Source organism: Pseudomonas sp. FP597 (assembly GCF_030687435.1).
GTDB classification, from domain to species: domain Bacteria; phylum Pseudomonadota; class Gammaproteobacteria; order Pseudomonadales; family Pseudomonadaceae; genus Aquipseudomonas; species Aquipseudomonas lactucae.
This window is the reverse complement of the sequence record NZ_CP117432.1, coordinates 3045184-3102854: the sequence shown is the minus strand read 5'-3', so window position 1 is coordinate 3102854 and position 57671 is coordinate 3045184. Positions and strand designations below refer to the sequence as shown.

The following is a 57671-nucleotide window of genomic DNA, read 5'->3' as shown; positions in this document are numbered from 1 at the left end:
TGGGCCCCAGCGCGGGCGGCCTGTTGCTCAGCCTATGGGGCTGGCGCGCGTTATTCCTGGCGGGAGTGCCGCTGGGGCTGCTGGCGGTGGTGCTGGCCTGGCGCGCTTTGCCAGCGGATCGACAATACCTGCCGGCAGCCGGCATGGTGAGTCTTTGGTCGCCACTCAAGGACGCATCGCTACGCAAAGGCCTGGCAATGAGCACGTTGGTCGCCGCCGTGATCATGGCCACTTTTGTGGTCGGGCCGTTTTATCTGTCACGCGGCCTGGGCTTGTCGCCTGAATGGATGGGCCTGGCCATGGCCGTCGGCCCGTGTGTCGCCGCACTCACCGGCGTGCCCGCCGGACGCCTCACCGACCGTCTTGGCAGCCAACGCATGACCCGCGCCGGACTGGGCATTCTGCTGTGTGGCGCCCTGCTGCTGTCGCTGGCCTCGGGGTTGATCGTCTATCTGGGCGCGCTGATGGTCCTGACGACGGGATACAGCCTGTTCCAGGCCGCCAATAACACAGCGGTGATGAGTGAGGTCGAGGCGAGCCGGCGCGGCACGGTTTCCGGCCTGCTGAACTTGTCACGCAACCTCGGTCTGATTCTCGGCGCCTCGGCCCTGGGCGCGGTGTTCGCCTGGGTAACCCCCGACGTCATCCACGCCGCGCCGCAATCCGTGGCAAATGGCCTGCACACAACCTTCGCCGCGGCGCTGTGCCTGATCATGCTCGCCAGTGCGCTGGCATGGGGCCATAACCGTGCCGTGAACGGCGCGCAGAACACCCGTTGAGGCAAAAAAACAAAAAAGGCGTTGCGCCAGACCGGGTTACATCGCGCATCATGAGCACTTTCAAGCTCAAGGGTAACGTCCATGCGCGTTCTGTCATTGATGATGGGTCTTACGACGCTGGCCGCCAGTACGGTGTTCTGCGCCAGCGCGATGGCGAATGAAGAAAGTCAGTTGGTACAACAGATCAACCAATACCGCAGCCAGGTGCAACGCTGCGGCGACCAAGGTTCCCAGGAACTGCCCCCCCTGGCCGCCGACACACGCCTGGTGCTGCCGGCCAATAACGTCGGCGATTTGCAGCAGGCCCTGGCCCGCGCGGCATACCCGATGGTGAATGTGCAGGCCATCAGCCTGTCCGGGCCCAGGGATGCCCAGGCGGCAATGAAGGCGGTGCGCGAGAGCTTCTGCCGGGTGGTGCTGGACCCGCAATTCGTCGACATCGGCGTGAGTAACAGCGGCCAGGACTGGCGCATCGTGCTGGCGCGCCCGCTGCTATCGAGCGGCCTGGGCGACTGGCAGACCGAAGGCCGTAAACTGCTCGACCTGATCAATTCCGCCCGCAGTCAACCCCGCCAATGCGGGCCCCAGCAGTTCACCGCGACCACCCCGCTGTCGTGGAACGACACCCTGGCCAGCGCCGCCAACAGCCACACGCGCAACATGGCCAACGGCAATTTCTTCGACCACCTGGACCACGACGGCCGTACCCCCGGCGACCGCGCCGAGTTGGCCGGGTACATCGCGAAGAACATCGGCGAGAACATCGCCGCCGGCCTGGATACCCCACGCAAGGTGGTCGACGGCTGGCTCGCCAGCCCCGGTCATTGCGCCAACCTGATGAGCCCGCAATTTCGCGAACTGGGCGCCGCCTATGCCATGGACCCGAAGAGTGACGCGGGCATCTACTGGACCGGTTTATTCGGCACGCAATGAGCATTGGCCAGGCGCCCGACCTCGCGGCGCCTGGCCTGTTCAATTCAAGGAAGCATCAAATTGCCATCTAGCCGATAATCGCGCTGAACTGGCAGCGTTCAGGCAGGTCTGTAGCTGTGCGCCAGACACAGAAGGCGCACAGTAGAGGCTGGTTAAAGGTGTTCTCCCAATGACGAATTGGCTGCAATGCAGCAGCGACATGGCTGAGCGTGTGCGTCAGCATGATTGGGCGAGTACGCCCCTGGGGCCGCCGGAGCAGTGGCCGGATGTGCTCAAGACCACCGTGGCACTGTGTTTTGCGTCGAGCTTCCCCCAGGCGATTGTCTGGGGCCCGCAGTTGATCACGCTGTACAACGACGCGTTTATCCCGATCCTGGGTAACAAACCCTATGCGCTGGGCCGTCCGTTCAGCGAAATATGGAGTGAGGTGTGGAACGACATCCGCCCCATTTCCGACGCTGCCTTCCAGGGTCACGCCACCTATATCGAAAACTTCCCGCTGGTGATCGAGCGCGGCCAGGCGCGTGAGCAGGCGTACTTCACCTTCTGCTACAGCCCGATCCGCGACCCCCAGGGCAACGTGGTCGGCCTGCTGGATACCGTCACCGAAACCACGGCCACGGTATTCCTCACGCGGCGCCTGGCGGTGCTGGATGCCATCGGTAACGCGGTGATCAATGCCGCCGATGCCGAGGCGGTCATGACCAGCACGACCCGACTGCTGACCGAACACCTGCAAGTGAGCAATTGCGCCTACGCCGACATGGACGCCGACGAAGATGGCTTCACTATTCGCGGCAATTGGACCACGCCGGGGTCGCCGAGCATTATCGGGCGCTACAGCCTGGCCGCGTTTGGCGAGCGCGCCGTCACCTGCCTGCGGGCCGGCGAACCGCTGGTGATCCACGATAACCTGCGCGAACTGCCTGCCGCGGAGTCCGCCAGCTTCCAGGCCCTGGGCGTCAGCGCCACCCTCTGCATGCCGCTGATCAAGAACGGTCGCCTGACCGCCTTGATGGCCGTGCATGACAAATCACCCCGCACCTGGTCGCCCTACGACCTGGCCTTGTTGCGCGAGGTCACCGAGCGCTCCTGGGCGCATATCGAGCGGGTGCGCGCCGATGCCGACGTGCGCCAGGGCCTGGCCGCCTACGCCGAACTGAACAGGACCCTGGAACAGCGCGTGCAAGAGCGCACCGTGGCGCTGGCCCAGGCCGAAGCCGCGCTGCGCCAGTCGCAAAAGCTCGAAGCCATCGGCCAGTTGACCGGAGGCGTGGCCCACGACTTCAACAACCTGCTGACGATCATTCGCTCATCGGTGGATTTTCTGCGCCAGCCGGGTCTGCCGGAAGAACGCCGCCAGCGCTATATGAGCGCGGTGTCCGACACCGTGGAGCGGGCCAGCAAGTTGACCAGCCAACTGCTCGCCTTTGCCCGCCGCCAACCCCTGAACCCCGAAGTTTTCGATGTGGGCCAGCGTGTACAGAATATCGGCGAGATGCTCGAAAGCGTCACCGGGGCGCGTATTCGGGTACTGGTCGAGTTGTCGCCGCACGCCTGCTTCGCACGGGTCGACTCCAGCCAGTTTGAAACCGCACTGATCAACATCGCCCTCAATGCCCGCGACGCGATGGGTGGCCAGGGCACGCTGACGCTGCGGGTTGCCGGCGAGCAGCCGCTGCCCGGCATCCGTGGCGACGCCGGGTCACGCCAGCCGCATATCGCCATCTCCCTGGCCGATACCGGCTCGGGCATTACGCCCGAAACCGCCGAGCGGATTTTCGAGCCGTTCTTTACCACCAAGGCCGTGGGTAAAGGCACGGGCCTGGGCTTGTCTCAGGTGTTCGGGTTTGCCAAGCAATCCGGGGGCAACATCGACGTGGCCAGCACCCTCGGCCAGGGCAGCGTGTTCACCTTGTACCTGCCGCAGGTCGAGGCCCAGACCTGCGCGCAGCACAGCGCCCAGGAAAGCCCCGTCCCGGCCCATGACGCTGCCCAGTGCCATGTATTGATCGTGGAGGACAACCTCGAAGTCGGACGGTTTGCCAGCCAGATCCTGCAAGACCTGGGCTACCAGACCACCTGGGCCACCGATGCCGAGCAGGCACTGACCCTCGCGGGCCAGGACGCCATGGCGTTCGATGTGATTTTCTCGGACGTAGTGATGCCAGGCATCACCGGCGTGGCCATGGCCAGGCAGCTGCGCCAGCGCCGCGCGGATTTACCCGTGGTGCTCACCTCGGGCTACAGTGATGAGCTGGCCGAGAGCGGCTACGAAGGGTTCGAGTTTCTCGCCAAGCCCTACTCTGCCGAGCAGGTCTCGCGGGTGTTGACCAGAGCCATGCTCAAGGACTGAGCGCTCCTCCATAGGTATCTAAATGTGGGAGGGGCTTGATCCAATGCCGACCAGTTAAATGCAGATCCCCTGTGGAAGAGCAGACAGTTTGCCTCTACTCCGCCACCGCAACCTGGTTGCGGCCCTGCGCCTTGGCCCGGTACAGCGCCTTGTCGGCCGTATTCATCAAGCCGTGCAGGTCCTGATCCACCGCATCGGTGAAAGCCACGCCGAGGCTTGCGCTCAGCCCGTGCACCGGGTCGGAGACCAGGCCGGAGATGGCCTTGATCAGTTGTTCCGCAATTTCTCGCGCGGTTTCCAGCGTAGTGTTGGGCAACAGGACGGCAAACTCCTCGCCCCCCAATCGCCCATACACGTCAGCCTTACGAAACGATGCGCTGATCACCCCGCCAATCTGGCGCAACACTTGGTCGCCGGCCTGATGGCCGTAGGTGTCGTTGATCTGCTTGAAATGGTCCATGTCCATCATCAATGCACACAGCGGTTGCTGGTGATGGCGGCACTGTGCGTATAACAGCTGGGCATGTTCGAAAAACGCGCGGCGATTCATCAGGCCGGTCAGCTCGTCGGTTTGTGCGGCATGGGTCGAGATGTTGTGGGCATGTTCCATTTGCCGGGTCAGGCGAAAGGCTTTTTCCAGGGCATCGGACAATTTGCGGGTAGCGCTGACCACAAAGGTGCTGAACACCAATACCGCAATTGCCACCCCCACCTGCATCGGCGATGGCTGGAACAGCAACCATAGCGTACAGGGCAGCAATACCAGGGCGATGGACGCCAGCGTCATGCAGCGATAGGCCGAATAACACGAGACCGCGCTCACCGACATGCCCACGGTGAACAACATCACCAGTACCTGGGATAAACGGTCATCGGTGGGCATCACCGCAAACGCACCAAGGCCCCAGATACCCGCCGAGAGCGTCAGCGTGATCCAGTAGCGGCGCTCCCAGCGGTCGGGGGTACGTTCGCTGTTCGGGCAGCGAAACCAGTCCACGAACATCTTGATCCGCAGCAGCGAAGACGCCGCCAGCAGCACCAGCCAGACCAGCATGACGCTGTGTTCGAAGCGATCCCAGCACAGCCAACACAGCATGGCGGCGGCCATGTAACTGCCGAAAATGGCCGCAAACGACTGCCGGAACAGCTGGTGCAGACGGTCGGTCCGCACCTGCTCTTCTATAAAGCAATCCTGGTCCTGCTCACGCCCAAGGCCATTCATGAAATCCGCCTGATCCGACTGCCACGACAAAGGCGCCATTGTGGCACCCTGCCAGCACCGTGGACAACCGAATCCCTCATGGTAGAGCCGTTAACGCGCTTCGGGTCGCAGAATCAGCACCCCCAACGGCGGCAAATTCAGCGACAACGACACCGGCTGACCGTGGCGCGGCTCATCCTGGGTGAACACTTCACCACCGTTGCCGAAATTGGAGCCGGCATAGGTGTCTGCGTCACTGTTGATCACCTCGCTCCAGCGCCCGGCAAACGGCACCCCCACGGCGTAGGCTTCACGCGGTACCGGGGTGAAGTTGGCCACCACCAGCACCGGTTTGCCGTCCTTGCTCCAGCGCAGCCAGGCGTAGACGCTGTTGATCGCGTCATCGCCGATCAGCCACTGGAAGCCCTGGGGCGCGTCGTCCTGTTCGTGCAACGCGGGTTCTTCGCGGTAGAGCCGATTCAGGTCGCCCACCAGTTTTTGCACACCCTGGTGCTCCTGGTACTGCAACAGGTACCAGTCCAGTTGCTGGTCGTGATTCCATTCGCGCCACTGGCCGAACTCGCAGCCCATGAACAGCAGCTTTTTGCCGGGATGCATCCACATGAACGTCAGATAGGCACGCAGGTTGGCAAACTTCTGCCAACGGTCGCCGGGCATCTTGTCGATCAGCGAATGCTTGCCGTGCACCACTTCATCGTGGGAAATCGGCAGGATAAAACGCTCGGACCAGGCATACACCAGGCCGAAGCTCAGCTCGTTATGGTGATGAGCGCGGTAAACAGGGTCTTGCTGGATGTAGTGCAACGAATCGTGCATCCAGCCCATGTTCCATTTGTAGTTGAACCCCAGGCCGCCCTGTTGGGTGGGCTGGCTGACGCCCGGCCAGGCGGTGGACTCTTCGGCGATCACCAATGCACCCGGCGCTTCCAGGGCCACCACGTCATTGAGGTGGCGCAGGAAATCGATGGCTTCCAGGTTCTCGCGCCCGCCGTGGCGGTTGGGCACCCATTCGCCGGCCTTGCGCGAATAGTCGCGGTACAGCATCGAGGCCACTGCATCCACGCGCAGGCCGTCGACATGGAAATGCTTGAGCCAGTGCAACGCCGAGGCCAGCATGAAGCCGTGCACTTCGGTGCGGCCCAGGTTGTAGATCAGGGTGTCCCAGTCCTGATGGAAGCCTTCCAGCGGGTTGGCGTATTCGTACAGCGCAGTGCCGTCGAACTGCGCCAGGCCGTGGGTATCGGTGGGGAAATGCGCCGGTACCCAGTCAAGGATCACGCCGATATCGGCCTGATGGCAGGCGTTAACGAAGTAGGCGAAATCTTCCGGCGAGCCAAAGCGCGCGCTGGGAGCGAACTGCGACAAGGCTTGATAGCCCCACGAGCCACCAAACGGGTGCTCCATGATCGGCATCAATTCGATATGGGTGAAGCCCAATTGCTGCACATAGGGAATCAGCCGCTCGGCCAGTTCGCGCCAGCCATAGTGGCGAGCGACCTCGCCGGCCTCGTCCAGCTCGCATTGCCAGGAGCCGACGTGCAATTCATAGATCGACAGCGGTGCCGTCGATTTCTGCTTATCGCCGCGTGATTGCATCCATTCGTGGTCCTGCCAGTCGACCTGCAGCGGCGCGGCGACTTTCGAGGCGGTGTCCGGCGGCAGCTGGGTAGCCAGTGCCATCGGGTCGGCCTTGAGTGGCAGAATCCCGTGGGCGCCGAGTATTTCGTACTTGTACGCCGCGCCCGGTTGCAGGCGCGGGATAAAGATTTCCCACACCCCCGAAGGGTGGCGCAAGCGCATCGGATGTCGGCGACCGTCCCAGATATTGAAGTCGCCCACCACCGACACACGCCGCGCGTTCGGCGCCCATACCGCAAAACGTACGCCTTGCACGCCGTCGACGCTGGTCACCTGCGCGCCCAGGCAACTGCCCAAGTCGCGGTGATTGCCTTCGGCAAACAGGTACAGGTCCATCTCGCCCAGTAACAGCTGGCTGAAACTGTAGGGGTCTTCGGTGATTTGCTCGCCGCCGGCCCACTGGATCTTCAGCAAATACGCCTGACGCGTACTGAAATGCCCGACAAACAAGCCCGGTACCGGGGTCGCCTCCAGGCTGCCGAAAGGCTCGCCGCTGTCGCGCTCCAGTACCTGGACACTCAAGGCTTCCGGCAGGAACGCGCGGATGAACTGCCCGCCCTGCTCGTCGTCGTGCGGCCCGAGGATTGAAAACGGGTCGTGGTGCTCGGCGCGCACCAGCGCTTCGACGTCCTTGGACGCCGGCATTGCAGTCAACTTGGGCTGCAGCGGTTCTTTATGCGTAAAACTCATGACGTCTCCCCACCGCGTGCATGCTTGGATTTAGGTAACAGTTCGCTCAACAGGCCGTGCAAGCCCTGCAAAGGCACCGGCAACCAGGTCGGGCGGTTCTCCGCCTCGTAGGCCACTTCGTACGCGGCCTTCTCCAGGCTGAACAACGTCAGCGCAGCGTCCTGGCCCTTGGCATCCTGCCAGTCATGCGCCAGTGTAGACGCAGCGGCTTGATAAGCCTGGATAAATGCTCGGCGTGCTTCATTCAGGTAGCGATCGGTCACGCGCTTGCGCGCGGCATCCGCTTGCGGCGACTGATCCACTGCCTGCACATTCAGGGCCATGGCCGCTGCGTAATCAAATGAGCGCAATACGCCGCTCACGTCCTTATAGGGGCTGTGCTTGCCGCGCCGTTCATGCAGCGGCCGCGCGGGTTCGCCTTCAAAATCGATCAGGTAGGCATCGCCTTTCACCACCAGGACCTGGCCCAGGTGCAAGTCCCCATGAACGCGGATGCGCAAGCCGCCCAGCGTGGCCTTCGCCAACGCCTGGACGTGAGCACCGATGGCTTTTTTCTGCGCCAACAATTCACTGACCAGCGCCTGATCCGCCGGGTTCAATTGGTTTTGATGCTGCTTGAGCAATTGCAGTGCGCGGTCGATCTGCGCGCCCACATCCTTGGCCCAGGCCTGGGTGTCCTTGGTGGTGGTGACTTGCGGCTCAAAGGCTTTGTCGGTGGTAGGCGCGCCCAGCACACCGTGCATTTCACCCAGGCGCTGGCCGAGCAAGCCGGCAAAGTCGGCCAGCTCGCCGAGGGCGTTGTAGTGCTGCTCCTGCTCGGAGATGGCTTCGGCCAGTTCGTCGCGAATGGCGCGTTCGAGGTTGTTCTGGGTCCAGCTCCACGCGTCGCCCTGGTTGCTGAGGTAGCCCTGGGCAATCATCAGCAGGTTGTCCTCGCCCTTGCCGTCGCGGCGAATCACCGCGCCCATCAACGGCGAGATATTCGGGTAATCGGCGGCGGTCAGGTAGGCACTCATCTCAAGCTCCGGATGCACGCCGGCACTGACTTTGCGGATCAACTTGAGCACCAGGCTTTCGCCCACCACCACCGAACTGTTGGACTGCTCGGCCGACAAATAGCGCACGGGCGTCTCGTCGCTCAGTTGCAGCTTGGCCAGATGGGGCGTAGCTTCAAAACGCAGGTCGCCGTCGCTGGAGTTCAATACCGTGCCGGCTTGCAGGCCCTGGATCACTGCACGAACGAAGTGCTCCAGGCTGAAGGCGTCGGTCACCAGCCCGACCTGGCGGGTACGCCGCACGCGGGCCAGGGCCAATTGCTGGGGCAAGGCGCTGGTGAACTGGTCTTCAGCCAGGAAGCCGAACGGCAACTGATAACGACTGACCTGCCCGGCAGCGCTCACCTCCAGCTCGCTGAGCAAGACCGGATGCTGCGGGTCGCCAAACCGTACGCCGTAGACAATCCGCACGCTGTCGATGGCCGTGTCCTTACCGGCAAACCAGCGCCGCTTGGGCAGCCAGGCCGGCAACGACGTGTGCTCCAGGGTGGTGCGGCAAGGTTCTTCGAGCAATTCTTCCATGCGTTTTTTCAATACCAATGTGGTGAAGTCGGGAATGCTTTGCGCCGGTTCCACATGCCAGCTGGGCATCTGGTTTTCCGCCGCCAACACAAACCAGTAGAAGCCGTACGGTGCCAGGGTCAGCAAAAAATTCAGCTGGCCAATGGGTGGGAAGGCATTGCCGCCGAGCATCTCCACCGGCACCATGCCGGCAAACGCCGACAGGTCCAGCTCGGCCGCCTGGGCACTGCGTGACACGTTGGCCACGCACAGGATGATCTCGGTGTGCCCGTCCTCGCCGGTGTACTCGCGGGTGTAGGCCAGGATGCGACGGTTGGTCGGCGAGAGCATCTTCAAGCTGCCCCTGCCGAATGCCTTGGATTGCTTGCGCACCGCGAGCATCCGCCGGTTCCAGTTGAGCAACGAGTGCGGGTCCTGGGTCTGGGTCTCGACGTTGACCGACTGGTAACCGTAGAGCGGGTCCATGATCGGCGGCAGCACCAGGCTGGCCGGATCGGCACGGGAAAAGCCGCCGTTGCGGTCGATCGACCACTGCATCGGTGTGCGCACGCCGTCGCGGTCGCCCAGGTAGATGTTGTCGCCCATGCCGATCTCATCGCCGTAATACAGGGTCGGCGTGCCCGGCATCGACAGCAGCAAGCTATTGAGCAGTTCCACGCGGCGGCGGTCGCGCTCCAGCAACGGCGCCAGGCGTCGGCGAATCCCCAGGTTGATGCGCGCACGGCGGTCAGCGGCGTAGTAATTCCACAGGTAGTCGCGCTCTTTGTCGGTGACCATCTCCAGGGTCAGTTCATCGTGGTTGCGCAGGAAGATCGCCCACTGGCAGTTGGCGGGGATTTCCGGGGTCTGGCGCAAGATGTCGGTGATCGGGAAGCGATCTTCCTGGGCCAGCGCCATGTACATGCGCGGCATCAACGGGAAGTGGAAGGCCATGTGACATTCGTCACCGTCATCGCCCTTGCGGTCACCGAAGTACATTTGCGTGTCTTCCGGCCATTGGTTGGCCTCGGCGAGCAGCATGCGGTCCGGGTAGTTGGCGTCGATCTCGGCACGAATCTGTTTGAGCACATCGTGGGTTTCGGGGAGGTTTTCGTTGTGGGTGCCGTCGCGCTCGATCAGGTAAGGGATCGCGTCCAGGCGCAGGCCGTCAATGCCCATGTCCAACCAGTAGCGCATCACCGACAGCACGGCCTTCATGACTTGCGGGTTATCGAAATTGAGATCGGGCTGGTGGGAGTAGAAACGGTGCCAGAAGTATTGACCGGCGACCGGGTCCCAGGTCCAGTTGGATTTTTCGGTGTCGAGGAAAATGATGCGGGTGCCGTCGTATTTCTGGTCGTCATCGGACCACACATAGAAGTCCCGTGCCGCCGAACCGGGCTTGGCCTTGCGCGCACGCTGGAACCAGGGGTGTTCGTCGGAGGTGTGATTGATGACCAGCTCGGTGATCACCCGCAGCCCGCGCTTGTGGGCTTCGGCGATAAAGCGCTTGGCGTCGGCCAGGGTCCCATAGTCGCTATGTACGCCGCGGTATTCGGCGATGTCGTAGCCGTCATCGCGGCGTGGCGACGGGTAGAACGGCAACAGCCAGATGGTGTTCACACCCAGGTCGGCGATGTAGTCGAGCTTGGCGATCAACCCGGGAAAGTCGCCAATGCCGTCATTGTTGGAGTCGAAAAAGGATTTGACGTGAACCTGGTAGATCACCGCGTCCTTGTACCAGAGCGGATCTTTGATAAAGGTGGCAGCCTTGGGTTTCTTCGCCATTGGAAACTCCTGAAACACTCAAATTCTTACAGACTGAACTCGGTCAATATGGGAGGGGGCTTGCTGTGGTGAGTGGGGCTTGTCCCCCGACGGATTCACCACAAATCTGGTGGGGCGGCTTCGCAGCCCAGCGCGGGGCAAGCCCGCTCACCACAGTAAGCTCCTCCCACAGTTGATCTGCGCAAGACTCAGGCAACAGTGATGCGCCAAATCCCAAACGGCATCTGCGGCTCCAGCCGCGTCCACTGGGTCTTGCCGTACCAGGTCCAGCGGTGGCCGTTCATCAGGTCTTCACCCTGGGTCTGGGCATCGTCCGGCAGGCCCATCTCCCACAGCGGCAGTTCAAAGTGCGCTTCCTGGGCGTTGAACGGGTCGAGGTTGACCGCGACCAGGATGAAATTGCTGCCGTCCTCGCTGCGCTTGCCGAAATACAGGATGTTGTCGTTCCAGGCGTTGTAGAGCTTGAGCCCCAGGTGCGTCTGCAATGCCGGGTTCTGCCGGCGGATGCGGTTGAGCTGGGCGATCTCGGCAATGATGTTGCCCGGCGCCGTGAAGTCCCGAGGGCGGATCTCGTATTTCTCCGAATCCAGGTACTCCTCTTTGCCCGGCACCGGCGCGGCTTCGCACAACTCGAACCCTGAATACATGCCCCATAGGCCCGAGCCCATGGTGGCCAGCGCGGCGCGGATCAAAAATCCCGCGCGGCCGGATTGGTGCAGGAAGCCGGGATTGATGTCCGGCGTATTGACGAAGAAGTTCGGTCGGTAGCACTCCCGCCAAGGCGGCTGGTTCAACTGGGTGAAATATTCGCTCAGCTCGGCCTTGGTATTGCGCCAGGTGAAGTAGGTGTAGCTCTGCGAATAACCGACCTTGCCCAGGCGCGCCATCATCGCCGGCGTGGTGAAGGCCTCGGCGAGAAAGATCACCTCCGGGTACTTGGCACGCACATCGCTGATCAGCCATTGCCAGAACGGCAGCGGCTTGGTGTGGGGGTTGTCGACGCGAAAGGTCTTCACACCCTCTTCCACCCAGCCCACCACGACGTCGCGCAGTTCGGTCCACAGACTCGGAATGGCGTCAGCGGCATAAAAATCGACGTTGACGATGTCCTGATACTTCTTGGGCGGGTTCTCTGCGTACTTGATCGTGCCGTCCGGGCGCCAGTTGAACCAGCCGGGGTGCTGTTTGAGCCACGGATGGTCCTGGGAGCACTGGATGGCGAAATCCAGGGCGATTTCCAGGCCATGATCGGCGGCGGCCTTGACCAGCCGACGGAAGTCTTCGCGGCTGCCCAATTGCGGATGGATCGCCTCGTGACCGCCCTCCTCGCTGCCAATCGCGTAGGGGCTGCCGGGATCGTCGGGGCCAGCGGTCAGCGAGTTGTTCTTGCCCTTGCGGTGGCTGCGGCCGATGGGATGAATCGGCGGGAAGTACAACACGTCAAAGCCCATGTCATGGATCATCGGCAGGCGGGCATGCACATCGTTGAAGGTGCCATGGCGGGCGGGATCGTCGGTGATCGAGCGGGGAAACAGCTCGTACCAGCTGGCGAATTGGGCGCGCTCGCGTTCAACGTCAATCGGGTACACCGTGCTGACGCTCAAGTAGGCACGGTGGTCGGCCTGGGTCATCAAGTGTGCACTGTCTTCGTGCAGGAACAGCGCGACCTGCTCGGTTTCCAGCAGGCCGGAGAGTTCGTGGTGCAACAGCATCAGGCGGTCGCGCAGCTCGTTGTCACTGCGCTCGGCGGCCTGCAATACCAGGCTGCGCCCCTCCTGCAATTCCAGGCTGACCGGCACGCCGGCCTCGTGCTTCTTGCGCAGCTCGTAGCAGAAGCTGGCGAAGGTATCGATCCAGGCTTCGATGCAATATTCGTGAGGGCCCTGGACGGTGACGGTAAACGCTCCCTCCCAGCCGTTGTTGCCCACGTCGCTCATCACCACGCTGTGCCAGCTTTCGTCCTGCAGCGGGCGCCAGCGGATGAGCACGGCGAGCTTGTCATGACCATCGGCGAACACCTTGCTGGTGACGTTGACCCGCTGGCCAACCACGGCCTTGACGGCAAACTCACCGCCGTCGATCACCGGCATGGTGCTTTCGATCGCAATCCTGGGCAGCAACAGCGCCTGGGACAACGACAACAAGGAATCTTCTGGAACCTGTGTTTCAGCGGTCATCGAGCATCTTCCCCTTACGCCCCGTGGACGCTCTTTGCTTGATTCGAATTCATCAGCCAGCCGCGATCTCCCTGAACGGGCCGCTATAGGTCCGAGCCTGGGCCGTTGCCAAAAGTTCAGATGGATCTACCGCCATTGAGCGGGAATCAAATCTTCCCCACGGTTGTCCACCGCTAGAGCAAAGCACAAAGGAGGCCACACCGATGACTATCCCGATCCCGGCAGAAACGCCGGACCCGAATATCGACAACCCGACCCTGCCGCCGACCGAGCCTGAGCCGGTTCCGGAGAAAGAGCCGCCGGAAAACGTGCCGCCGCCGATGGAGGAGCCGCCAACGACCATGCCGCCAGTGATTGTCAGTCCTTCTCCAGCCGTTTGACGATCATTGGCATGACGCTGAACACCGCCAGCGCCAACAAGGTACTGAGCACCGCCGTCGATTCGCGCCCCAACCCCGCGGCTACGCCGATGGCGGCGGTCATCCATAGTCCGGCGGCGGTGGTCAGGCCTTTGACGTGCTGCCCCTCCTCGTCTTCCTTGCCTTTAAGAATGGTGCCGGCACCGAGAAAGCCGATCCCGGCGATCACTCCCTGTACGACCCGGCTCATGGCGTCGGCCTGGTTACCCGACATCTGCGGCACCATCACAAACAACGCGGCGCCCATGGCGACCAGCATATGCGTGCGTACCCCCGCAGCCTTGCCCTTGTGCTCGCGCTCGAACCCAAGAATGCCACCCAGCATCGCGGCCATCAGCAGGCGTACGGTGATTTGCGTAAGCTGGCGGGCGTCGCCAAGGTCGGCGAATTCGGCCTGCAGGGTCAGCCACACTTCATGCCACCAAGCGTCCATGAGCATTGTCCTTTGTCATTGTGGTTAAAGCATGGACAACCGCGACCGCCAGTCAGTTGCCTGGAACCGCCACACATCGCTGACCCCTAAACCCTCATAGCCTAAAAAAGGAGAACGGCATGCCTATACGTATCGAAAACCAGCTGTGCTACTTCACGCTCGACGACAACGGCCAGGAACAGAGCGTGCCGGCGACCCGGGTCAATATCGCGACCGACACCGAAAAATCCATGTCCTACGTGGAATTGGCGGCCGAGCGGATCTATATCACTGAAGCCGAGGCCGACGCCCTGACGGTCGCAGGGGCCCACGATGGTCGCCAACATGTGAAGGCCGAAGAACCTGGTTCGTTGATTTAATTGATCTGTATCAGCACATCCGCGATAACGCTGCACCCCATTCGCCATGAGGTGCAGCACATTGTCGCAGCGTCCCGCCATCGCCCCATCTGATCCGCTTTTTATCGCCATGCCTGAGCCTGTTATGCAAACAGAGCCACGCGCATAGTTCATCTGCCTGATGGAGGCTGATGAGCGAACGACCATGAGCGAACGAATCCCAACCGTGGACACTTTTGAGCCCCTGCACCCAAAGAAGGTGAAGGCCAAATCCAGCGATAACCTGATCCATACCCGCAGCTTCACCGGCCTGTACCGCACCTTGCGCGTGGCCGGTGCCGCGCTGCTGTTCCTGCTGTTTTTCGGCACCGTGTGGCTGGACTGGGGCGGCCGCCAAGCCGTGCTGTGGGACCTGGCCGACAGCAAATTCCACATCTTTGGCGCGACCTTCTGGCCGCAGGATTTCATTCTGCTATCAGCGCTGCTGATCATCTGCGCCTTCGGCCTGTTTGCGATCACGGTGTTTGCCGGCCGAGTCTGGTGCGGTTACACCTGCCCGCAGAGCTCATTCACCTGGTTGTTCATGTGGTGCGAGAAAGTCACCGAAGGCGAGCGCAACCAGCGCATCAAGCTGCAAGCGGCGCCCTGGAGCCTGAACAAGCTGGCAAGGCGCTCGGCCAAACACACCTTATGGCTGGGTATCAGCGTGTTGACTGGGCTGACCTTTGTCGGTTACTTCACACCGATTCGCCCGCTGGCCGCCGAGTTGCTGACCTGGCAAATGGGCGGCGTCAGCCTGTTCTGGGTGCTGTTTTTCACGGCGGCCACCTATATCAACGCCGGCTGGCTGCGTGAAGCGGTGTGCATGCATATGTGCCCGTATGCACGCTTCCAAAGCGTGATGTTCGACAAAGACACCCTGACCATTTCCTACGACAGCGCCCGTGGCGAGCGCCGTGGCCCGCGCAAACGTGACGTCAGACCGGCCGAGGTCGGCCTGGGCGATTGCGTCGACTGCCAGCTGTGCGTGCAGGTGTGCCCCACCGGCATCGACATCCGCGACGGCCTGCAAATGGAATGCATCGGCTGCGCGGCGTGCATCGACGCCTGTGATTCGATCATGGACAAGATGGGCTACGCCCGTGGTCTGGTGAGCTATACCAGCGAGCATCAAATGCAAGGCGGCAAGACCCACCTGCTACGACCCCGCCTGATCGGCTACAGTGCCGTGCTGCTGGTGATGATCGCCGCGCTGGTGGTGGCACTGGTCGAGCGGCCAATGGTGTCGCTGGACGTGACCAAGGACCGGGGCATGTTCCGTGAGAACGCCCAGGGCCTGATCGAGAACATCTACAGCCTCAAGGTCATCAACAAGACCCAGCAACGCCAGGACTACCGGGTGCAACTGGTAGAAGGCACGGGCTTCCAGCTGCAAGGCAAGACCGAACTCAGCCTGGCGCCGGGGGAAATCGTGGATGTGCCGGTGTCGGTGGCGTTGCTGGCGGATACGCCGGCGAGCAGTTCGCAGACCCTGCGGTTCAAGGTGACGGATGTGGACGAACCGTGGATCTACCAGGAAGCTGACAGCCGTTTTGTCGCCCCACTGAATCGCTGAAATCTATCTGGATAGGTAGAGATCCAACTATCGGAAACTGTTCAAGGCCACCCATGAAACGCTACGAAAAATTCGCCGACGACATCGCGGAACTGATCCGCTCGGGCGTGCTCGGCCCCGGCCAGCGCGTGCCGTCGGTGCGCTATGCCAGCCAGACCTACGGCGTCAGCCCGTCCACGGTGTTCCAGGCCTATTACCTGCTGGAGCGGCGTGGCCTGATCCGTGCGCGGCCGCGTTCCGGCTACTTCGTCAACACCCATGCGCCCAGCCCGTTTTCCGAGCCGGTGGTGAGCGAGCAGGTGCATGAGTCCACCGAAGTGGATGTGAGCGAATTGGTGTTTTCGGTGCTCGATTCGATCAAAGACCCCAACACCGTGCCTTTTGGCTCGGCATTTCCCAGCCCCATGCTGTTTCCGTTGCCACGCCTGGCCCGCTCACTGGCCAGCGCCAGTCGTGAGATGGACCCGCGCCTGGTGGTCACCGACATGTCGCCGGGCAACCCGCAGCTGCGTCGGCAGATTGCCCTGCGGTATATGGTCGGTGGCCTGATGCTGCCGATGGAAGAACTGCTGATCACCAACGGCGCCCTCGAAGCGCTGAACCTGTGCCTGCAAGCCGTCACCGAACCCGGCGACCTGGTGGCCATTGAAGCCCCGGCGTTCTACGCCTGCCTGCAAGTGCTGGAACGCTTGAAGCTCAAGGCGGTGGAGATCCCGGTGCACCCGCGTGACGGCATCGACCTCAACGCCCTGGCGCAAACCCTGGAGCGCTACCCGATCAAAGCGTGCTGGACCATGACCAGTTTCCAGAACCCCATCGGCGCCACCTTGCCGGAGGCAAAGAAGCAGGCGTTGGTGGAACTGTTGCGCAGCCACCAGGTGCCGCTGATCGAGGACGATGTATACGCCGAGCTGTATTACGGGCAACACGCGCCCAAGCCGGCCAAGGCCTTCGACACCGAGGGCCTGGTGATGCACTGCGGCTCGTTTGCCAAGAGCCTCGCGCCCGGTTATCGGGTCGGCTGGGTAGCGGCCGGGCGTTATGCGCAGAAGGTCGAGCGCCTGAAATTGATGACCTCGCTGTGCCCATCGATGCCGGCCCAGGCGGCGATTGCCGATTACCTGCAACACGGCGGCTATGACCGGCACTTGCGCAAGTTGCGCTATGCCCTGGAAGAGCAGCAAAGCGCCATGCTGGCGGCCATCGCCCGTTATTTCCCGGCACAGACCCGCGTCAGCCAACCGGCCGGGGGTTACTTCCTGTGGCTGGAGTTGCCGGAGCAGACCGATTCGCTGAAGTTGTTCCAGATGGCCCTGGCCCAGGGCATCAGCATCGCGCCGGGACCGATCTTTTCGGCGACCCAGCGCTTCAGGAACTGTATCCGCTTGAACTATGGCAGCCCGTGGACCGAAGCGTCGGAGAAGGCCATGGAGACATTGGGGCGGATTGTGCGCTCGTTCTGAACGGGCGCTATGGAGTCAACGACCGCCACCCAAATCCAAAAAAGTGCCTGTGGCATACGAAGCCTTGTCCGACAACAACCAGATAATCGCCTCCGCCACTTCATCCGGGCGCCCGCCACGGGCCATGGGGATACCGGACTCCAGCTTGCTGACCCGGTCCGGGTCGCCGCTCAGGGCATGGAAATCGGTGAAGATATAGCCGGGGCGCACGGCGTTCACACGAATGCCCTCGCCTGCCACCTCCTTGGACAGGCCGAGCGTGAACGTGTCGAGCGCCCCCTTGGAGGCCGCATAGTCGACATATTCACCCGGCGACCCCAGCCGCGCGGCCACCGATGACACGTTGACGATACTGCCGCCCTGCCCGCCGTGCCTGGGCGACATGCGCAGCACCGCGTGCTTGGCACACAGGATCGGCCCGAGCACGTTGGTCTTCATGATTTTCAGGATACGGAATTCGGACATTTCATCGACCCGTGACTTATGGCCCACGGTGCCCGCATTGTTGACCAGCGCCGTGACGCGCCCTAACTCGGCGTCGACCCGGTGGAACAGCGCAATCACTTCATCCTCGATGCTCACGTCCGCGCGCACGGCAATCGCCTGGGCACCCAGGGCGCGCACCTGATCGAGCACGCGTTGGGCCGCCGCTTCGTCCGACTGGTAGTTGATGCAGATGCGGTAGCCCTCGCGGGCGGCCAGCAATGCCGTCTCGGCGCCGATCCCGCGGCTGCCGCCGGTGATGAGGAGGACTTTGTCCATGAGTGCGGTCTCCTGATTCAACCTGATGTTTAGGGTTGGAGCCCAAGAATAACCATCAAGCGCAACTTTTGTCAGGCATCACTGCGTTTTCGGCATGCTGGATATCGGCGATGAAACCCTCGGCGGGCAACGGATGACCCAGCAGGTAACCTTGCAATGCGTTGCACCCAAGGCGTGTGAGAAAACGTTGCTGGGCGTCGGTTTCCACGCCTTCAGCGACAATCCGCAAGCCCAGGGCCTGGCCGAGGGCGACGATGGCCGAGACAATGGCAGCATCGTCGCCATCGTGCTCCAGGTCGCGCACAAAGCCACGGTCGATCTTCAATTCGTTTGCAGGCAAACGCTTGAGGTACATCAGGCTCGAATAACCGGTGCCGAAGTCGTCGATGGACAGGTCGACGCCCATGTCCGAGAGCTGCTGCAACACCGTCATGCTCGCATCGGCATCGCTCATGGCGGTGCTTTCGGTGATTTCCAGGGTCAGGCTGTTGGCGGGTAACCGGTGGCGGTGCAGCGCAGCGGCCACACTCTTGACCAGCCCGGCGTGGCAGAACTGCAGCGCCGAGAGGTTTACGGCGATGCGCCAGCCTTGGTAACCCTGGGCGTACCACAGGCTCATCTGGCGACAGGCTTCATTGAGCACCCACTCGCCGATAGGGATGATCAGCCCGGTCTTCTCCGCCAGCTCGATAAACGCGGCGGGCAGCAGCAGGCCCTGTTGCGGATGCTCCCAGCGCAACAGCGCTTCGGCACCGACCGGGAGACCGCTGACCGCATCGAACTTGGGTTGGTAATACAGCCGCAACTGCTGCTGTTGCACCGCATTGCGCAGGTCCTGCAGCAGTTGCAGCTGCTTGCGCGCGTTGGTGTTCATCGATGCGTCGAAAAAACTGTAGCCATTCTTGCCCATGTTCTTGGCGTGATACATCGCGGCGTCGGCGTTCATCAACAATTCCTGGGGATTGCCGCCGTTGCCGGGGAACAGGGCGATGCCGACACTGGCAGAGATGTTCAGTTCATGCTCGGCCACCTGGAATGCACGGTTGATCATCACCACCTGGCGTTCGGCCAGGCCCAGGGCGTCATCGGGCTGGCTCAGTTGCACCAGCAGCACAAACTCGTCGCCGCCGATGCGCGCCAGGGTGTCATGGCTGCGCAAGTCTTCGCGCAGGCGCAGGCCGACTTCGCGCAGCAACTGGTCACCCATATGATGACCGAAGGCATCGTTGACCGGCTTGAAGCCATCCAGGTCGATAAACATCAGCGCGAAGCAGCCGCCCTCCTCCTTCACCGCCTGCATCGCCTGCTGAATCCGGTCGGCGAGCAAGGTGCGGTTGGGCAGGCCGGTGAGCATGTCGTGCAGCGCCAGGTGCGTCAGTTCCTGGTTGGCCTGGGTCAGCGAGTCGGCCAGCACGGCGGTGCGCGCTTCCAGGCGGGCGTCGAGCAGCGACGTCAACAGCGCAATGGCCAGCACCGCCAGGGTCGTCACCAGCACGAGGTTATCCAGGCCCTTGCCGGTCAAGCCATCCAGCGCGGCGGCGCAGTAGCTTTCATCGGCAAAGCGTGCCGCGGCCATGCCGGTGTAATGCATGCCGACGATGGCAAAGCCCATCACCACCGCCGCCCCGCCGCGTGCAAGACGCACGTAGGGCGTGTTACGGCGCAGGTTGAAGGCAATCAACAAGGCCGCACCCGAGGCCACCACGGCGATGAGCAACGAGGCGCCAAACAAGGTGGGGTCGTAGTCGATGCCCGGGGTCATGCGCATCGCGGCCATGCCGGTGTAGTGCATGCTGGCGATGCCTGTGCCCATGATCAATGCGCCAAGCGCCAACTGCCAGGCAGGCAAGCGTGGCTGGCTGACCAGCCAGAGTGCAAAGCCGCAGGAGATCACCGCGATCAACAACGACAGCGCGGTGATCTCGATGTCAAAGCCCAGCGCGAACGGCAGGCGCAGCGCCAGCATTCCGATGAAATGCATGGACCACACACCGACCCCCATCGCCAACGCTCCGCCGGCCATCCACAGATAAACGCCATGGCCTTTGGCGGTCGCGATGCGACCGGCGAGGTCCAGCGCGGTATAGGAGGCCAGGATCGCCACGCACAGGGAGATCACGACGAGGGAGGTTGAATAACTACCGATGAGCATGGGAATTCTCGAGGGCAACGGACTTGAAACGTCCGTACCAGATGGCGAAGCGGCGGATTGTAGCGAGAATATTTTGGTGCAGGCGATTAATTATCAAAAGGCCACCACCTGTTTTCTGGCGTCAATCCGACGCCTTGAAAACCTCACCTTTCAGGTCGCGAATGCTCGATCGTGGAAGGGGGTGGTGCGACGATTCGTTGGGCTCACGATTAGGTAATCCGTAGCAGCCGAGCCTTGGCCTGGCTCGGTATCTACACAAGGCCATCGAGAGCAAGCTCCCTCCCAGTTGGATCGCTGGGCATCAGCCGGCTCGGATGTGCATACGAGACTAATCGTCTTTGGCGCTGATCGGGGTCTGCCCGTCCCAGCCACCGCCCAACGCGGCAATCAACTGCACGCTGGCCACCAACCGCGACTGCAGCAAGGTCAACACCGTACGCTCGTTACTCAGCGCGGTGGCCTGCACCGTCACCACATCCAGATAGGCAATCAAGCCCGCCTTGTACTGGTTCTGGGTCAAGCGCAGCGACTCACGCGCCGCTTCCAGCGCTTCGTTGCTGACCACCGCTTCGTCTTCCAGCACCTTGAGTTGCACCATGTAGTTTTCCACTTCACGGAAACCGTCCAACACGGTCTGGCGGTACTTGGCCACGGTTTCATCATAGGACGCCACGGTGCGGTCAACCTCCGCCGAACGCTGGCCGCCGTCGAACAACGTCATGGCCAGCTTCGGCCCCACCGACCAGAAGCGGTTCGGCAGGCTGATCCAGTCGGCGTAGGTGCTGCTGGAATAACCGCCGGCCAGGCTCAGCGTCAGGTCCGGGTAGTAGGCAGCCTTGGCCACGCCGATGTTGGCGTTGGCGGCGATCACCGAGCGTTCGGCCGAGGCGATGTCCGGACGACGCTCCAGCAGTTGCGAGGGCAGGCTCACCGGGATCTGCGGCAGTGCCGGAATATCTTTGCTGACCGCCAGGTTGAAGTTGGCCGGAGCCTCGCCGATCAGCACGGCGATAGCGTTTTCGAGCTGGGCCCGCTGCCAGATCAGGTCGATCAGGCTGGCCTGGGTGGTCTTGAGCTGGGTTTGCGCCTGGGCCACCGCATCCTTGCCGGAAACGCCGGCGCGGTATTGGTTTTCGGTCATTTGCAGAGAACGCTGGTAGGTGTCCAGCGTGGCTTGCAGCAGACGGGTCTGCTCGTCCATCACCCGCAGTTGCAGGTAGCTTTGCACCAGTTCCGACTGCTGGCTCAGACGCATCGCGGCGAGGTCCGCCGAGCTGGCTTCGGCGCTGGCCTCGTTGGCCTCCAGGCCACGGCGTAATTTGCCCCAGATGTCGGCTTCCCAGCTCACGCCCAACTGCGCGTTGAGGGTGTCGCGGATACCGCTGCTGGAGCTGCTCAGGCTGGCGCTGCTGCTGCCGGTACCCTGGCTGGCGCGGGTCTTGCCGGCGCTGAGGTCGACGGTGGGGTAGAACGCACTGCGGGAGCTGCGCACCAATGCCTGGGCCTGACGAAAACGCGCTTCGGCCTGGGCCACGGTCTGGTTGGCGTTGTTCAGGCGCACCACCAGATCATTCAACTGTAGGTCGCCGTACAGCTCCCACCAGGCGCCACGGGCCAGGGAATCACTCGGCGTCGCCTGACGCCAGCCCTGGGCTTCCTTGAATTGCGCCGGTTCGACAACCTCGGGGCGCTTGTAGTCGGGGCCGACGGCGCAGGCACTGAGTAACGCGCCGAACATCACCATCACCAATACCTTCACACCGCTTGCAATGCCGGTGGTGTGGCGAGGGAGCTTGCTCCCGATGGAGGGTGAAGCACTCCCAGGCTTTTTGGGGGCCGCTTCGCAGCCCGGCGGGAGCAAGCTCCCTCGCCACAATAAGCCGGCGGCGCCTGCAAGGGCGTTGGTTGAATCGGTCATAGCGCAGTGTCCAGGGCAGCATCGGTACGCACGCCGCGCCAGGCATTGAAGCGGTGGCGCGCGCGGTCGAGGTAAAGGTAAACCACCGGGGTGGTGTAAAGGGTCAGGACCTGGCTGAACACCAGGCCGCCAATGATGGTCAGGCCCAGGGGGTGGCGCATTTCCGCGCCATCGCCAGCGCCGAGCAGCAAGGGCAAGGCGCCGAGGATAGCCGCCAGGGTGGTCATCAGAATCGGCCGCAACCGCAGCAGGCAGGCACTGCGAATCGACTCCAGCGGGCCGAGGCCGTCGTTGCGTTCGAGCTGCAACGCCAGGTCGATCATCAGGATCGCGTTCTTCTTCACCACGCCGATCAGCAGGAACAGGCCCAGCAACGAGATCAGGCTGAACTCGCCGCCGGTCAGGTAGATGGCGAGCATCGCGCCGACACCGGCCGATGGCAGGGTCGAGAGGATCGTCAGCGGGTGAATGTAGCTCTCATACAGAATACCCAGCACCAGGTACACCGCCACCAGGGCGCCGAGGATCATGAACGGCTGCCCCTTCTGCGTGGCGGCGAAGGCATCGGCGGTGCCGGCCATCTTGGCGATCACGTCCTCCGGCAGGCCGACCTTGGCAATCGCCCGCTCGATGGCGGCCGTGCCCTGCTCTACCGTGACCCCGGGCGCCATGTCGAACGCAATGTTTTCAGAGGCGAACTGGCCTTCATGGCTGACGCGGTCATCGGCCAGGCTGTTCTCATAATGGGCAATGGTCGATAACGGCACCCGCGCGCCATCGGCGGTGATCACCTGCATCTGGTTGAGGGTGATCGGGTCCTGGGCATATTTGGGGTTGACCTCCATCACCACCTGATACTGGTTGAGGCTGTCGTAGATCGTCGAAATCTGCCGCTGGCTGTAGGCGTTGTTGAGCACCGCCGTGACCATATTCATGTCGATACCCAGGCGCTTGGCCTGGTCGCGGTCGACAATCAAGGTCACCTGGGCTGCGCCGCGACCTTCGCGGGCGTCGATGGCGGTCAGTTCCGGCAACTCACGCAAGGCAGCAACCACTTTCGGGTACCACAGGCGCAGCGCGGCCAGATCGCCGCTTTGCAGGATGTAGGAGTATTGCGCGCTGGTCTGGTCGCGACTGCCACCAAATTGCAGGTCCTGGTCGGCCATCAGGAACAGGCGTCCGCCCGGCACCAGCGGCACGTCCTTGCGCAGCCGCTCGATCACCGCCTGGGCGGAGATCTTGCGTTCGCTGATAGGCTTGAGGCGCACCAGCATGACCGCATTGTTGGTGCCGTTGTTGCCGCCGATAAAGCCGGCCACGCTGAGCACCGCCGGGTCCTTGAGCACGGCCTTGCGGAACGTCTCCATCTTCGGCTGCATCACGCTGAACGACAGACCGTCGTCACCGCGCACGAAGCCGATCAATTGGCCGGTGTCCTGCTGGGGCATGAAAGTCTTGGGCACCACCACGTATAACGCCACGTTCATGCCGATGGTCAGCAACAGGCTGAGCAAGGTCAGGCGCTTATGACGCAGCACCCAGTCCAGGCTGGTGGCGTAGCCGGCGACCATGCGGTCGTTGATCTTCTGGCTCCAGCGCTGCAATCCGCTCATGCGGTCTTTGACGTGGGGTTTGAGCCAACGCGCGCAGAGCATCGGGGTCAGGGTCAGCGAGACGATCAGCGACACAATGATCGCCGCCGACAAGGTGATGGAAAACTCGCGGAACAGGTTGGTGACGATCCCGCCCATAAACAGGATGGACAGGAACACGGCCACCAGCGATACGTTCATCGACAGCAAGGTAAAACCGACTTCCTGGGCTCCGAGGTAGGCAGCCTTCATCGGCGGCACGCCTTCGTCGATATGCCGTGAAATATTCTCCAGCACCACGATAGCGTCGTCCACCACCAGGCCGGTGGCCAGGATCAACGCCATCAGCGAGAAGTTATTCAACGAGAACCCGTACAGGTACATCACCGCAAAGGTGCCGACCAGCGACACCGGTACCGCCAGGGTCGGGATCAACGAGGCACGAAAGTTACCGAGGAACAGGTACACCACCAGGATCACCAGCCCCACCGCGATCAGCAGGGTCATCTCGGCTTCATGCAAGGTGGCGGTGATCACCGGCGAGCGGTCCATGGCCAGGCTCAGCTTGACGCTCGACGGCAGCACCGCCTGCAATGCCGGCAACTGCGCCTTGATCTGGCGCACGGTCTCGATGATGTTGGCGCCGGACTGGCGGTTGATCACCAGCAATACCGCCGAATCGTTGTTGAAGAAACCACTGTTGTAACGGTCTTCGACGCCATCGCTGATCTTCGCCACATCCGACAGGCGCAGGGCCGCGCCATTCTGATAGCGAATCAGCAGGGGCTCGTAGTCCTTGGCTTTCTCCAACTGGTCATTGGCCTGGATCTGCCAGTTGCGCTCGCTGTCTTCAAGGGAGCCCTTGGGCCGGCGCTGGTTGGCGTTGGCGATGGTGTTGCGCACGTCGTCCAGGGCTACGCCGTACTGGTCGAGGGCCTTGGGTTCCAGTTCGATACGCACCGCCGGCAGCGAGCTGCCGCCGATCTGCACTTCACCCACGCCCGGCACCTGGGACAGGCTTTGCGAAAGAATGGTCGAGGCCAGGTCGTAGAGCTGGCCCTTCTGCAACACGTCCGAGGTCAGCGACAGCACCATGATCGGTGCCTGGGACGGGTTGATCTTCTTGTAGGTGGGCATGCTGCGCATGCCGCTGGGCAGCAGGTTGCGCGAGGCGTTGATCGCCGCTTGCACTTCCCGCGCCGCGCCATTGATATCGCGGTCAGAGTCGAACGCCAGGATCACCCGGGTCGAGCCCTGGCTTGAGGAACTGCTCATGGTGGTGATGCCGGCAATCGCACCGAAGGAGCGTTCCAGCGGCGTCGCCACGGTGGAGGCCATGACCTCGGGACTCGCCCCCGGCAAACTGGCCGACACCACGATCACCGGGAAGTCGATCTGCGGCAACGGCGACACCGGCAGCAGGTTGAAGCTGACCCCGCCCAGCAACATGATCGCCAGGCTCAGCAGCATGGTCGCAACCGGCCGGCGAATGAAAGGTCCGGACAGGTTCATGACTCAACCGGCTCCAGGCGTTGCGGCTCTTTGCGCCAGCGACGGCCAAGGCGATCGAAGTACAGGTAGATCACCGGGGTGGTGAACAGCGTCAACACCTGGCTCACCAGCAGACCGCCGACCATCACCAGGCCCAGGGGCTGGCGCAATTCGGCACCGGAGCCGGTGGCCAGCATCAACGGTACCGCGCCGAACAGAGCCGCCAGGGTGGTCATCAGGATCGGCCGGAAGCGCAGCAGCGCCGCCTGGTAGATCGCCGTCTGCGGGTCGAGGCCCTGGTTGCGTTCGGCGTCGAGGGCAAAGTCGATCATCATGATCGCGTTCTTTTTCACGATGCCGATCAGCAGGATGATGCCAATGATCGCGATCATGCCCAAATCATTGCCGCTGAGCAGCAAGGCGAGCAAAGCCCCCACCGCCGCCGACGGCAAGGTCGAGAGAATGGTGATCGGGTGGATATAGCTCTCATAGAGCACGCCGAGCACGATGTACATGGTGACCACAGCGGCCAGGACCAACAACAAAGTGCTCGACAGCGAGGCTTCGAACGCCTGGGCCGCGCCCTGGAACTGCGTCTGTACGCCCACCGGCATGCCAATGTCTTTCTGGGTCTGGTTGATCAGCTCCACCCCCTTGCCCAGGGCGACGCCAGGGGCCAGGTTGAACGACATCATCACCGCCGGGAACTGGCCGATGTGCGCAATCGCCAACTGCGCCTGGCGTTGTTCCACGCGGGCCAGGCTCGACAACCGCACTTGGCCGCCATCGGTGGTTTTCACGTGGATCTGATTCAGCGCCTGGGGGCCAAGGGTTTCGCCGGACTGGGCCTGCAACACCACGCGGTACTGGCTGGCCTGGGTGTAGATCGTCGAGATCTGCCGCTGGCCGAAGGCGTCGTACAGCGCATCGGTGATGGTCGACACGCTGACGCCCAAGCGCGAGGCCGCGTCGCGGTCGATCACCAGGTACACCTGCAGGCCCTTGTCTTGCAGGTCGCTGGCGACGTCGGTGAGTTCCGGCAACTGGCTGAGAGCGTGCACCAGTTTGTCGCTCCACAGCGCCAGCAGCTCGGCGTCCGGCGACGACATGCTGAACTGGTACTGGGTACGGCTCACGCGGTCTTCGATGGTCAGGTCCTGCACCGGCTGCATGAACAGGCGAATGCCGACCAGCTTGTCGATCTCAGGCTGTAGCCGGGTAATCACCTGCGCCGCGCTCAAGTCGCGCTGGCCGTGGGGCTTGAGGTTGATCATCAAGCGCCCGCTGTTGAGGGTAGCGTTGTCGCCGTCCACACCGATGTAGGACGACAGGCTCTCCACCGCCGGGTCGGCCAGGATGATTTTGGCCAGTTCCTGCTGGCGCTGGCTCATGGCGGCGAAGGAAATCGACTGCGGCGCTTCGGAAATGCCCTGGATCACGCCGGTGTCCTGCACCGGAAAGAACCCCTTGGGCACCACCAGGTACAACACCACCGTGAGGCCCAGGGTCGCGATGGCTACCAGCAGGGTCAGCGGCTGGTGCTTGAGCACCCACTGCAATTTGCGCCCGTAGGCTTCGATCATCCAGTCGATCCAGGCGCCGCTGGCCTTGTAAAAACGGCCCTGTTCTTCGTCCTTGGGTTCACGCTTGAGCAATCGCGCGCACATCATCGGTGTCAGTGTCAGGGACACCACCAGGGAAATCAGGATCGCCACGGCAAGGGTGATGGCAAATTCGCGGAACAGACGCCCGACCACATCGGCCATGAACAGCAGCGGGATCAACACCGCAATCAGCGACAGGGTCAGGGAAATCAGGGTAAAGCCAATCTGCTTGGCGCCCTTGAGCGCGGCAGCCAACGGCGTCTCGCCCTCTTCGATATAGCGGGAGATGTTCTCCAGCATCACGATGGCATCGTCGACCACGAAGCCGGTGGCGATGGTCAGCGCCATCAGCGTCAGGTTGTTGATGGAGAACCCGGCCAGGTACATCACGCCAAAGGTGCCCACCAGCGACAGCGGCACGGCAATCGACGGAATGATCGTGGCGCTGACCCGGCGCAGGAACAGGAAGGTCACCATCACCACCAGGGCGATGGCGATCAGCAATTCGTGTTGCACGTCCTTCACCGAGGCGCGGATGGTCTGGGTGCGGTCGGTGAGCACGGTGACGTCGAGGCCGGCCGGCAGGTTATCGGTGATGCTCGGCAGCAGCGCCTTGATGCGGTCCACCACCTCGATCACGTTGGCTCCCGGCTGGCGCTGGATATTGAGCAGCACGGCCTGGTTTTCATTGGCCCAGGCGGCAAGGCGTTCGTTTTCGGCGCCGTCGACGATTTGCGCGACATCCTTGAGGCGCAGCGGCGCACCGTTGTTGTAGGCCAGGATCAACTCGGCGTATTGCTGCGGCGAGACCAACTGGTCGTTGGCATCAAGCATCGACACCCGCGTGGGGCCGTCGAAATTGCCTTTGGGCTGGTTGACGTTGGACGCGGCGATCAGGGTGCGCACATCCGACAGGTTCAGGCCATTGGCTGCCAGGGCCTCGGGGTTGACCTTGATGCGCACCGCCTGGCGCTGGCCGCCGGCGATGCTGACCATACCGACGCCGCTGATCTGCGCAATCTTCTGCGCCATGCGCGTGTCGACCAAGTCATTGAGCTTGGGCAACAGCATGGTCTTGGAGGTGATGGCCAGGGTCAGTACCGGGGTGTCCGCCGGATTGACCTTGTTGTACACCGGCGGTGCCGGCAGATCCTTGGGCAGCAGGTTGGTCGCGGCGTTGATCGCGGCCTGCACCTGTTGCTCGGCGACATCCATGTTGATGTCGAGGTTGAAGCGCAGGGTCAGCACCGAGGCGCCGCCGGAGCTGGTGGACGCCATCTGGGTCAGGCCTGGCATTTGCCCGAACTGGCGCTCCAGCGGCGCGGTGACCGCGCTGGTCATCACATCGGGGCTGGCGCCGGGATACAGGGTCATCACCCGAATAGTCGGGTAATCCACCTGGGGCAACGCCGATACCGGCAGCAAGCGGTAAGCGATGATGCCGGCCAGGACGATGGCCAGCATGCTCAGCGTGGTGGCGACCGGGCGAAGGATAAACAGCCGCGACAGGTTCATGAACCGACCTTTTGCGCCTTGCCGGCGTTGGTGCCGGTGTCTGTCTTGGCCGCGGGTTTGCCCTGCAAGTGTTCGGTCGGGGTGGTTGGCACTTCACTGCTGTCGTTGACCACTTCGATTTCACTGCCGTCTTTGAGGCGGTCGGTGCCCTCGAGTACGATACGGTCGCCAGCGGCCAGGCCTTCCTTGATCACCGTGTTGTCGCCATCGGTATCACCGACGACCAACGGCTGGACCTTGACCTTCTTGTCACCGTCGAGCTTGTAGACAAAGGTGCCGTTGTTGCCGAACTGGATCGCAGCGGACGGCGCCAGCACCACGTTGTGCAGCGTGTCGGCCAGCAAATGCACATTGACGAACTGGTTGGGGAACAGCGCCTGGTCCTTGTTATCGAAGCGCGCCTTGAATTTCAGGGTGCCGGTGGTCACGTCGATCTGGTTGTCGAGGCTTTGCAGTACGCCCACTGCCTGCTGTTTAGCGTCGCCACGGTCCCAGGCTTCCACGGGCAGTTTGTTGCCGGTGCGGTAACGGCTTAGCACGGTTTCCAGGGTATTTTCCGGCAGGGTGAAAGCCACGCTGATGGGCTGGGTCTGGGTGATCACGGCGAGGAACGTAGTGTCGTTGGCCGCCACCAGGTTGCCCACGTCGACCTGGCGCAGGCCTACGCGCCCGCTGATGGGCGCACGGATCTTGGTGAATTCAAGGTTGAGCTTGGCGTCATCCACCGCGCCCTGGTTGGTCTTGACCGTACCCTGGTACTGCAACACCAGCGCTTCGGCGGTGTCCAGGGTTTGCTTGGCGATACTGTCCTGGGCGTAGAGGCCGCGGTAGCGCTCGACATCAACCTGGGCGTTTTTCAGCTGGGCCTGGTTCTGCAACAGCGTGCCCTGGGCCTGGAGCAAGGCATTCTGGTAACTGCGCGGGTCGATCTCCGCCAACAGGTCACCGGCCTTGACCATCTGCCCTTCCTCAAAGGCGATTTTCACCAGCTCACCGCCCACCCGGCTGCGCACATTGATGGTGTTGAGCGCCGTCACCGTGCCCAACGCCTTATAGTACACCGGAAACTCCCCCAGCACCGCCGGCGCCACGCGCACCGGCACCGGGCCGGTGGCGCCGCCGAAACCCGGGCGCGCCATGCCGGTTTTACCGGTATGCCCGGCCGGTGCGTCTTTGTGGGCAGCGCCGCCTGGCCAGAATTTCCAGCACAGGCCGGCGATAACCAGCAGCACAAGCAGGCCGAACAGCCAGCGACGGGAGTTGCGGGGGGAGGATTGCATGGAGTGATCAACCATTGGGCGCGAGAGCTTCTACTGGGGGAGGCTGAAAGATAAGCACTGGGGCGCATTAAGAAAAGCGCCTTTACCGGCTATTTACCTTGGGCTTACAACTTTTAACTGCTGCGGCTTAGTCCGTCGGCTATTTCGCTAAGCGTTTGAGCTGCAAATGAAAACGGCCTGGACTAGGCCAGGCCGCAATCATGTATCAAGCGTGTTACTGCATCACGACAGCAATGCGCGGAAACAGTTACTTCAACACAGCCAAGGCTGCTTCGTAGTTTGGTTCTTCGGCAATTTCCTTGACCAACTCGCTGTGCAGCACGTTGTCGTTTTCGTCCAGCACCACCACGGCACGGGCGGTCAGGCCCTTGAGCGGGCCATCGGCGATCGCCACACCGTAATCAACGGCGAAATCCGAATCACGGAAGTCCGACAAGTTCTTCACGTTTTCCAGGCCTTCGGAGCCGCAGAAACGCGCCTGGGCGAATGGCAGGTCAGTGGAAATGCACAGCACCACGGTGTTTTCCACATCGTTGGCCTGGGCGTTGAACTTGCGCACCGAAGTCGCGCAGGTTGGGGTGTCAACGCTTGGGAAGATGTTCAGCACTTTGCGCTTGCCGGCAAAAGTGGCCAGGGTGACGTTGGACAGATCGCCGGCGGTCAGGGTGAAGTCTGCGGCTTTGGCGCCGACTTTCGGCAATTCGCCTTCAACCTGGACCGGGTTGCCTTTGAGGGTGACTTGAGCCATGAACGGAATCCTTATGCTGGGTTTTGGTTAAACGAATTCGAGAGGCCGAAGTTAACCACAAAGTGACGTGGCTACCTACCGCCAGACATAAATTGTCATGCCAGCCGGTTGTGGTTTAATTGCGCGCTTTTTGCCCGCCCGATTAAGGAACCCGCTGCCGATGAAAGCGCCCATCACCAAAGTCCTGGTCATTGGTTATGTCTGGCCGGAGCCCCGTTCCTCGGCCGCCGGCGGGCATATGATGCAGATCCTCGAAACTTTTCTTACACAGAATTGGGATATTACCTTCAGCAGCCCGGCCGCTCTCGGCGAACACAAGGCCGACCTGCGCGCATTGGGCATCGCCGAATGCGCCATCGAACTCAATAACAGCAGTTTCGACGACTTTATCCGCGAACTGGCTCCGGACATCGTGCTGTTCGACCGTTTCATGATGGAAGAGCAATTCGGCTGGCGCGTGGAGAAGTACTGCCCCGACGCCCTGCGCGTGCTCGAGACCTCCGACTTGCAAAGCCTGCGCGACGCCCGTCACCAGCGCCTCAAGGACCATCTCAAGGCACATCCGGACAATGACGACTTCAGCGCCCTGTTCGCGCCCGCCCTGGAAGAAGAATTCCAACGCATGGCCGACACCGACCTGGCCAAGCGCGAGATCGCAGCCATTTACCGCTGTGACATCAGCCTGATGATCTCCGACGTGGAAATCCGCCTGCTCACCGAACAGTTCAAGGTGCCGGCCGCCCTGCTCCACTGGTGCCCCTTGATGATGGTGCCGCCGACCGCAGCGTTCGCGCCCTATGAAGACCGCGCGCACTTTCTCAGCATCGGCAACTTCCGCCACGCGCCCAACTGGGATGCGGTGCTGTGGATGAAGAACAGCCTGTGGCCGCTGATTCGTCAGCAACTACCGGGCGCGCAGCTGCATATCTATGGCGCCTACACGCCGCCCAAGGCCACGGCGCTGCACAACCCGGCCCAGGGCTTTCATGTGATGAACTGGGCCGAAGACGCGCTGCAGGTGATGACCGCCGCACGGATCTGCCTGGCACCGCTGCGCTTTGGTGCCGGCATCAAGGGCAAGCTGGCGGACGCGATGCTGTGCGGCACGCCAAATGTCACCACGCCGATCGGCGCCGAAGCCATGGGCGATGAACAGCCATGGCCGGGCGCAATCGAACAGAGTGCCCCTGCCCTGGCGGCGGCGGCCGTGGCCTTGTACCAGGACCGCGAACGCTGGAACCTGGCGCAGGAACAGGGGGGGCACTTGCTTGGCCGTCGCTACGACCAGGCAATCCACGGCCCGGCGCTGCTGGCCTGCCTGGAGCAATGCCGCCGTAACCTTGCCGCCCATCGGAGTACTAACTTCACTGGCGGCATGCTGCGCCATCACGCCCATAAAAGTACCCAGTACATGTCCCAGTGGATCGAGGCGAAAAACCGCAGCGTATAAACACCGGCGCTGGCGGGGTCGCGCGCGAGGGGGCATTATCCTGTGCAGCAACCACAATAAAGCGACGGCAGCATGACCCGAGCAACGCGCATCACCGACCCTTCCTACGAGCTGATGGACGATCACAACGGTCTGTCCATCATCTATCGCCAGCATGGTTTCCCGTGCCCGCTGGTGCGCTGGCATTTCCACAAGGAATACGAGCTGCACCTGATCGTCGCCAGCTCCGGCAAGGTGTTCATCGGCGACTACATCGGCAACTTCTACCCGGAAAGCCTGTTTCTCACCGGCCCTAACCTGCCCCACAACTGGATCAGCCAGATCGAGGAAGGCGAGGTGGTGCCCAAGCGCGACATGCTGGTCAATTTCACCGATGAGCTGCTGAGCGGCGCCAGCCAGATCTTCACTGAACTCAAAAGCTTGGCGCCCTTGCTGGAGCGTGCGCAGTACGGCATCGAATTTCGCTGCAAAAAGACCATTGCCCAGGCCATGGATTTGATGCAACGCATCGAGGACGCCCAGGGCATGGCGAGGCTGGGGCACTTCTTCATCCTGCTGGAAGTGCTCGGTGCCTGTGAGGACTACCACCTGCTGTCGGGCGTGACCACGCCACAGCAAGCCGATGAACACAGCATCGACCGCACCAACCGCGCGGTGGACTACATCTTTGCCCATTACGCACGGGAGTTGCCGCTGGAAGAAGTGGCGGAGTACCTGGGGATGAAGCCAACGTATTTTTCCAGGGTGTTCAAACAGGCGACCGGGCGCACTTTTATTGAATTCGTCAATCGGCTGCGTATCAGCAAGTCCTGTGAATTGCTGGCCGATGGGGACAAGGCGGTGACGGATGTGTGCTTTGAGTCGGGGTTCAATAATATTTCCAACTTCAATCGGCGGTTTCAGCAGCTCAAGGGGATGACGCCGTCTCACTATCGGCGGTTGGCGGTGCAGCGGTTGACGGAGCAGAATTTGGCTTGATGTTGATCGTTCGGCTGGGTGTCGGGGGAAACAGAAACGTCTTACAAGCCTTTGAGGTTGCCCCTAGGACACTCCATCTCTAGTCTCCGTACACCGCTGCACACTCAGCGGTCGGGCGTCGCGGCCTGTATTTCTCCGGCTTCTTTAATACATCTGCGGAGCTTGACCATGATTAAACCCACTCCAAATCCCTCGCTCGATCCGGCGCCCAGCGTGCTATTCACCGTTAAAGACGGCATCTGCACCCAAGACCTGCTGGTCAACCTCAGCGAATCCCTCGCCTCTGCCCACGCCCTCACCTGCGATTTCGCCTTTGAACTCGACGGCTCGCGACGAGAAGGTGCGCTGGGTATTGCACAGTTGATTGAGGTATCCAGGTTGTTGGCTGAACGCGTATTGGCTGTTATCGAGCGCTAAACCCTGCATCGGTCGCCCTCAAGCTTCGTTTGAGGGCGATCACTGAGTGCAAAAAAGTATCAGTGAGCGTGCTCCCAAGGATTTGTCACCGCCGCTTTTGAAGGCTGTAATCAACGCACACTCTTCCTGACTCCTTGTAGGAAGACACAACAACAATAACCGTCCTTCTGTAGCCCTCTGGGCGCGGAAATGGAGTGCGCGATGAAGTTCACAGCAAAAGCATTGCTTGCCTGTACCTGCATGACCCTCAGCGCCGTCAGCCTTGGCGCGCAGACCCTGACCATTGCCACCGTCAACAACAGCGACATGATCCGCATGCAAAAGCTCTCGAAAACCTTCGAGACCGAGCATCCGGAGATCAAGCTGAACTGGGTGGTGCTCGAAGAAAACGTGCTGCGCCAGCGCCTGACCACCGACATCGCCACCCAGGGCGGACAGTTCGACGTGTTGACCATCGGCATGTACGAAGCCGCACTCTGGGGCGCCAAGGGTTGGCTGGAGCCGATGAAGGACCTGCCGGCGTCCTACGACCTCGACGATGTGTTCCCTTCGGTGCGTGACGGTTTGTCGGTCAAGGGTTCGTTGTACGCCCTGCCGTTCTATGCCGAAAGCTCGATTACCTATTACCGCACCGATCTGTTCAAGAACGCCGGGCTGAGCATGCCCGAGCACCCGACCTGGAGCCAGATCGGCGAATTCGCCGCCAAACTCACCGACAAGAGCAAAGAGCAATACGGCCTGTGCCTGCGTGGCAAAGCCGGTTGGGGCGAGAACATGGCATTGATCACCACTCTGGCCAACGGCTACGGTGCGCGCTGGTTCGACGAAAAATGGCAGCCGGAATTCAACGGTCCCGAGTGGAAGGACGCGCTGAACTTCTACGTCGACAACATGAAAAAATCCGGCCCGCCGGGTGCGTCCAGCAACGGTTTCAACGAAAACCTGGCGCTGTTCAACAGCGGCAAATGCGCGATCTGGGTCGATGCCAGCGTCGCCGGTTCGTTCGTCACCGACAAGTCCCAGAGCAAGGTGGCCGATAGCGTCGGCTTCACTTTCGCTCCGCACGAGAAGACCGACAAGGGCACGTCGTGGCTGTACTCCTGGAGCCTGGCGATTCCGACCAGTTCCAAGGCCAAGGACGCCGCCAAGGTGTTCACTACCTGGGCGACTTCCAAGGAATATGGCGCCCTGGTCGCCAAGACCGACGGTATCGCCAACGTGCCGCCGGGCACGCGCACCTCGACCTACAGCGACGACTACATGAAAGCCGCGCCGTTCGCCAAGGTGACGCTGGAATCGCTGAAAGTCGCCGACCCGACCAAGCCGACGCTCAAGCCGGTGCCGTATATCGGGATCCAGTTGGTGACCATTCCTGAATTCCAGGCGATCGGGACCCAGGTCGGCAAGTTCTTCTCCGGTGCGCTGACCGGTCAGCAGACGGTCGATGCGGCACTGACTGCGGCGCAGACCACCACCGAGCGCGAAATGAAGCGGGCCGGCTACCCCAAATAGCCCAGCCTCACCACAGTCAAATGTGGGAGGGGACTTGCCTCCTCCCACACTGACCGCGCTCCGATTCGTATCCGACTGGTCTTGATCACCATGAATACACCCCGCAAAAACCGCCTGGCCAACCCCGGCTGGTTCCTCGTCACGCCCTCGGTCGCCATGCTGCTGGTCTGGATGATCGTGCCGCTGGGCATGACCCTGTACTTTTCACTGATCCGCTACAACCTGCTCTACCCCGGCGAGAACCAATTCGTGGGGCTGGAGAACTTCACCTACTTCATCACCGATTCAGGCTTCCTGCCCGGCGCCACCAATACGCTGTTGCTGGTGGGCAGTGTGCTGCTGATCAGCGTGGTGTTCGGCGTGTTGATCAGCGCCCTGCTGGAGGCCAGCGAGTTCTTCGGCCGCGGCGTGGTGCGGGTGTTGCTGATCTCGCCGTTCTTCATCATGCCCACCGTCGGTGCGCTGATCTGGAAGAACCTGATTTTCCACCCGGTGTCCGGGATTCTCGCCGCCGTGTGGAAGCTGTTCGGCGCCGAGCCGGTGGACTGGCTGGCGCACTATCCGCTGTTGTCGATCATCATCATTGTGTCGTGGCAATGGCTGCCGTTCGCGATCCTGCTGCTGATGACCGCCATGCAGTCCCTCGACCAGGAACAAAAGGAAGCCGCACGCCTGGACGGTGCCGGTGCCATCGCGATTTTCTGGCACCTGACGTTGCCGCACCTGGCCCGCCCGATTGCCGTGGTGGTAATGATCGAGACGATCTTTTTGCTCTCGGTGTTCGCCGAAATCTTCACCACCACCAACGGTGGCCCCGGCTACGCCTCGACCAACCTGGCCTACCTGATCTACAACCAGGCGCTGGTGCAGTTCGACGTGGGCATGGCCTCGGCCGGCGGCTTGATTGCCGTGATCATCGCCAATATCGCGGCGATCATCCTGGTGCGGATGATCGGCAAAAACCTGACTGACAAGCCTTGAGGGCCGCGCCATGACGCTTCAACAATCCCGCCGCCTGCAAAGCCTGCTGCTTGGCACGCTGGCCTGGGCCATCGCGATTCTGATTTTCTTCCCGATATTCTGGATGGTGCTGACCAGCTTCAAGACCGAAATCGACGCGTTCGCCACCCCGCCGCAGTTCATCTTCACGCCGACGCTGGAGAACTACCTGCACATCAACGAGCGCAGCAACTACTTCAGCTACGCGTGGAACTCGGTGCTGATTTCGTTCAGCGCCACCGCGCTGTGCCTGCTGATCTCGGTGCCGGCCGCCTACTCCATGGCGTTCTACGAAACCCAGCGCACCAAGGGTACGCTGCTGTGGATGCTGTCCACCAAGATGCTGCCGCCGGTGGGCGTGCTGATGCCGATCTACCTGCTGGCCAAGAGCTTCGGCCTGCTGGATACGCGCATTGCGCTGATCATCATCTACACCCTGATCAACCTGCCGATCGTGGTGTGGATGGTGTACACCTACTTCAAGGACATCCCCAAGGACATCCTCGAAGCCGCCCGTCTGGACGGCGCCACCCTGTGGCAGGAAATGGTCCGGGTGCTGCTGCCGATCGCCAAGGGCGGTCTCGCCTCCACTGTGCTGCTGTCGTTGATCCTGTGCTGGAACGAGGCGTTCTGGTCGTTGAACCTGACCTCGTCCGCCGCCGCGCCGCTCACCGCGCTGATCGCCTCTTACTCCAGCCCCGAAGGCTTGTTCTGGGCCAAATTGTCCGCCGTCTCGACCCTGGCTTGCGCACCGATCCTGATCTTCGGCTGGATCAGCCAGAAACAGCTGGTGCGTGGGCTGTCTTTCGGCGCGGTTAAATAATAATTCCCAGCGGAGGGCCCATCATGGCCAACCTGAAAATCAAGAATCTGCAAAAAGGCTTCGAAGGTTTCTCGATCATCAAAGGCATCGACCTGGAAGTGAACGACAAGGAATTCGTGGTCTTCGTCGGCCCGTCGGGCTGCGGTAAATCCACCCTGCTGCGCCTGATCGCCGGCCTGGAAGAAGTCAGCGACGGCACCATTGAACTCGATGGCCGCGACATCACCGAAGTGACCCCGGCCAAGCGTGACCTGGCGATGGTGTTCCAGACCTACGCGCTGTACCCGCACATGAGCGTGCGCAAGAACATGTCGTTCGCCCTGGACCTGGCCGGCGTCGACAAGAAACTGGTGGAGAGCAAGGTCAACGAAGCGGCGCGCATCCTCGAGCTGGGCCCGTTGCTGGAGCGCAAGCCCAAGCAACTCTCCGGCGGCCAACGCCAGCGCGTGGCGATTGGCCGGGCGATTGTGCGCAACCCGAAAATTTTCCTGTTCGACGAACCGCTGTCCAACCTCGACGCCGCCCTGCGCGTGCAGATGCGCCTGGAGCTGGCGCGCCTGCACAAGGAACTGCAGGCGACCATGATCTACGTCACCCACGACCAGGTCGAAGCCATGACCCTGGCCGACAAAGTCGTGGTGCTCAACAGCGGCCGTATCGAGCAGGTCGGTTCGCCGCTGGAGCTGTACCACCAGCCGGCCAACCTGTTTGTGGCGGGTTTCCTGGGGACACCGAAGATGGGCTTCCTCAAGGGCAAGGTCACGCGGGTCGAGGCGCAAAATTGCGAGGTACAGCTGGACGCCGGCACCTTGATCAGCCTGCCGCTCAGCGGCCCGACGCTGAGCGTGGGCAGCGCCGTGACCCTGGGCATTCGCCCGGAACACCTGGAAATCGCCGTACCTGGGCAAACCACCCTGACCGTCACCGCCGACGTCGGCGAGCGCCTGGGCAGTGACACCTTCTGCCACGTCAACACCGCCAACGGCGAGCCGTTGACCATGCGAATCCGTGGCGACATGGCCAGCCAATATGGCGAAACGCTGCACCTGCACCTGGACCCGGCGCACTGCCATCTGTTCGACACCGACGGCGTGGCCGTGACCCGCCCACTGCGCGCCGCCGCCTGATTTCGCGAGTACTCCGTTATGAAGCTGAATAAACAGAACCTGACCCAACTGGCGCCGCAGGTAAACATCCCGACCTATGCGCTTGCCGACACATCCCAAGGCATCGCCCATATCGGCGTCGGCGGGTTCCACCGCGCGCACCAGGCGTATTACACCGACGCCTTGATGAACACCGGCGAAGGCCTGGACTGGAGCATCTGCGGTGTCGGCCTGCGCGCCGAGGACCGCAAGGCCCGCGATGACCTGGCCGGCCAGGATTACCTGTTCACCCTGTATGAGCTGGGCGACACCGACGACACCGAAGTGCGCGTGATCGGCTCGATCAGTGACATGCTGCTCGCCGAAGACGGCGCCCAGGCGCTGATCGATAAGCTGGCGGACCCTGCGATTCGCATCGTCTCGCTGACCATCACCGAAGGCGGTTATTGCATTGACGACAGCAACGGCGAATTTATGGCCCACCTGCCGCAGATCCAGCATGACCTGGCGCACCCCGCTGCGCCGAAAACCGTATTCGGGTTTATCTGCGCCGCCCTCACCCAGCGCCGCGCCGCCGGGGTTCCGGCGTTTACGGTGATGTCCTGCGATAACTTGCCGCACAACGGCGCCGTCACGCGCAAGGCCTTGCTGGCGTTCGCCGCGTTGCACGATACCCAGTTGCATGACTGGATAGACGCCAACGTCAGCTTCCCCAATGCCATGGTCGACCGCATCACGCCGATGACCAGCACGGCCCATCGCTTGCAACTGCACGACCAGCACGGCATCGACGATGCCTGGCCGGTGGTGTGCGAACCGTTTGTGCAGTGGGTGCTGGAAGACAAGTTCGTCAACGGCCGTCCGGCCTGGGAAAAGGTCGGCGTGCAGTTCACCGATGACGTGACGCCCTACGAAGAAATGAAGATCGGCCTGCTCAACGGCAGCCACCTGGCGCTGACCTACCTGGGGTTTCTCAAGGGTTATCGGTTTGTCCACGAAACCATGAACGATCCAGTATTCGTGGCCTACATGTGTGCCTACATGGACCTGGACGTCACGCCGAACCTGGCGCCGGTGCCCGGCATCGACCTGACGGCGTACAAGCAGACGCTGGTGGAGCGTTTTTCCAACCAGGCCATTGCCGATCAGTTGGAGCGCGTGTGTTCGGATGGGTCGTCGAAGTTTCCCAAGTTCACCGTGCCGACCATTAATCGCTTGATTGCGGATGGGCGTGAGACCGAGCGCGCGGCGCTTGTCGTTGCAGCCTGGGCCTTGTATTTGAAGGGTGTCGACGAGAATGGGGTGAGCTACAAGATCCCGGATCCACGGGCGCAATTTTGCCAAGGGCTGGTGAGCGACGATGCGTTGATCAGCAAACGCCTGTTGGGCGTGGAAGAGATTTTCGGCACGGCTATTCCCAACTCGCCTGAGTTTGTGGCAGCGTTCGAGCGGTGTTTCGTGAGCTTGCGTGATAACGGCGTCACAGCGACCCTGCAAAACCTTCTGAAGAAACCGGTTTAAATGTGGGAGGGGGCTTGCTCCCGATGGCGGTGTGTCAGTCAAATATCCTTCACTGACCCACCGCTATCGGGAGCAAGCCCCCTCCCACACTGGATCGGGTTGCCAATCCTAAAAACAATACTGCTGAGCAAATCATCATGACCCAGCAAAACCTGTTCCTCGGCATCGACTGCGGCACCCAGGGTACCAAAGCCATCGTCCTCGACGCTTCCAGCGGCGAGGTCCTGGGCCTGGGCGCCGCCGCGCATACTCTGATCAGTGGCGCCAATGGCCGCCGCGAGCAGCACACTCAGGAGTGGCTGGACGCCTTCACCGAAGCCACCCACCGCGCCCTGCAACAGGCCGGGGTGGATGGCCAGGACATCCTCGGTATCGGCGTTTCCGGTCAGCAGCACGGCCTGGTTTTGCTCGATGACCAGGGCCAGGTACTGCGCCCGGCCAAGCTGTGGTGCGACACCGAAACCACGCCCGAGAACGAGCGCCTGCTGCAACACCTTGGCGGTGAACGCGGTTCGCTGGAACGGCTGGGCGTGGCCATCGCGCCGGGCTACACCGTGTCCAAACTGCTCTGGACCCGCGAACAACACCCGGACCTGTTCGCGCGCATCGCCCATATCCTGTTGCCCCACGACTACCTCAACTACTGGCTCACCGGCCGCGCCGTCGCCGAGTACGGCGATGCGTCGGGCACCGGCTACTTCAACGTGCGCAGCCGCGAATGGGATGTAGCGCTGCTCCAGCACATCGACCCGAGCGGTCGCCTGGAAAAAGCCTTGCCACCACTGATCGAGGCGGACCAGGCGGTGGGCACGATCCTGCCGGCCATCGCCGAACGCCTGGGCATCAACCCGGCGGCCATCGTCGCCAGCGGCGGCGGCGACAACATGATGGGCGCCATCGGCACCGGCAATATCTCACCGGGCGTGATAACCATGAGCCTGGGGTCGTCGGGCACGGTCTACGCGTTCGCCGACCAGCCCAACGTCAGCTCCCAGGCGTCGGTGGCGACCTTCTGCTCATCCAGCGGCGGCTGGCTGCCGTTGATCTGCACCATGAACCTGACCAACGCCACCAGCGTGATTCGCGAATTGTTCGAGCTCGACCTGGGCGCCTTCAACGCGCTGGTCGAGCAAGCCCCGATTGGGGCCGACGGCGTGAGCCTGCTGCCATTCCTCAACGGTGAACGCGTGCCCGCCCTGCCCCATGCCACCGGCAGCGTGCACGGCCTGACCATGACCAACCTGACCCGCGCCAACCTGTGCCGCGCCGTGGTCGAAGGCACCACCTTCGGCCTGCGTTACGGCCTCGACCTGCTGCGCCAGACCGGCCTGCAAAGCCAGCACATCCGTCTGATCGGCGGTGGCTCGAAAAGCCCGGTGTGGCGGCAGATGGTCGCCGATATCATGAACACCGAAGTGATCTGCACCGAACAAAGCGAAGCCGCCGCCCTGGGCGCGGCGATCCAGGCGGCGTGGAGCCAGTCCGGCGAATCCCTGGCCAGCCTGTGCGACAAATGTGTAAGCGTCGACCCGGCCAGCCGAACACTGCCGGTGGCGGCCAACGTCAGTGCCTATCAACACGCCTACGAACGCTATCAACAGCAAGTGGCAACCCTTTAAGAGCGAATAACTATGTATCTGGTGTGTGGTGAAGCGTTGTTCGATTTTTTCAGCGAGGAGGACGCCAGCGGGCTGGCGTCCAAGGTCAACTACAAGGCGATTGCCGGCGGTTCGCCGTTCAACGTGGCGGTGGGCCTGCGCCGCCTGGGCATCGAGGCGGGGTTTTTCGCCGGTATCTCCAACGATTACCTGGGCCGTCGCCTGTTGCAGGTGCTCAAGGATGAAGGCGTAAGCGAACAGTTCCTCGTGGAGTTCGCGGCGCCGACCACCCTGGCGATGGTCGCCGTGGGCGCCAATGGTTCGCCGCAATACAGCTTTCGCGGCGAAGGCTGCGCCGACCGGCAACTGCAGGTGGCGCATCTGCCGAGCCTGGGCGATGACGTTCGCGGCGTGCATATCGGCTCGTTCTCGCTGGTGGTGCAGCCGATCGGCGACACCCTGCTGGCCCTGGTCCAGCGCGAAAGCGGCAAGCGCCTGATCAGCCTCGACCCGAATGTGCGCCTCAACCCGCAACCGGACATCCAGCTGTGGCGCGACCGCGTCGCACAGCTGGCCAAGCATGCCGACCTGATCAAGGTCAGCGACGAAGACCTGCACCTGCTCTACCCCGACCAGACGCCCGAAAGCGTGCTGCAAGGCTGGTTGCAACACCGTTGCCAACTGGTGTTCCTGACCCGTGGTGGCGATGGCGCCAGTGTGTTCAGCCGCCAGCATGGCACGTGGTCACAACCGGCAGTCAAGGTGGTGATGGCCGATACGGTGGGCGCCGGCGATACCTTCCAGGCCGCGTTGATTGCCTGGCTGACCGAGCAGCAACTGGATTCGGTGCAGGGCCTGCAACAGCTCACACGCGAGCAGATCGACGCCATGCTCGGCTTCGCTATTCGCGCCGCCGCCCTGACCTGCACCAAGACCGGCCCGGACTTGCCGTACCGTCAGCAGTTGGGCTGAAAACGTGGGCGGTTCATGAAGGTTTTGTCAGCCAGGGTCACATTAATCGATGGTTAATCCCGCAGGTCGACAGTGAAGTCGAACCCACTTGCGGAGCACTATCATGAAACTGCGTACCTTAATGTTCGGCGGCCTGTTGACCCTGGCAGCCACCTCGGGCCTGGCCCAGGCCGACGACCAGAAGCCGGTGCCGTATCAGTACGGCATGCCGATGAACATAAAACACGTGATTGCCATGAACGAAACGCCGACAGACGAATGCAAGGTCATCGACGCCGATATCAAGTTCGTGGACAAGGCCGGGAAAATCGAAGATGTGGGCTATCGCAAGCTGTCCGATGCGTGCAGCTTGCAGAATTGATGGCTCGCAAACGCACTGGGCCTGGCAGTTATCAGGCCCATGGAATCGAACGTTTAGCTAGTAGTAAGCACGCCCTCCTGCTCGCCGCAAGACAGGCGTGTGCACGTGTTTAAGGTCTTCACGCAACCCCGTGATCAGGTTGCAAAGGGCTCGACTGCTGTCGAGTTTATCCGCGTTTATACCTTTGACTTCCAAATCCACCCGGTCACGGTCGCGGTCGTCGTAGATTTTGATCGTCAGCGAGGCATCTTCGGCTTTGGTGCATTCGCACCGTTTAGGCAGAAAACTTCCTTCAATAATGCTGCGTAATTCAAGTTCCGAAAGCATGGTCAACCTCTCCTTTTTTGAGACTGCCAACAGATTGTTATGATCATGCAAGCGCTTTCCAGCCTTGGAAGGCACCTTCAAATACCAAGCGTACTCGGCAAAATCCGCTGGCGTTGTAACCTTTCCTCATAAGCCCGCAGCGGTTTTTGTATAACTGAACTTTGAACTTACGGGCATCGCTTGAATGAGCGTGGAACGCCTGCGATTAAACGTTTAACCCGCTGTTTGTATTTAAACAAGGCTGAGCGCAACGACTCTTTCTGCAACATATCGCAAACTATCAAAGTTGATATTGGCGCCTGAATTTATCGCCACCAGGGTCTGACCTGTCACGCCCCTGTCGGCAACGTATTTGCGGATGCCCGCCACCGCCAAGGCGCCGGAAGGCTCGGTGATGGAACGCGTGTCGTCGTAGATCAGCTTGATGGCGCTGCACAGTTCGTCGTTATTCACCGTGATGACCTCATCCACCCAGTCGCGGCAGATTTCAAAACCGTAGGCACCGACCTGCGCGACCGCCGTGCCATCGGCAAAGCCGTCGACACTCGGCAGCACCACACGCTCCCCCGCGCGTAACGCCGCCAACAGGCAACTGGAGCCTTCGGGCTCCACGCCGATGATGCGCACTTCGGGGCGTAGGTATTTGACATAGGCGGCGATGCCGGCGATCAGGCCGCCGCCGCCCACCGGCACGAAGATCGCATCCAGCGGGCCTTGCTGCTGGCGCAGGATTTCCATGGCCACGGTGCCTTGGCCTGCAATGACGTCGGGGTCGTCGAACGGCGAAACAAAGGTGCAACCGGACGTCTCAGCCAGTTGCAGCGCATGGGCCAGGGCAAACGGGAAGCTATCGCCATGCAGCACCGCTTCGGCACCACGGGAACGTACGCCCAGCACCTTCAGCTCCGGCGTGCTGCACGGCATGACGATGCGCGCGCGGATCCCCAGCTCCCGCGCCGCCAACGCCACACCTTGGGCATGGTTGCCCGCCGACGCCGTCACCACGCCCCGCGCTTTCTGCTCATCGGTCAGCTGGACCAACCGGTTGTAGGCACCGCGGATCTTGAAGGAAAACGTCGGTTGCAGGTCTTCGCGCTTGAGCAGCAAGGTGTTGCCGAGCAACGCCGATAACGCCGGTGCCGCTTGCAGCGGCGTGCGCACCGCCAGGTCGTAGACCGGCGCGGCGAGGATCTTTTTCACGTAGTGCTCAAGCAGTGCCGTGTCGTGGGTGTGCGGGGCTGTGCGGGCGCTCATCGGTGTCTCCTGGCTTTTTGTTGAAGGCCCTGGAGACGGAAAAACAAAACCCGCCTCTAGGGCGGGTTTGGGTGCAGCCGTGCGCTATCCCGCCAAATGAGGAATGGCGGTAATAATGCTCTGCTGGCTGCGGAAGGCTTGAAATGTCATGTCACGAAATTAACCGGCGGCTGCCGGGCAAGTCAATGGCCAAGCGCTACTTAGCCATCGAGGGTTTACGCATGCCATACGAAACATATACGCTTCGTATATCAACATTACACAGTGAATCCCATGGGCATCGTCAAGATCACCGACCAGTTACACGAACAACTGCGCCTGGCCAGCGCCGCGATGGATCGCTCCATCAACGCCCAGGCCGAGTTCTGGATCAAGATCGGCCTGCTCGCCGAACTCAACCCCAGCCTGCCCTACAACGAGCTGATCAACAAACTGCTGCTGGATAAGCCCGACCTGATCCGGGGGCGCAGTTGATGATCAAGACGCCCGCTCAACTGGCCGTCATGCGCGAATCGGGGCGCCTGCTGGCCCAGGTGTTCACGATGCTCGACGGTTTTGTCGCCGCCGGCCGTTCCACCCTGGAACTGGACGCCACCGTCGAAGCCTATATCCGCAACGAGTTGAAAGCCCGTCCGGCAAGCCTCGGGCAGTACGACTACCCGTTCTGCATCAATACTTCGATCAACGAAGTGGTGTGCCACGGCATGCCCAGCGCCAGGGAGCTGCTCAAGGACGGCGATATCATCAACATCGACATCACCCTGGAAAAAGGCGGCTACATCGCCGACGCCAGCAAGATGTACATGATCGGCGCCGTCGCCCCCAAAGCCAGGCGCCTGGTGGAGATGACATTTGAAGCGATGTGGGCCGGCATCCGCCAGGTCAGGCCCGGCGCTCGCCTGGGGGACATCGGCCATGCGATCCAGAGCCACGCGCAGGCCAACGGCTACAGCGTGGTGCGCGAATATTGCGGCCACGGCATCGGCAAGCAGATGCATGAAGAGCCGCAGATCCTGCACTTCGGTCGCCCCGGCACCGGGCTCGAACTGCGCGAAGGCATGGTGTTTACCATTGAACCCATGCTCAACCAAGGCAGCGCCAAAACACGCAGCCTCAAGGATGGCTGGACTGTGGTGACCAAGGACAACAGCCTGTCGGCGCAGTGGGAACATACCGTGGCGGTGACGGCGGATGGGTTTGAGGTGCTGACCCTGCAACAACAGCCTTGCGATTAACCTGTGGTGAGCGAGCTTGCTCGCGTCGGGTTGCGTAGCAGCCCCAAAAGCAAGGGAGCGCTGCGCACTCCAGCGCGAGCAAGCTCGCTCACCACAATGAATATCTCAGGCCACTTGCTTGATGCCGGCCTTGGCCTCCAGCTCACGCACCAGCGGCAACACGCGCTTGCCGAAGTACTCCACTTCTTCCTGGAAGTGCAGGAAACCCGCCAGCACCAGATCCACCCCCACAGCCTTGAGCGCAACGATACGCTCGGCAATCTGCTGCGGCGTGCCGATCAGGTTGGTCTTGAAGCCGTCGTTGTATTGCACCAGGTCTTCATAGCTCGATTTGGCCCAGTTGCCCTCGCCTTCCGGGGACGCCTTGCCCGCTTGTCTGGCCGCGTCGCCGAATGCGTTGACTGCTTCCGGGTCGGCCTTGTCGATGATCTCGGCCAACACGGCGCGGGCTTCTTCTTCGGTATCGCGGGCGATGACAAAGGCATTCACACCGACTTTGACCGAATGGTTATTCGCCGCCGCCTTGGCGCGGATATCGTCGACCTGGGCCTTGATGCCTTCGGGGGTGTTGCCGTTGGTGAAGTACCAGTCCGACACCCGCGCCGCCATGTCGCGCGCGGCCCGTGAGCTGCCGCCCTGGAACACTTCCGGCCGGCCCAGGGGCTTGGGTTTGAGGGTGTAGTTGTTGAAGCGGTAGAAGTCGCCCTTGAAAGTAAAGTCGTCCTGGGTCCAGATGCCTTTGAGGGCGCGGATGAATTCCTCGGAACGCCGATAACGCTCGTCGTGCTCCAGCCAATGCTCGCCGATGGCCTGGAATTCGCCCTTGAACCAGCCGCTGACGATGTTCACTGCAATGCGGCCGTTGGTGAGCTGGTCGATGGTCGCCAGTTGCTTGGCCGCCAGCGCCGGTTGCCACGGGCCCGGCAGGATGGCGGCGATCACCTTGAGCTTGGTGGTCGCGGCCAGCAGCGCATGGCTGAACGCCACCGACTCATGCTGGTTGTCGGCACCGTAGCCGGCGGTGAAGCGGATCTGGGTCAGGCCATATTCAAAGCCGGCTTCTTCCGCCAACTGCGCCAGTTTACGGTTGTAGTCGATGCCCCAGTGGGTACGCTGCTCGATCTTGCTGACCACCAGCCCACCGCTGACGTTGGGCACCCAATAGGCAAATTTCACGGCTTGCTGACTCATCTAACGCTACCTCATGCACAGGGATGTACCGGTGACTTGAGCAGCAAGCGTGCCAGCCTGGGCAAACGCCCGCGCCAGGGGGGTTGCGGCAGAAAAACCAGGCGCCAATCGTGTGATCACAACTGTCAGGGATTACATCGGTTTGTCGCAATGCTGTTGCTGGAGCAACAGTCAATCGGCTGATTGCCCCGTAAACATTGGGCTTCGCACCCGGCACGGACTGTGCAATCACCTCTGGCATTGTCCACTGCCCCGGAGCCTTGCCCATGACCGAACACCACGTCATCAACCCGCTGTCCATCGGCGTCGATTACCCCACGCTGGCCGCGCGTTTCCGGCCGATCTTCCAGCGTATCGCCGACGGCGCCGTGCAGCGCGAACTCAACCGCACCCTGCCCCACGAGCCGATCCAATGGCTGAAGGAGGCTGGTTTCGGCGCCGTGCGGGTGCCGGTGGAATACGGCGGCGGCGGCGCGTCCCTGCCGCAACTGTTCCAATTGCTGATCGAACTGGCCGAAGCCGACTCCAACGTACCCCAGGCCCTGCGCGGGCATTTCGCCTTTGCCGAAGACCGCCTCAACGCGCCACCGAACGCCGGGCGCGAGCTGTGGTTCAAGCGCTTTGTCGACGGCGATATCGTCGGCTGCGCCTGGACCGAAATCGGCAACGTGGCCATTGGCGACGTGGTCACCCAGGTCAGCCCCAACGGCGACCAATGGACACTCAACGGTGAAAAGTTCTACAGCACCGGCAGCATTTTCGCCGACTGGATCGACGTATACGCCCAACGCAGCGACACCGGCGGTGACGTGATCGCCGCCACCCGCGCGCGCCAGCCTGGGGTGGTGCACAGCGATGACTGGGACGGCTTTGGCCAGCGCACCACCGGCAGCGGCACGTCGCGGTTTACCGAGGCGGTGGTGGAGGCGGACAACGTCATCGACTTTGCCACCCGCTTCAAATACCAGACCGCGTTCTACCAGTCAGTGCTGCTGGCCAGCCTGGCCGGTATCGGCCGCGCGGCATTACGCGATGTGGCCCATCAGGTGCGCAGCCGCAAGCGCATCTACAGCCATGGCAATGCGCCCCACGTGAGCCAGGATGCGCAGGTTCAACAGGTGGTGGGCGAAGTGGCGGCGCTGGTGTATGCCGCAGAGGCCAGCGCCTTGAGGGCGACGTTACCGGCACAACGGGCGTACGTGGCACGCTTTGGCGGCGATGAGGCTGCAGAGCGCGAAGCCAACGTGGAGGCCGAGATTGAATCGGCGACGGCGCAGGTGGTGGTGTCGGACTTGATCCAACGCGCCACCAGCCAGTTGTTCAATGCGCTGGGAGCGTCGGACGTACGCCAGGGCAAGGCGCTCGACCGGCACTGGCGCAATGCGCGGACCGTGTCGTCGCACAATCCGGTGATCTACAAAGCGCGCATCGTGGGTGATTGGGTGATCAATGGGACCGAGCCGCCGTTTGTGTGGCAGATCGGCAACGGCCCGGCGAAAGCCTGAATCAAGGTTTACCACAGTCAAAATGTGGGAGGGGGCAAGTCTCCTCCCACATTTGACCTCTGTGTATTGGGACCCTGTGTACGCCTCAGAAGGCCAATTTGTACCCGACCGCCATCAACATGACCGCCAGGCAGGGGCGCAATACACCGTCCGGAATCTTGCCGGTCATGTGGCTGCCGATGTAGATCCCCGGCAGCGAGCCCATCAACAGAAAACCCAACAGTTGCCAGTCCATATTGCCCATGCCGGCATGACCCAGGCCGGCCACCAGGGTCAGCGGCACGGCGTGGGCGATTTCGGTCCCCACCAGGCGGCGTGTGGCCAGGAACGGATACAGGATAAACAGCGCCACGGTACCGAGGGCGCCGGCGCCGATCGAGGTCAGGGCGACCATGGTGCCGAGGATGGCGCCGGTGAGCACCGTCAAGGCGTTCAGGTTGCGCGGGTTCAGGTGGTAGCTGTCGCCCGCATGCCGCTGGGCGAAGGTCAACAGGGTTTTCTTGAACAGGATCGCCAGTGCGGTCAACAGCAGTACCACGCCGAGGGCCTGCTTGATCACCGCGTTCATCACCGTGGGATCGGTATGCAGGCTGGCGAGGAACCACAGGGTCAACAGCACCGCCGGCACGCTGCCCAGGGTCAGCCAGCCGGTGATGGTCCAGTCGATGTTCTTGTTTTTGCCGTGCACCAGCACGCCACCAGACTTGGTGATCGCGGCGTACAACAGGTCGGTGCCCACGGCGGTCGCCGGGTTGATGCCGAACCACAACAGGATCGGGGTCATCAGCGAGCCTCCGCCGACCCCGGTCATGCCGACGATAAATCCAACGATCAGGCCGGCGATTACGAAACCAAAGTTACCTACATCCATTCCAACTACCCGCGGCCTTATAAAATTCTGGCCGCAGGATAGCGATTTTTCTTATAACCACTTATACCAATATGATCTGACTTTATGCTTTTTAGGCCAGTCGACGGCAACAGTAGGCTTGGGTCTGGTAAGGAAAGGCCACAGTGTCGCGCCCGCGCAGGTCGGGATGGGTGTCGATCAGCGTCTGCAACTGTGCGGTGACCGTGGCTTTTTCCGCGTCCGGCAAGGCGGCAATGAAGCTCACCGACAGGAAGCGGTCCATGATCACCTCCCGAGGGCTGCCCACATGCTGATAAGCAAAGCAGGTCACTTCAGGGTCGGAAAAGTACTCGCCAGTGAAGGTTTCGCGCCAGCGCCCCGTATGAAAGCGCGGTGTGTCGCCCTCGTAGGGGGTAATGATCTCGGTAATCGCCGCGACCCACCCCACCGACTCATCACGCACGTTCCACACCAGCCCGAGGCGCCCCTGCGGTTTGAGCACCCGGTGAATTTCCGCCAACGCCGCCCGAGTGGAGAACCAGTGAAACGCTTGCGCACAGACCACCGCATCGGCGCTGGCGGTCGGCAATGGCATCGACTCTGCCGTGCCGTCCACCAGGCGCACATCCGGTAACAGCCTGGTCAATTGCGCGCCCATTGCGGCCACCGGCTCCACGGCGATCAGCGTCGGTGCGAGGGTGCTGAGCAAGCGCGTGAATTTGCCGGTGCCGGCGCCCAGGTCGATCACCGTCGAATTTGCATCGACAGCCAGCGTCTGGGTCAGCCAACCCGTGAGCTGTCGAGGGTAATCCGGGCGGCCCTGGGCATAGGTGCCGGCCTGGGTAGAGAAACCTTGTTGAGCAGACGCGTGAACAGCGGTCATGGCCAATCTCTCTTCGCAAAAACGGGGTCACAGTGTGCGCCTTCCCGCAGCGGTTTTCTAATCGACCATCGTCGGTAACCACACCCTGAACCGTGCCCCACCCAACGGCGCCGCCAGCGCAGTCAATGTACCGCCCTGGGCTTGCAGCGCGCGGCGGCTGATCGCCAGGCCCAGGCCAAAGCCGCCGGTTGCACGGTCGCGGCTGCGGTCGAGGCGGTAAAACGGTTCGAAGATGCGCTCGCGCTGGTCCGGCGGGATGCCGATGCCGTCGTCATCGACGCAGATTTCACAGCCCTTGGGGCACACCTTGACCCCCACCCGGATGCGCTTGTCGCAGTAACGCGTGGCGTTGCGCAGCAGATTCTGCAAAGCGCGCGCGGTCAGGCGCGGGTCGAGGCTGAAACGCTCGACGGCGCAGTCGAGCGCCACATCGATGACGATCTCAGGGTTTTCCAGTTCGTCATCGACGCTGCCCAGCACGCTGTCGATGAACTCATCGAGCGCCACTTCGACCCGCTCCGGCAGTTGCGCCGGGTTGTGCAGGCGGCTGTAGGACAGCAACTCCAGCACCAGCTCATCCAGCTCGCGAATATGCGCGACCAGGCCGTGCAAGCGCTCGCGACTGGCGACGGGCAGGTCTTCGGACAACGCCAGGGCCAAGCCGAAATCCAGGCGTGTCAGCGGCGTGCGCAGTTCGTGGGAGACCGCATTGAGCAGATCACGTTGCTGGTTGAGCAGGCGCTCGATGTCGTCGGCCATGGTGTCGAACACCGAGGCCAGGCTGCCGATGCTGGAGTGCGACGGGATGCCTGTGCGCTCGGCCAGGTTGCCCTGGCCCAATTGCCCGGCGGTGCGTTTCAAGCGCTCCAGGTCTCGCCAGTGCGGGCGCAGCCAGACCAGCAGGCACACCAGCAACGCGGCGACGATCAGGACGTTGATCGCCCAATAGAGCAGGTTCATGTCCAGCGGGTCCGGCGGCACCTTGAGCTTGACCACGAACCGTTCGTTGATCGGCGAGCTGATCTCCTCCATCCAGCCCCAGTCGCCCAGGTGCACCACCGGCTTGCCTTGCGCCAGCAGTTGTTCTTCCTCGGGGGTGTAGCGGGCGTCCTCGCGCAGTAGCAATTGCACGCTCAGCGGCGCAAAGTCATGGCCCAGTTGTTCGGTGATCCGCGACCAATGCTCAACCGGTGCGCGCAGGTATTGCTTGACGATCAGCGCCTGCTGGCCACGGGTCTGCTCGATGTTGTAGTTGAGGTAGCGGTGTTCGAACAGCTGGATCACCAGTTTGGGAATCAGGTAGATCGCGGCGCTGTAGGTGACGATGGTGATCAGGAAGAGGCGGATCAGTACGCGCAGCATGGGTCAGCATTCCCACTCGGAACGGCTGAACAGGTAGCCCTTGCCCCACACCGTCTTGATCTTGCGCGCCTCACCGGCGTGGTCGTCGAACTTGCGGCGCAGCTTGGAGATGGCCACGTCGACCGAACGGTCGGTGCCGTTGAACTCGATACCGCGCAGGCGTTGCAGGATCTGGTCGCGGCTGAGCACTTCACCGGCGTGGCGGGCCAGTACCACCAGCAGGTTGTATTCGCCGCTGGACAACTCCACCGCCTGTTCGCGCCAGCTCACGCTGCGTTCCGACAGGTCGATGCACAGGTTGCCCATGATGATCTGATCGTTGGCCACCTGCGGCTCGGACAGACTGCTACGGCGCAGCAATGTGCGGACTCGGGCAAGCAGTACGCGGGGCTCGCAAGGTTTGGTCACGTAGTCGTCGGCGCCCATTTCCAGGCCCAGCACCTGGTCGTGGCTGTCGTCGCGGGCGGTGAGCATCAGGATCGGCAGGCCCGCCGAATCGTCGCGCAACAGGCGGCAGACTTGCAGGCCGTCAAGACCCGGCAGCATCAGGTCGAGGATCACCAGGTCCGGTGGGTTCAGGCGCGCACGTTCGCGCACGTGATCGCCACGGCTGAGCACGCTGACGTGGTAGCCATTGCGTTCCAGGTAGCTGGCAATCAGCTCGGAGAGCGCGGCGTCGTCTTCCACCAGGAGGATGTTGGGCATGAAAGGTGTTCCATGAAATACAGTTATGGGTCGTACACAAATCCCAGGTGGGAGGGGGCTTTGGTGTTTGCGCGATTTTGTAAGGATATACGTCCCGGGTGGATGATGGGTGCCACCTTACATTTCTTCACACACCACCTACACAGCTTCACAGCACCACGGCGCAGGTGACCTTAGGATGCGCCAGTCAATATTGGGATAAGAGCATGTCGAAGAACCTGTTTGCGCCGTTTTGCCTGCTGGCCCTCACCCTGGCGCTGAGCGCGTGCGGCCCGTCCGAGGACGAGGCGCCACAAACGCCCCTTGCCAAGGTGCGTATCGAAACCCTTGAAGCCAAGCCCCTGTCCATCACCAGCGAACTGAGCGGGCGCATTGCCGCGCCGCGTATCGCCGAAGTGCGCGCACGGGTGGCCGGCGTGGTGATGCAACGGGTGTTCAAGGAAGGCCACGACGTCAAACAGGGCGACGTGCTGTTTCGCATCGACCCGGCCCCGTTCAAGGCCGACCTCGACAGCGCCCAGGCCAATCTGAGCAAGGCCGAGGCCAATGCGTTCCAGGCGCGCCTGCAGGAGCAGCGCTACAGCCAGTTGGTGGAAGGCAACGCCATCAGCGCACAGGACTACGACAACGCCCGCGCCAACCTGCGCCAGACCAACGCTGAAGTCGCCGCCAACAAGGCCGCCGTCGAGCGCGCCCGGTTGAACCTGGGCTACGCCACCGTGACCGCACCGATTTCCGGACGCATCGGCCGGGCGCTGGTGACCGAAGGTGCCTTGGTCGGCCAGAACGAAGCCACACCCCTGGCGATCATCCAGCAACTGGACCCGATCCACGCCGACCTCACCCAGTCCACCCGCGAACTGAACGACCTGCGCCGCGCCTTTCGCGCCGGCAGTTTGAAGCAGGTCGGCCAGGACCAGGCCAAGGCCACCCTGATCCAGGACGACGGCAGCCTGTACCCGCTGCCGGGTAAGTTGCTGTTCGCCGAGATCAGCGTCGACCCCGGCACCGGGCAAATCATCGTGCGCAGCGAGTTCCCCAACCCGCACCTCGACCTGCTGCCCGGCAGTTTCGTGCGGGTGCGCCTGGAACAGGCCGTCGACAGGCAAGGCATCAGCGTGCCGCAACGCGCGATCACTCGTGACAGCGCCGGCATCCCCATGGTGCTGCTGCTGGATGCCGAGCAGACCGTCAGCCTGCAGCCGGTGGAATTGGGCGCCGTGATCAATGATCGCTGGGTGGTCAGCCACGGCCTCAAGGCCGGTGACCGCATCGTTGTCGAGGGCCTGCAACACGCACGTCCCGGTGAAAAAGTCGAGGTGGATGACCGCCCCGCCTCTGGCCAGCCCGTTAAGGAATAACCCGCCATGCCGCAGTTCTTTATTGACCGCCCGATCTTCGCCTGGGTGGTCGCCCTGTTTATCCTGCTGGCCGGCTTGCTGGCCATCCCGCAGTTGCCGGTGGCGCAGTACCCCAACGTCGCACCGCCGAAAGTGGAAATCTACGCGGTGTACCCGGGCGCTTCGGCGCAGACCCTGGACGAGAGCGTGGTGAGCCTGATCGAGCAAGAGCTTAACGGCGCCGATCACCTGCTGTATTTCGAATCCCAGAGCAGCCTCGGTTCGGCGACGATTACCGCCACCTTCCAGCCCGGCACCAACCCGGAAATGGCCCAGGTGGATGTGCAAAACCGCCTCAAGGCGGTAGAACCGCGCCTGCCCCAGGCGGTGACGCAGCAAGGCTTGCAGGTCGAGAAAGTCTCCGCCGGTTTCCTGTTGCTGGTGACCCTCACCTCCAACGACGGCAAGCTCGACGACGTGGCGCTCAGCGATTACCTGGCGCGCAACGTGATGAACGAACTCAAGCGCCTGGACGGCGTGGGCAAGGCGCAGTTGTACGGCGCCGAACGCGCCATGCGCATCTGGATCGATCCGCAGAAGCTGATCGGCTTCAACCTGACCCCGGCTGACGTCAACGCCGCGATCAGCGCGCAGAACGCCCAGGTCTCGGCGGGCAGCATCGGCGATTTGCCGGGCACCGCGACCCAGGAAATCACCGCGGCAATCCTGGTCAAGGGCCAGCTGTCGACCCCGGCCGAATTCGCCGACATCGTGCTCAAGGCCAACCCCGACGGTTCCACCGTGCGCATCGGCGACGTGGCGCGGGTGGAGATCGGCAGCCAGGAATACCAGTTCTCCACGCGCCTGAACGGCAAGCCGTCCACCGCCGTCAGTGTGCAACTGGCGCCAGGCGCCAACGCGCTGAACACCGCCACCCTGGTGCGGGCGAAAATGGACGAACTGTCGCGCTACTTTCCGGCCAATGTGGAATACAAGATCCCATACGACACCTCGCCGTTCGTCAAAGTCTCGATCACCAAGGTGGTGTACACCCTGCTTGAGGCCATGGCGCTGGTGTTCGCGGTGATGTTCCTGTTTTTGCAGAACGTGCGCTACACGTTGATCCCGACGCTGGTGGTGCCGATCGCGCTGATGGGTACCTTCGCCACCCTGCTGTTGGTGGGTTTCTCGATCAACGTGCTGACCATGTTCGGCATGGTGCTGGCCATCGGCATCCTGGTGGACGATGCGATTGTGGTGGTGGAGAACGTCGAACGCATCATGGTCACCGAGGGGCTGTCGCCCAAGGAGGCCACGCGCAAGGCCATGGGCCAGATCACCGGCGCCATCGTCGGGATCACCCTGGTGCTGGTCGCGGTGTTCCTGCCGATGGCATTCATGCCCGGTTCCGTGGGGGTAATCTACCAGCAGTTCTCGCTGTCGATGGCCACCTCGATCCTGTTCTCGGCATTCCTCGCCCTGACCTTGACCCCCGCGCTGTGCGCCACGCTGCTCAAGCCGATCGCCCAGGGCGAGCACCATGCCAAGGGCGGCTTCTTCGGCTGGTTCAATAAACGTTTCGAGCAACTCACCGACCGCTATGAAGGCTGGGTGGCCTACGCGCTCAAGCGCAGCGGCCGTTACCTGTTGATCTACCTGGTGCTGCTGGTGGGCCTGGGCTGGATGTTCACGCGCCTGCCCTCCTCATTCCTGCCGGTGGAAGACCAGGGCTACACCATCACCGACATCCAACTGCCGCCGGGCGCGAGCAAGAATCGCACAGTGCAGGTCGCCGAGCAGATCGAAGCGCACAACGCGGGCGAGCCTGGGGTGGGCGATACCACCATGATCATGGGCTTCAGTTTCTCAGGCTCCGGGCAGAACGCGGCGCTGGCGTTTACCACGCTCAAGGATTGGTCGGAACGCAGCAGCGACGACTCGGCCACGTCGATTGCCGACCGCGCCAACATGGCCTTCAGCGAGCTCAAGGACGCGATTGCCTACGCAGTGCTGCCACCGCCGGTGGATGGCCTGGGCACTTCCAGCGGGTTTGAGTTCCGTTTGCAGGACCGCGGCGGCGTCGGCCATGCCGCATTGATGGCGGCGCGTACCGAGTTGCTGGCGGCGGCCGAGAAGAGCCCGATCCTGACCAATGTGCGCGAAAGCGCCCTGGCCGAAGCTCCGCAAGTACAACTGGAGGTGGACCGCAAGCAAGCCAACGCCCTGGGCGTGTCGTTCGCGGATGTGGGTAATGTGCTGTCCTCGGCCATCGGTTCGGCCTATATCAACGACTTCCCCAACCAGGGCCGCATGCAGCGCGTGGTGGTGCAGGCCGAAGGCGACCAGCGCAGCCAGGTGGCGGACCTGATGAAGATCAACGTGCGCAACAAGGCCGGTAACATGGTGCCGCTGTCGGCTTTCGTCGAAGCCAAATGGACCCAGGGCCCTGCGCAGTTGACCCGTTACAACGGCTACCCGGCCATCGCCATCAGCGGTGAAGCCGCGCCGGGGCACAGTACCGGCGAGGCGATGAACGAGATCCAGCGCCTGGTCAGCCAGTTGCCGGCCGGTCTTGGCCAGGAATGGACGGGGTTGTCGTTGCAGGAACGCTTGTCCGGCGCTCAGGCTCCGTTGTTGCTCGGGCTGTCGTTGCTGATCGTGTTCCTGTGCCTGGCGGCGCTGTATGAAAGCTGGTCGATTCCGACCTCGGTGCTGCTGGTGGTGCCGCTGGGCGTACTCGGCGCGGTAGTGGCGGTGAGCCTGCGCGGCATGCCCAACGATGTGTTCTTCAAGGTGGGCTTGATCACCATCATCGGGCTGTCGGCGAAGAACGCGATTCTGATCATCGAATTCGCCAAGGACCTGTATGACCAGGGCGAAGACCTGATCAGCGCCACCTTGAAGGCGGCGCGCTTGCGCCTGCGGCCGATCATCATGACCTCGCTGGCGTTCATTCTCGGCGTGGTGCCGCTGGCGATCGCCACCGGCGCCAGTTCGGCGAGCCAGCAGGCGATCGGTACGGGCGTGATTGGCGGGATGATCACCGCGACATTGGCGGTGGTGTTTGTGCCGGTGTTTTTTGTGGTGGTGATGAAGTGGGTGCGTAAACGTAGCGACTCGCTCTAAGCTTCAAGCGACAAGTAAGAGCAGGTCTGCTTCTAACTTGCCGCTTGGTGCTTGAAGCTTGCAACGGCGCAACCTATGGTGCTCAGCACTTTTCTCAAATTGTGAGCGCCATGCCCTTCCTCGCCCGCACCCACCCTCGCCTCTCCGCCGCTGCCGTACTGGGCCTTGCCGTGGGCATCCTGGCGCCGGCCGATACGGTCGTGAGCAAAATACTGATCGGCTGGAACGCCGGGGTCTGGACCTACCTGGTGCTGATGCTGTGGTTGACCAGCCGCGCCAGGGCCGAAGACGTCAAGCGCATCGCCGAAGTCGAGGATGAAAATGCCGGGCTGGTGCTGTTTACGGTATCCATCGCCGCCATCGCCAGCCTGGCGACCATCACCTTCGAACTGGTGGGCAGCAAGGACCTGGCCGCCACCGAGCGCCTGCTGCACTACGGGTTCACCGGGCTGACGGTGATCGGTTCGTGGCTGCTGATCGGCGTGGTTTTCAGCGTGCATTACGCCCGCCTCTATTACACCTGGGAGGGCAAGGAGCCGGCGCTGCGTTTTGCCGAAGGGTTGCTCACGCCCAACTACTGGGACTTCCTGTATTTCTCCTTCACCATCGGTGTGGCGGTACAGACCTCGGATGTGGGCGTGGCCACCCGTGGCATGCGCAAGGTGGTGCTGGGGCAATCCTTGATCGGCTTTGTGTTCAATACCGCGATCCTCGGCTTCTCGATCAATATCGCCGCCGGGCTGTTTGGCTGAGGCTGCACAAACCTTCTAGACGTCCGGACGGCCCATGAGCCTTAATAGGCTCATGTTTTCCGTCTCGGTGTGTTATGGCCGCGCACAATTGGATCGACCTGTCCCAGGACGCCGACACCGGCATCGAGACCCTGCGCGCGCATTTCGAAGGCCACGCCTACGACCCCCATTGGCACGACAGCTACCTGATCGGCGTCACCGAACAAGGCGTGCAGCAATTCAATTGCCGCCGCGCCCGCCACCACAGCGTGCCCGGTCAGGTGTTCCTGGTGGAACCCGGCGAGCTGCATGATGGCGACGCACCCACGGCGGACGGCTTCACTTACCACATGCTCTACCTCGACCCGCAGTGGCTCGCGCGGGAAGTGAGCGCGGTATTCGAAGAGGCGCCGCTCAACAGCCAACTGAGTTTCGCCAGCACCTTGACCAGCGACCCGCGCCTGGCACTGGCCACCAGCCGGGCGTTCCAGACGCTGCACAGCGGCGAACTGCGCATCGTACGGCAACGGGCCATGGACCAATTGCTCGAACGCCTCACCGGCCAGCTCTATTGGCGTACCCGTTATCGCGAAGACCCGCGCCTGCCGTTGGTGGCGTACAAGGCCCGGGAATACCTGCATGCGCACCTGCATCATGACGTGGGCATGGATGAACTGGCGCTGGCCTGCGGCGTCGACCGCTTCCGCCTGAGCCGTGCATTCAAGAGCGCCTTCGGCCTGCCGCCCCACGCGTACCTGGTGCAACTGCGCCTGGCCCGCGCACGGCATTTACTGGCCAAGGGCGAGCAACCGGCCGATGTGGCGATTGCCCTGGGCTTCGCCGACCAGAGCCACCTGGGCCGCTGGTTCGTACGTGCCTATGGCCTGACACCGGCGGCATACCGCAAGCGCTGCTCAAATCTTCCAGACAGGTAGCGCGCAGGCTTGTGAAGATCG

Annotated in this window: 44 protein-coding genes (1 of these 44 running past the window's edge); 25 read left to right on the top strand and 19 right to left on the bottom strand. The window is 62.3% G+C overall.

Going from position 1 to position 57671, the window contains the following annotated elements; genetic code table 11:
• The 3 genes from PSH66_RS14400 to PSH66_RS14390 all read left to right on the top strand — a co-directional run.
• Positions 1 to 779 carry the 3' portion of an MFS transporter gene (locus PSH66_RS14400; protein ID WP_305429465.1) on the top strand. It extends 436 nt beyond the left edge of the window, so only the last 779 of its 1215 coding nucleotides appear in the window; its start codon lies off the left edge, out of view; it ends in the stop codon at positions 777 to 779.
• 81 nt (positions 780 to 860) lie between these two features.
• Entirely contained in the window at positions 861 to 1712 is an 852-nt protein-coding gene (locus PSH66_RS14395; RefSeq protein WP_003173697.1) for a CAP domain-containing protein, read from the top strand.
• 169 nt (positions 1713 to 1881) lie between these two features.
• Positions 1882 to 4068, top strand: coding sequence for a GAF domain-containing protein (locus tag PSH66_RS14390; RefSeq protein ID WP_305429463.1), 2187 nt, complete (start codon positions 1882 to 1884; stop codon positions 4066 to 4068).
• Between the two features lie 94 nt (positions 4069 to 4162).
• Here PSH66_RS14390 and PSH66_RS14385 read toward each other — a convergent pair whose 3' ends face one another.
• The 4 genes from PSH66_RS14385 to PSH66_RS14370 form a co-directional block, all read right to left on the bottom strand.
• Entirely contained in the window at positions 4163 to 5329 is a 1167-nt protein-coding gene (locus PSH66_RS14385; RefSeq protein ID WP_305429461.1) for a GGDEF domain-containing protein, read from the bottom strand.
• Positions 5330 to 5380: 51 nt separating this feature from the next.
• Complete coding sequence (glgB, locus tag PSH66_RS14380) at positions 5381 to 7618, bottom strand: 1,4-alpha-glucan branching protein GlgB (protein WP_003173693.1); 2238 nt, start codon at positions 7616 to 7618, stop codon at positions 5381 to 5383.
• Positions 7615 to 10962, bottom strand: a complete 3348-nt coding sequence (treS, locus tag PSH66_RS14375; protein WP_305429460.1) for a maltose alpha-D-glucosyltransferase — start codon at positions 10960 to 10962, stop codon at positions 7615 to 7617. Before treS ends, glgB begins: the two co-directional genes overlap by 4 nt.
• 188 nt (positions 10963 to 11150) lie before the next feature.
• Positions 11151 to 13139 carry an alpha-1,4-glucan--maltose-1-phosphate maltosyltransferase gene (locus tag PSH66_RS14370; protein ID WP_305429458.1) on the bottom strand — a complete coding sequence of 663 codons (1989 nt, stop codon included), beginning with the start codon at positions 13137 to 13139 and terminating at the stop codon, positions 11151 to 11153.
• 203 nt (positions 13140 to 13342) lie between these two features.
• Between PSH66_RS14370 and PSH66_RS14365 the strand changes: the two genes are divergently transcribed.
• Positions 13343 to 13519 (top strand): hypothetical protein, encoded by a 177-nt coding sequence (locus tag PSH66_RS14365; protein WP_003173690.1) that lies wholly within the window; start codon positions 13343 to 13345, stop codon positions 13517 to 13519.
• Here PSH66_RS14365 and PSH66_RS14360 read toward each other — a convergent pair.
• Positions 13497 to 13991, bottom strand: a complete 495-nt coding sequence (locus PSH66_RS14360) for an MgtC/SapB family protein (protein WP_003173689.1) — start codon at positions 13989 to 13991, stop codon at positions 13497 to 13499. The genes PSH66_RS14365 and PSH66_RS14360 overlap by 23 nt on opposite strands.
• Before the next feature lie 119 nt (positions 13992 to 14110).
• On the opposite strand from PSH66_RS14360, the gene PSH66_RS14355 reads away from it, so the two are divergent.
• The 3 genes from PSH66_RS14355 (at position 14111) to mapR (ending at position 17407) form a co-directional block, all read left to right on the top strand.
• The gene (locus PSH66_RS14355) at positions 14111 to 14350 is read left to right on the top strand and encodes a DUF3203 family protein (protein ID WP_078824462.1); all 240 of its coding nucleotides are present in this window, start codon (positions 14111 to 14113) and stop codon (positions 14348 to 14350) included.
• Between the two features lie 184 nt (positions 14351 to 14534).
• Positions 14535 to 15944 carry a cytochrome c oxidase accessory protein CcoG gene (ccoG, locus tag PSH66_RS14350; RefSeq protein ID WP_305429456.1) on the top strand — a complete coding sequence of 470 codons (1410 nt, stop codon included), beginning with the start codon at positions 14535 to 14537 and terminating at the stop codon, positions 15942 to 15944.
• A gap of 53 nt (positions 15945 to 15997) precedes the next feature.
• Complete coding sequence (gene mapR, locus PSH66_RS14345) at positions 15998 to 17407, top strand: GntR family transcriptional regulator MpaR (RefSeq protein WP_003173686.1); 1410 nt, start codon at positions 15998 to 16000, stop codon at positions 17405 to 17407.
• A gap of 15 nt (positions 17408 to 17422) precedes the next feature.
• Here mapR and PSH66_RS14340 read toward each other — a convergent pair whose 3' ends face one another.
• From PSH66_RS14340 to tpx, 7 genes are all read right to left on the bottom strand, one after another.
• Complete coding sequence (locus tag PSH66_RS14340; RefSeq protein WP_003173684.1) at positions 17423 to 18169, bottom strand: SDR family oxidoreductase; 747 nt, start codon at positions 18167 to 18169, stop codon at positions 17423 to 17425.
• A 55-nt stretch (positions 18170 to 18224) separates the two neighbouring features.
• Complete coding sequence (locus PSH66_RS14335; protein ID WP_305429453.1) at positions 18225 to 20321, bottom strand: bifunctional diguanylate cyclase/phosphodiesterase; 2097 nt, start codon at positions 20319 to 20321, stop codon at positions 18225 to 18227.
• 328 nt (positions 20322 to 20649) lie between these two features.
• Positions 20650 to 22239 carry an efflux transporter outer membrane subunit gene (locus PSH66_RS14330; protein WP_370694834.1) on the bottom strand — a complete coding sequence of 530 codons (1590 nt, stop codon included), beginning with the start codon at positions 22237 to 22239 and terminating at the stop codon, positions 20650 to 20652.
• A complete protein-coding gene (locus PSH66_RS14325; RefSeq protein ID WP_003173681.1) occupies positions 22236 to 25343 on the bottom strand; it encodes an efflux RND transporter permease subunit in 3108 nt (1035 codons plus the stop codon). Before PSH66_RS14325 ends, PSH66_RS14330 begins: the two co-directional genes overlap by 4 nt.
• Positions 25340 to 28441 (bottom strand): MdtB/MuxB family multidrug efflux RND transporter permease subunit, encoded by a 3102-nt coding sequence (locus tag PSH66_RS14320; protein ID WP_305429451.1) that lies wholly within the window; start codon positions 28439 to 28441, stop codon positions 25340 to 25342. Before PSH66_RS14320 ends, PSH66_RS14325 begins: the two co-directional genes overlap by 4 nt.
• Entirely contained in the window at positions 28438 to 29736 is a 1299-nt protein-coding gene (locus PSH66_RS14315) for an MdtA/MuxA family multidrug efflux RND transporter periplasmic adaptor subunit (protein WP_003173679.1), read from the bottom strand. Before PSH66_RS14315 ends, PSH66_RS14320 begins: the two co-directional genes overlap by 4 nt.
• A 232-nt stretch (positions 29737 to 29968) precedes the next feature.
• Positions 29969 to 30469 carry a thiol peroxidase gene (gene tpx, locus PSH66_RS14310; protein WP_003173678.1) on the bottom strand — a complete coding sequence of 167 codons (501 nt, stop codon included), beginning with the start codon at positions 30467 to 30469 and terminating at the stop codon, positions 29969 to 29971.
• A 160-nt stretch (positions 30470 to 30629) separates the two neighbouring features.
• Here tpx and PSH66_RS14305 point away from each other — a divergent pair, with 160 nt between their 5' ends.
• The 11 genes from PSH66_RS14305 to PSH66_RS14255 all read left to right on the top strand — a co-directional run bounded on the left by PSH66_RS14305 (position 30630) and on the right by PSH66_RS14255 (position 42206).
• Positions 30630 to 31919 carry a glycosyltransferase gene (locus tag PSH66_RS14305; protein ID WP_305429449.1) on the top strand — a complete coding sequence of 430 codons (1290 nt, stop codon included), beginning with the start codon at positions 30630 to 30632 and terminating at the stop codon, positions 31917 to 31919.
• Between the two features lie 72 nt (positions 31920 to 31991).
• Positions 31992 to 32897, top strand: coding sequence for an AraC family transcriptional regulator (locus PSH66_RS14300; RefSeq protein WP_003173676.1), 906 nt, complete (start codon positions 31992 to 31994; stop codon positions 32895 to 32897).
• A gap of 168 nt (positions 32898 to 33065) precedes the next feature.
• Positions 33066 to 33314: a DUF6124 family protein gene (locus tag PSH66_RS14295; RefSeq protein WP_305429447.1), complete on the top strand. Its 249-nt coding sequence runs from the start codon at positions 33066 to 33068 to the stop codon at positions 33312 to 33314.
• 201 nt (positions 33315 to 33515) lie between these two features.
• Positions 33516 to 34826 (top strand): sugar ABC transporter substrate-binding protein, encoded by a 1311-nt coding sequence (locus PSH66_RS14290; RefSeq protein WP_003173674.1) that lies wholly within the window; start codon positions 33516 to 33518, stop codon positions 34824 to 34826.
• 90 nt (positions 34827 to 34916) lie between these two features.
• Entirely contained in the window at positions 34917 to 35807 is an 891-nt protein-coding gene (locus tag PSH66_RS14285; protein ID WP_305429445.1) for a carbohydrate ABC transporter permease, read from the top strand.
• A gap of 10 nt (positions 35808 to 35817) precedes the next feature.
• The gene (locus PSH66_RS14280; protein ID WP_003173672.1) at positions 35818 to 36648 is read left to right on the top strand and encodes a carbohydrate ABC transporter permease; all 831 of its coding nucleotides are present in this window, start codon (positions 35818 to 35820) and stop codon (positions 36646 to 36648) included.
• A 23-nt stretch (positions 36649 to 36671) separates the two neighbouring features.
• The gene (locus PSH66_RS14275) at positions 36672 to 37775 is read left to right on the top strand and encodes an ABC transporter ATP-binding protein (RefSeq protein WP_003173671.1); all 1104 of its coding nucleotides are present in this window, start codon (positions 36672 to 36674) and stop codon (positions 37773 to 37775) included.
• Between the two features lie 18 nt (positions 37776 to 37793).
• Complete coding sequence (locus tag PSH66_RS14270) at positions 37794 to 39275, top strand: mannitol dehydrogenase family protein (protein ID WP_305429444.1); 1482 nt, start codon at positions 37794 to 37796, stop codon at positions 39273 to 39275.
• Positions 39276 to 39412: 137 nt separating this feature from the next.
• The gene (gene xylB / locus PSH66_RS14265) at positions 39413 to 40894 is read left to right on the top strand and encodes a xylulokinase (protein ID WP_305429442.1); all 1482 of its coding nucleotides are present in this window, start codon (positions 39413 to 39415) and stop codon (positions 40892 to 40894) included.
• A gap of 12 nt (positions 40895 to 40906) precedes the next feature.
• On the top strand, positions 40907 to 41845 hold the full coding sequence (locus PSH66_RS14260; RefSeq protein WP_003173668.1) for a carbohydrate kinase: 939 nt from the start codon (positions 40907 to 40909) through the stop codon (positions 41843 to 41845).
• A 103-nt stretch (positions 41846 to 41948) separates the two neighbouring features.
• Positions 41949 to 42206, top strand: coding sequence for a DUF2790 domain-containing protein (locus tag PSH66_RS14255; RefSeq protein WP_305429440.1), 258 nt, complete (start codon positions 41949 to 41951; stop codon positions 42204 to 42206).
• A gap of 57 nt (positions 42207 to 42263) precedes the next feature.
• On the opposite strand, the gene PSH66_RS14250 is transcribed toward PSH66_RS14255, so the two are convergent.
• Positions 42264 to 42533 carry a DUF1652 domain-containing protein gene (locus PSH66_RS14250; RefSeq protein WP_305429439.1) on the bottom strand — a complete coding sequence of 90 codons (270 nt, stop codon included), beginning with the start codon at positions 42531 to 42533 and terminating at the stop codon, positions 42264 to 42266.
• A 231-nt stretch (positions 42534 to 42764) separates the two neighbouring features.
• On the bottom strand, positions 42765 to 43787 hold the full coding sequence (gene ilvA / locus PSH66_RS14245; RefSeq protein WP_370694833.1) for a threonine ammonia-lyase, biosynthetic: 1023 nt from the start codon (positions 43785 to 43787) through the stop codon (positions 42765 to 42767).
• Positions 43788 to 44060: 273 nt separating this feature from the next.
• Here ilvA and PSH66_RS14240 point away from each other — a divergent pair, with 273 nt between their 5' ends.
• Both PSH66_RS14240 and map read left to right on the top strand, forming a co-directional pair.
• Positions 44061 to 44261 (top strand): ParD-like family protein, encoded by a 201-nt coding sequence (locus PSH66_RS14240; RefSeq protein WP_003173664.1) that lies wholly within the window; start codon positions 44061 to 44063, stop codon positions 44259 to 44261.
• Positions 44261 to 45022, top strand: a complete 762-nt coding sequence (gene map / locus PSH66_RS14235) for a type I methionyl aminopeptidase (protein WP_003173663.1) — start codon at positions 44261 to 44263, stop codon at positions 45020 to 45022. The genes PSH66_RS14240 and map overlap by 1 nt, the downstream gene beginning before the upstream one ends.
• Positions 45023 to 45127: 105 nt before the next feature.
• On the opposite strand, the gene sfnG is transcribed toward map, so the two are convergent.
• Positions 45128 to 46213 (bottom strand): dimethylsulfone monooxygenase SfnG, encoded by a 1086-nt coding sequence (sfnG, locus tag PSH66_RS14230; RefSeq protein ID WP_305429438.1) that lies wholly within the window; start codon positions 46211 to 46213, stop codon positions 45128 to 45130.
• A 266-nt stretch (positions 46214 to 46479) separates the two neighbouring features.
• Between sfnG and PSH66_RS14225 the strand changes: the two genes are divergently transcribed.
• On the top strand, positions 46480 to 47718 hold the full coding sequence (locus PSH66_RS14225; RefSeq protein WP_305429437.1) for an acyl-CoA dehydrogenase family protein: 1239 nt from the start codon (positions 46480 to 46482) through the stop codon (positions 47716 to 47718).
• An 85-nt stretch (positions 47719 to 47803) separates the two neighbouring features.
• Here PSH66_RS14225 and PSH66_RS14220 read toward each other — a convergent pair whose 3' ends face one another.
• From PSH66_RS14220 to PSH66_RS14205, 4 genes are all read right to left on the bottom strand, one after another.
• Entirely contained in the window at positions 47804 to 48589 is a 786-nt protein-coding gene (locus PSH66_RS14220) for a sulfite exporter TauE/SafE family protein (RefSeq protein ID WP_003173660.1), read from the bottom strand.
• Between the two features lie 91 nt (positions 48590 to 48680).
• Entirely contained in the window at positions 48681 to 49451 is a 771-nt protein-coding gene (locus PSH66_RS14215; protein WP_003173659.1) for a class I SAM-dependent methyltransferase, read from the bottom strand.
• 57 nt (positions 49452 to 49508) lie between these two features.
• A complete protein-coding gene (locus tag PSH66_RS14210; RefSeq protein WP_003173658.1) occupies positions 49509 to 50813 on the bottom strand; it encodes an ATP-binding protein in 1305 nt (434 codons plus the stop codon).
• A 3-nt stretch (positions 50814 to 50816) separates the two neighbouring features.
• Positions 50817 to 51518: a response regulator transcription factor gene (locus PSH66_RS14205; RefSeq protein WP_003173657.1), complete on the bottom strand. Its 702-nt coding sequence runs from the start codon at positions 51516 to 51518 to the stop codon at positions 50817 to 50819.
• A gap of 206 nt (positions 51519 to 51724) precedes the next feature.
• On the opposite strand from PSH66_RS14205, the gene PSH66_RS14200 reads away from it, so the two are divergent.
• From PSH66_RS14200 to PSH66_RS14185, 4 genes are all read left to right on the top strand, one after another.
• Positions 51725 to 52879, top strand: a complete 1155-nt coding sequence (locus PSH66_RS14200) for an efflux RND transporter periplasmic adaptor subunit (protein ID WP_305429434.1) — start codon at positions 51725 to 51727, stop codon at positions 52877 to 52879.
• Positions 52880 to 52885: 6 nt separating this feature from the next.
• A complete protein-coding gene (locus PSH66_RS14195; protein ID WP_305429433.1) occupies positions 52886 to 55984 on the top strand; it encodes an efflux RND transporter permease subunit in 3099 nt (1032 codons plus the stop codon).
• 110 nt (positions 55985 to 56094) lie between these two features.
• Positions 56095 to 56736 (top strand): DUF1345 domain-containing protein, encoded by a 642-nt coding sequence (locus PSH66_RS14190; protein WP_141063874.1) that lies wholly within the window; start codon positions 56095 to 56097, stop codon positions 56734 to 56736.
• A 74-nt stretch (positions 56737 to 56810) separates the two neighbouring features.
• Positions 56811 to 57650 carry an AraC family transcriptional regulator gene (locus PSH66_RS14185; RefSeq protein ID WP_305429432.1) on the top strand — a complete coding sequence of 280 codons (840 nt, stop codon included), beginning with the start codon at positions 56811 to 56813 and terminating at the stop codon, positions 57648 to 57650.
• Positions 57651 to 57671 lie beyond the last annotated feature (21 nt).

Excerpts from the sequence above, each read along its gene's own strand:
- xylB (WP_305429442.1), top strand. The coding sequence starts at position 39,413 with ATGACCCAGCAAAACCTGTTCCTCGGCATCGACTGCGGCACCCAGGGT.
- PSH66_RS14185 (WP_305429432.1), top strand. The coding sequence starts at position 56,811 with ATGGCCGCGCACAATTGGATCGACCTGTCCCAGGACGCCGACACCGGC.
- PSH66_RS14325 (WP_003173681.1), bottom strand. The coding sequence starts at position 25,343 with ATGAACCTGTCCGGACCTTTCATTCGCCGGCCGGTTGCGACCATGCTG.
- PSH66_RS14280 (WP_003173672.1), top strand. The coding sequence starts at position 35,818 with ATGACGCTTCAACAATCCCGCCGCCTGCAAAGCCTGCTGCTTGGCACG.
- PSH66_RS14285 (WP_305429445.1), top strand. The coding sequence starts at position 34,917 with ATGAATACACCCCGCAAAAACCGCCTGGCCAACCCCGGCTGGTTCCTC.
- glgB (WP_003173693.1), bottom strand. The coding sequence starts at position 7,618 with ATGAGTTTTACGCATAAAGAACCGCTGCAGCCCAAGTTGACTGCAATG.
- PSH66_RS14225 (WP_305429437.1), top strand. The coding sequence starts at position 46,480 with ATGACCGAACACCACGTCATCAACCCGCTGTCCATCGGCGTCGATTAC.
- PSH66_RS14290 (WP_003173674.1), top strand. The coding sequence starts at position 33,516 with ATGAAGTTCACAGCAAAAGCATTGCTTGCCTGTACCTGCATGACCCTC.
- PSH66_RS14190 (WP_141063874.1), top strand. The coding sequence starts at position 56,095 with ATGCCCTTCCTCGCCCGCACCCACCCTCGCCTCTCCGCCGCTGCCGTA.
- sfnG (WP_305429438.1), bottom strand. The coding sequence starts at position 46,213 with ATGAGTCAGCAAGCCGTGAAATTTGCCTATTGGGTGCCCAACGTCAGC.
- PSH66_RS14260 (WP_003173668.1), top strand. The coding sequence starts at position 40,907 with ATGTATCTGGTGTGTGGTGAAGCGTTGTTCGATTTTTTCAGCGAGGAG.
- PSH66_RS14365 (WP_003173690.1), top strand. The coding sequence starts at position 13,343 with ATGACTATCCCGATCCCGGCAGAAACGCCGGACCCGAATATCGACAAC.
- ccoG (WP_305429456.1), top strand. The coding sequence starts at position 14,535 with ATGAGCGAACGAATCCCAACCGTGGACACTTTTGAGCCCCTGCACCCA.
- map (WP_003173663.1), top strand. The coding sequence starts at position 44,261 with ATGATCAAGACGCCCGCTCAACTGGCCGTCATGCGCGAATCGGGGCGC.
- PSH66_RS14335 (WP_305429453.1), bottom strand. The coding sequence starts at position 20,321 with ATGCTCATCGGTAGTTATTCAACCTCCCTCGTCGTGATCTCCCTGTGC.
- PSH66_RS14315 (WP_003173679.1), bottom strand. The coding sequence starts at position 29,736 with ATGGTTGATCACTCCATGCAATCCTCCCCCCGCAACTCCCGTCGCTGG.
- PSH66_RS14275 (WP_003173671.1), top strand. The coding sequence starts at position 36,672 with ATGGCCAACCTGAAAATCAAGAATCTGCAAAAAGGCTTCGAAGGTTTC.
- PSH66_RS14340 (WP_003173684.1), bottom strand. The coding sequence starts at position 18,169 with ATGGACAAAGTCCTCCTCATCACCGGCGGCAGCCGCGGGATCGGCGCC.
- PSH66_RS14205 (WP_003173657.1), bottom strand. The coding sequence starts at position 51,518 with ATGCCCAACATCCTCCTGGTGGAAGACGACGCCGCGCTCTCCGAGCTG.
- PSH66_RS14385 (WP_305429461.1), bottom strand. The coding sequence starts at position 5,329 with ATGGCGCCTTTGTCGTGGCAGTCGGATCAGGCGGATTTCATGAATGGC.
- ilvA (WP_370694833.1), bottom strand. The coding sequence starts at position 43,787 with ATGAGCGCCCGCACAGCCCCGCACACCCACGACACGGCACTGCTTGAG.
- PSH66_RS14295 (WP_305429447.1), top strand. The coding sequence starts at position 33,066 with ATGATTAAACCCACTCCAAATCCCTCGCTCGATCCGGCGCCCAGCGTG.
- PSH66_RS14220 (WP_003173660.1), bottom strand. The coding sequence starts at position 48,589 with ATGGATGTAGGTAACTTTGGTTTCGTAATCGCCGGCCTGATCGTTGGA.
- PSH66_RS14210 (WP_003173658.1), bottom strand. The coding sequence starts at position 50,813 with ATGCTGCGCGTACTGATCCGCCTCTTCCTGATCACCATCGTCACCTAC.
- PSH66_RS14370 (WP_305429458.1), bottom strand. The coding sequence starts at position 13,139 with ATGACCGCTGAAACACAGGTTCCAGAAGATTCCTTGTTGTCGTTGTCC.
- PSH66_RS14390 (WP_305429463.1), top strand. The coding sequence starts at position 1,882 with ATGACGAATTGGCTGCAATGCAGCAGCGACATGGCTGAGCGTGTGCGT.
- PSH66_RS14255 (WP_305429440.1), top strand. The coding sequence starts at position 41,949 with ATGAAACTGCGTACCTTAATGTTCGGCGGCCTGTTGACCCTGGCAGCC.
- PSH66_RS14320 (WP_305429451.1), bottom strand. The coding sequence starts at position 28,441 with ATGAACCTGTCGCGGCTGTTTATCCTTCGCCCGGTCGCCACCACGCTG.
- PSH66_RS14330 (WP_370694834.1), bottom strand. The coding sequence starts at position 22,239 with ATGACCGATTCAACCAACGCCCTTGCAGGCGCCGCCGGCTTATTGTGG.
- PSH66_RS14195 (WP_305429433.1), top strand. The coding sequence starts at position 52,886 with ATGCCGCAGTTCTTTATTGACCGCCCGATCTTCGCCTGGGTGGTCGCC.
- PSH66_RS14360 (WP_003173689.1), bottom strand. The coding sequence starts at position 13,991 with ATGGACGCTTGGTGGCATGAAGTGTGGCTGACCCTGCAGGCCGAATTC.
- PSH66_RS14250 (WP_305429439.1), bottom strand. The coding sequence starts at position 42,533 with ATGCTTTCGGAACTTGAATTACGCAGCATTATTGAAGGAAGTTTTCTG.
- PSH66_RS14395 (WP_003173697.1), top strand. The coding sequence starts at position 861 with ATGCGCGTTCTGTCATTGATGATGGGTCTTACGACGCTGGCCGCCAGT.
- mapR (WP_003173686.1), top strand. The coding sequence starts at position 15,998 with ATGAAACGCTACGAAAAATTCGCCGACGACATCGCGGAACTGATCCGC.
- treS (WP_305429460.1), bottom strand. The coding sequence starts at position 10,962 with ATGGCGAAGAAACCCAAGGCTGCCACCTTTATCAAAGATCCGCTCTGG.
- PSH66_RS14240 (WP_003173664.1), top strand. The coding sequence starts at position 44,061 with ATGGGCATCGTCAAGATCACCGACCAGTTACACGAACAACTGCGCCTG.
- PSH66_RS14355 (WP_078824462.1), top strand. The coding sequence starts at position 14,111 with ATGCCTATACGTATCGAAAACCAGCTGTGCTACTTCACGCTCGACGAC.
- PSH66_RS14300 (WP_003173676.1), top strand. The coding sequence starts at position 31,992 with ATGACCCGAGCAACGCGCATCACCGACCCTTCCTACGAGCTGATGGAC.
- PSH66_RS14200 (WP_305429434.1), top strand. The coding sequence starts at position 51,725 with ATGTCGAAGAACCTGTTTGCGCCGTTTTGCCTGCTGGCCCTCACCCTG.
- PSH66_RS14270 (WP_305429444.1), top strand. The coding sequence starts at position 37,794 with ATGAAGCTGAATAAACAGAACCTGACCCAACTGGCGCCGCAGGTAAAC.
- tpx (WP_003173678.1), bottom strand. The coding sequence starts at position 30,469 with ATGGCTCAAGTCACCCTCAAAGGCAACCCGGTCCAGGTTGAAGGCGAA.
- PSH66_RS14305 (WP_305429449.1), top strand. The coding sequence starts at position 30,630 with ATGAAAGCGCCCATCACCAAAGTCCTGGTCATTGGTTATGTCTGGCCG.
- PSH66_RS14215 (WP_003173659.1), bottom strand. The coding sequence starts at position 49,451 with ATGACCGCTGTTCACGCGTCTGCTCAACAAGGTTTCTCTACCCAGGCC.